Here is a 57,349-nt window from a genome sequence, read left to right on the forward strand (position 1 = left end):
CAGGAACTTCGCCTTCTGCGGCCCGTCGACCAGCAGCGCCAGCAGCAACACGCCCAGTAGGACCGCCGGCACGCCCTCGGCCAGGAACAGCCATTTCCAGCCGGCGAGGCCGAGCGCGCCGTTGAGCTGGAGCAGCGCGCCCGACAGCGGCCCGCCGATGACCGAAGAGGCCGGGATGGCAATCAGGAACCAGGCATAGATGCGCGCCCGATACTCCTTCGGGAACCAGAGGGTCAGATAGAAGGCCGCACCCGGGAAGAACCCCGCCTCCGCCGCGCCCAGGAGGAAGCGCAGCACGTAGAAGCTCGAGGGCCCGCTCGTAAATACGGTCGCCATCGAGATCAGCCCCCAGCTGATCATGATGCGGGCGAGCCAGATCCGCGCACCGAAGCGATAGAGCGCCACGTTGCTCGGCACTTCGAAGAAGCAATAGCCGATGAACAGGATGCCGGCGCCATAGCCGAACTCTGACGCGCTCAGGCCCACGTCCTTGTTCATGGTCAGTGCCGCGAAGCCGACGTTGGTCCGGTCGAGGAAGTTGACGATGTAGGCGATGGTGAGCAGCGGCAGGATGCGCCAGGCGACCCGGGCGAAGACGCGCTTCTCGTCCGCCTCGCTGGGCGCGGTCCCGGCCAGCTCGGCATAGTTCGTGGTCGCCATGTTTCTCCCCTCGTCGCTTGTTGTTCTTGACGGACCCGGCTCAGGTCGGGCGGGTGATCTCCGCCGCGAGCGCCGCACCGGCCGCCGCCGTGCCGAGCGAGCCGCCGACGTCGCGCGTGACATTGCCGTCCGCGATCAGGCGGGCGATACCGGCTTCGATCGCCCGGGCCGCCTCGCCGAAGCGCTTCGCCTGGTGGCGCTCGCCATGCCAATCGAGCAGCAGGGCCGCCGACAGCACGAGCGAATAGGGGTTGGCGACGTCCTGCCCCGCGATGTCGGGCGCCGAGCCGTGCGCCGCCTGGGCCATGGCATAGGTCGAGCCGGCATTGAGCGAGCCGCCGAGGCCGAGGCTGCCGGAGAGTTCCGCCGTCAGGTCCGACAGGATGTCGCCGAACATGTTGGTGGTGACGATCACGTCATAGCGGCCGGGATGGCGCACGGCATGGGCCATCATGGCGTCGACGATGACTTCGTCCATCTCGATGCCGGGATATCGGCCGACCGTCTCGCGGCAGATGTCGAGGAACATGCCGTCGCCCAGCTTCAGCACGTTCGCCTTGTGCACGACCGTCACCCGCTTGCGCCGCCGGAGTGCCAGCCGGCAGGCCGCGTCGGCGATCCGCTCGCAGCAGGCGCGCGTGATGCGGCGGAGCGAGACCACGACATCCGGCGTCACCAGCAGCTCGCCACTGCCCTCCGCCATGTTGCGGTCGGCGTAGAACCCCTCCGTGTTCTCGCGCACGACGACCAGGTCGAAATCCTCGACCGGGGCCGCGAGCCCCGGATAAGTGCGTGCCGGGCGGATGTTGGCGAACAGGTCGAGCTCCTTGCGGAAGAACTTCGACGGGTTGATCTGGCCCTTCGCCTCGTCCTTGAAATCGAACGTCGCCGTCGGCCCGAGCATCAGCCCGTCGGCGGCCTTGGCGAGGTCGAGCAGTTCCGGCCGGACCGTCGTGCCGTGGCGAGCGAGGCTCGCGTGGCCGACGTCATGCTCCTCCATGACGAGGCCGAGGTCGAACCGGTCCGACGCCGCGCGCAGCACCGCCTGCGTTGCCGCGGTGATCTCCGGGCCGATCCCGTCGCCGGGCAAAACGATCATCCGCATCCTGTCACTCCCCGTGGGTTTCGATATTGCGATCAGGCGGCCGCGAGCCGGCCCAGCACGTAGGGCAGGATGCCGCCGGCGCCGAGATAAGCCTCCTCGACCCGCGTATCGATGCGCAGGCGCAAGGCGACCGATTCCGCGGTGCCATCGGCGCGGCGGATGGTGAGCGTCACCGCCGCGTCGTGGCGCGCAAGATCGAACAATTCGGTTCCGTCGAGCCCGAGCGTCGTGCGGCTGACGCCGGCCGGCAGTTCGAGCGGCAGCACGCCCATGCCGACCAGGTTCTTGCGGTGGATCCGCTCGAAGCTTTCGGCGACAACGGCGCGCACGCCGATGAGCGCCGGCCCCTTGGCGGCCCAATCCCGGCTCGAGCCCGCGCCATATTCGCGGCCCGCGAATATCACGAGCGGCGTTCCTTCGGCCCGATAGCGCTCGGCAGCGTCGTACACCGTCATGATGGCGCCGCTCGGCTGATGCACCGTCCGGCCGCCCGGCTTGCGGGCGCCGGGCGGCAGCAGCGCGTTGTCGAGCCTGGGATTGGTGAACAGGCCGCGCAGCAGCACCTCGTGGTTGCTGCGCCGAGTCGAATACTGATCGAATGCGGCGGCCGGCACGCCGCGGCTCGTCAAGTAGCGCCCGGCGAGACTGTCCGCCGGAATGGCCCCGGCCGGCGAGATATGGTCGGTCGTGACATGGTCGCCGAGCAGCAGCAGCGCCCGGGCGCCGCGGACCTCGTCCTCCGCCGGCCGCACCCGGTCGAAATAGGGCGGTCGGCGGATATAGGTCGAGGCGTCGTCCCACGGGAAGGTTACGCCCGATGCGGCGGCGATCCGCGACCAGGCAGGATCGTCGCCGATGCCCGCGGCAGCGCGGCGGGCATAGGCCGGCTCGACCACTCGCGCCACGATCGCGTCGACTTCGCTGTCGTCGGGCCAGAGTTCGTCGAGCAGGACCGGCCGGCCGGCACCGTCCCAGGCAACCGGCTCGGTGCGCAGGTCGCGCGCGACCGTGCCGGCAAGCGCATAGGCCACGACCAGGCCCGGCGAGGCGAGATAGGCCGCCTGGACATGCGGGTTGATCCGGCCCTCGAAATTCCGGTTTCCGGAGAGCACGGCAGCACCGACCAGCCCGTCGCGCACACGCTCGACAATCGCCGGATCGAGAGCGCCGGAATTGCCGATGCAGGTCATGCAGCCGAAGCCCGCCACCTGAAAGCCCAGCGCATCGAGATCGGCCTGCAGGCCGGCCTCGGCCAGATAGTCGGCGACCGCCCGCGAGCCGGGCGAGAGCGAGGTGCGGACCCACGGCGGCACGCGCAGGCCAAGCTGCCGGGCGCGCCGCGCGACCAGTCCTGCCTGCACCACGAGGCGCGGATTGGCCGTGTTGGTGCAGCTCGTGATCGCCGCGATCAGCACGGCGCCGTCCGTACAATCGCGCGTCGCTCCGGGCATTTCACGCCCCTGTTCCGCGAGCAGGGTCGCGAAGCTCGAGGGCACGCCCGACAGCGCCACGCGCTGATGCGGTCGGCTGGGGCCCGCGAGGCTGGTCTCGACCGCGGCCAGATCGAGCTCGACGATCTGGGAGAATTGCAGGGCCGCTCCGGGCACCCGCCAGAGGCCCTGCGCCTTGGCATAGGCCTCGACGATTGCCGCCTGCTCGGCCGAGCGGCCGGTCGTCCGCAGGAAGCGGATCGTCACCGCGTCGATCGGGAAATAGGCGGCGGTGGCGCCATATTCCGGCGCCATGTTCGCGACGGTCGCCCGGTCGGCGAGGCTCAAATGGTCGAGCCCGTCGCCGAAGAACTCGACGAACTTGTCTACCACGCCGACCCGGCGCAGCAGCTGAGTGACGGCCAGCACCAGATCGGTCGCGGTGACACCAGGCTTGAGCCGACCGGTGGTCCGGATGCCGACGACCGCGGGCAGTTGCAGGCCGAGCGGCTCGCCCAGCGCCGCCGCCTGTCCCTCGATGCCGCCGACGCCCCAGGCGAGCACGCCCAGCGCATTGATCGTCGGCGTGTGGCTGTCCGTGCCGACCAGGCTGTCCGGCACCAGCATAGGCGTGCCGTCCGCATCCGTCTCCGCCCTCACGACGCTCGCGAGCGTCTCCAGATTGATCTGGTGGCAGATGCCGTTGCCGGGCGAGACGACCGCGAAATTGCGCAGATTCTCCTGACCCCAGCGCACGAAGGCGTAGCGCTCGGCATTCCGCTCGAAATCGCGCGCAAGATTGTAGACGGCCGCATCCGCCGTGCCGAACCGGTCGACCGCGACTGAATGGTCGATGACGAGCGTGACAGGGATGAGCGGGTTGACGCGAGCGGGATCGCCGCCCTGCGCCCGCATGGCATCCCGCATGGCAGCAAGGTCGGCCAGCGCCGGCAGGCAGGTCGTGTCGTGCATCAGCACCCGGGCCGGGCGGAACGGCACCTCCAGATCCGCCTCGGCCGTGCCGGCGAGCCAATGGGCGAAGGCCGCCAGCAGTTGAGGCTCGTGCCGCGCGACGTTTTCCGCCAAGAGCTTGAGCGAAACCGGCAGCCGGTCGAAGCCGGCGATCGTCTTCGCCACCCGGGCGAGGCTGACAATGCGCCAGCGCTTGCCCTGGATCTCGAGCGAGCCGACGAACGGCCGTTCCGTCGCAGCAGCCGAGGTCACGGCCGCGCCTCGATCCAGTCGGTCAGGAGCGCCTTCTGCGCCGCCCGGATGTGCTGGCGCGCCGCCGCTTCGGCCGCGACGGGATCGCGCGCGGCGATCGCAGCGACGATCGCCTCGTGCTCGCGCAGCGCCTCGTCGCTGCGGCCCTGGGACCGGCGGGTCTGCCGGGTGACGAGCGCCATCTGCGACCAGAGCGCGCGCAGCGGCGTCAGCAGATAGCGGTTGTGCGCGCAGACATAGATCTCCGCATGGAACTTCCTGTTGTAGCGGGCGCCGGCGACCGGGTCGCCCGCGACGCCACGCTCGAGCTCGATCAAGGCTTGCAGCGCCGCTACCTCCGCCTCGTCCGCGTAACGCGCGGCGAGCCCGGCGGCCGCCCCTTCCAGCGCTTCGCGCGCCAGGAACAGCTCGACCACCATCTGCCGGTCGAGCGATGCGATGACGATGCCGCGATAGGCCTCGTGCCTGAGCAGCCCCTCGCCGCTCAGCCGCACGAGCGCGTCGCGCACCGGCGTCCGGCTCATGCTGAGCCACGCCGTCAACTCCGTCTCCTTGATCCGTGCGCCGGGCGCGAACCGGCCGGTCTGGATCGCATCGAAGATCCGGTCATAGGCGATCTGCGCGAGCGACGCGCTGCCGTCGGCGGCCTCGTCCGAGGCGGGGAGGAGGTCGAGAGAGGAGGACATCAGACGTTCGGGGCTCGGGTGAAGTCGAACAGCGTCGTCTTGCTAAGGTCGTCGTCGTACCAGGCAGCGACGCCGGCTCGGCGCTCGCCGACATAGGTCGGCACACCCCCCTCGAGCACCATCGGCAGGTCGTGGCCGGGCACGAGCAGGGTATCGGGCCGGTCGCGCCACAGGCGCCAGATCATCTCGATCGAGCCGCGGGAGGCGGCCTCGTCCATGGTCATGTCCGCGGCGTGCGATACGAGCTCGGCGCGGTTCTTGGCGGCGTCGCCGCTGAACAGCACCCGCCGCCGCTCGCCGTCGAGCTGGAACACCAGGCAGCCCGGCGTATGGCCGGGCGCGCGCACGGCGCGGATGCCAGGCAGGACCACGTCGCCATCGGTGATCAACGCCAGCCGCGGGCTCTCGGCGAGCGCCCGCACATAAAGCTCCGGCAGGACCGGATCGCCCCAGAGCGGCAGGGCCCATTCCATCTCGACCCGGCCGATATGGATGCGTGCCTTGGGGAACAGCACCCAGTTGATCGAGTGATCGTAATGCGCGTGGGTCAGGAGCACGTCGGTCACGTCGGCCGCGGTGAGGCCGGCGCGGGCGAGGCCGGCATGGATCGCCTTCCGCGCGCTGAAGGCGCCCGTGTCGACAACGACGACCCGGCCCTCCAGGCGCAGCAGCGCGATCGTGCTCCAGCCGAGGCCGCCGTGGCACAGCGACCGGCCGGGGAAACCCTGGACCAGGATGGTGAGGTCGAAGGCCGGATCGGTGAATTTCTGCAGGTCTTGGCTCATCCCCTCGCCTCCTCGGCCGCCAGCATGTCGAGATCCGCTTGCGCAACGATGACGCCCTGGCGCCGCTGTTCCGCGGCGCGCCGGGACTCGCGCTCGCCCGGCATCAGGATCTCGTCGAACCCGTCGGCGCGCGGGCACGCCTTGGCGCGCCGGACCAGATCGTCCATGTCGGCCCGGTATTGCCCGTCGGGCAGGAACAGGTCGGGCCGGAACGCCAGGAACAGGTGGCCGACGTTCTGCGGCGCGCTGAAATCCGAATATTGGTCGCGCACCCCACCGCCGAACGCCGCACCGGCCATGACGCCGGCCATCGCCTCCATCATGAGCGACAGGCCGGAGCCCTTGGGGCCGCCCAACGGCAGCACGACGCCGCGATAGGCCGCCGCCGCATCGGTCGTGGGCTTGCCGTGCTCGTCGAGCGCCCAGCCTTCGGGAATGGGTTCGCCCCGCTGCATCGCCCGGCGGATCTTGCCGCGCGCCGCAACCGAGGTCGCCATGTCGAGCAGCAGCGGCGGCTCGGCACCGGCGGGTGCTGCCATGCCGAGCGGGCTCGTGCCGAGGAACGGCGTCTTGCCGCCCCAGACCGGCATGGTGCGCGACGCATTGGTCAGCACCATCGCCGCGAGCCCCGCGTCCACCGCCTGCAGCAGATAGGCCGTCGCCATGCCGAAGTGATTGCTGTGCCGGGCGAAGACCAGACCCACGCCATAGGTCTGTGCCCGCTCGATCGCCGCCGCCATCGCCGCAGTGCCGACGACAAAGCCCATGCCGTTGTCGCCGTCGAGCCGGGCCATGACCGGCGTCGGCGTCTCGAGCGCCAGCGTCGGGCGCGGATTGACGAGGCCTTCGCGCAGCCGCCGGGCATAGATCGGGATGCGGCTGATGCCGTGGGTCGCGACCCCGCGCATGTCGGCCTCGATCAGGCATTCCGCGACGCGCGCGGCGTGGTCCGCCGCGAGGCCGAGCCCGGCGAAGATCCCGGCAACCCGCGCCTGCAGCGCGTCATAGGCGATCATACGGCTGTCGGACATGAGCAGGCGACCCTCCCTCCACTTCCGAGTTTTGAACATTTGTATACAGAAGTTCTCATCTGTACAAGAATGCCTGCAAGACAGAAAGTCGCAGCCTCGGGAGGAAGAAGCCGATGACGGAACGGAACGAGCGGACGGTCTTGGGCGTGCGCCACGGTGCGCCGGCTTTCGAGGTGCCAGCGGGCGCCACCGATACCCACGTGCATGTCTTCGGGCCGGCGGAGCACTTCCCGTTCGCGGCCGACCGCAGCTATACGCCGGGCGCAGCAGCCGTCGCCGATCTTGAGCGCCTGCAGGCGCTGCTGCGGCTCGATCGCGTCGTGCTGGTCCAGCCGAGCCCTTACGGCACCGACAATCGCTGCCTGCTGGCCGCTCTGAGTGAACTCGGTGCCCGGGCGCGCGCCGTCGCGGTCGTCGATCCGATCGCCTCGGATGAGGAACTGCAGCATCTTCGTGCCGCCGGCGTGCGCGGCGTGCGGCTCAACCTGGAAAGCGCCGGCCAGCACGATCCGGCGGTGGCGCTCGACGGTGTGCGGCGGCTCGCCGCGCGGATCGCCCCGCTCGGCTGGCATCTGCAGACCTACACGACGCTGCCGGTGATCGCCGCCCTCGAGGCCGAGCTCTCAACCCTGCCGGTACCGCTGGTCATCGATCATTTTGGCCGGGCCACCGCAGCCCGCGGCATCGAGCAGCCGGGCTTCGCCGCCCTCCTCGCCCTGGTCGGCGCCGGCCGGGCCTATGTCAAGCTGTCGGCGCCCTGCCGCATCTCCGCCGCATCCGACTATGCCGACGTCGCCGATATCGCCCAGGCACTGATCCGCGCCAATCCGGATCGGATGCTGTGGGCCACGGACTGGCCCCATACGGCGCGCCGGCGCAACCCAAACGCCCTTCTCGCCGCGATCGAGCCGTTCGAGCCCGAAGACGACGGTCGCGCGCTCAACCGTCTCAACGAATGGACCGCCGGCGACCGGGACCTCATGCACCGCATTCTGGTGCGCAACCCCGCGCGGCTGTATGGGTTCTAGCGTGGAACGGAGGCTCGGGTGCGCGTCAGGGTCTTGTCGCGGGCGGAGGTCGAATCGGGCGGCGCCGAAGGGGCCGATGCCGTCATCTCGATTTGCGCGCCCAAGCAAGAGCGGACCCATGAGCTGAACGCGGCGCTGGCCCAGGCGACGCGGCGCGAAAGCGCGCGGCTCCTCACCCTTTGCTTCGACGACATCGGGCTGGAGCGGCACGGCGCGCTCGTGGGGCCGACCATGGAGGACGTATCGCGTGCCATCGAGTTCGGCCGGCGCGTCGTGGCCGGCACCGATTTCTTCGACGGACCGAGCCCGCATCCGCCCTTGATCGCCGTCCATTGCGAATGCGGCCAGAGCCGATCCGCCGCCGTGGCGCTCGCGCTGCTCGCCGACAGCCTCGGCCCCGGGCGAGAGCGCGAGGCGGTCAACACGCTGCTGCGCCTCGACATCGAGGACCGCATGCATCCCAATCCGCGGATCGTCAGCCTCGCCGACGCCTGCCTGTTCCGCTATGGCCGCCTCGGCCAATGCCTGCAGGAACTATCCCCGCGCTACGCACAATCGTGCGCCTTCTGGCAGAAGGCCGCGGCACAGGACGGCGGCTCCTGAGCGCGCAGCGACAGCCGGCTCAGCCCTTGATCCAGCTGCCGAGCGCCTGCTTGCCGACCGCATAGCCCGACTGCTTGTGATCCTCGATCGACTGGGCCGAGAAGTCATAGTCCCGCGACGGCTGCTCGCCGGGTTCCGGCGGCCGGGCGATCCTGAGCGTCGTCATCGGCGCCGTCTCGGCCATCAGCTGGATATAGCGCGGCCGCTGCATCAAACGCTCCGCCGCCTCCGGGGCAACGTCGACGAGGATGTCGCGGACGAGCGACTGGAAATCGAGCACGATCTCACGCGTCCTGACGTCGTTGCGGATCCGCTCGGCATAGAGGATCTCGTCCCGGCGCTTCAGCACTTCCATCAGGTTGGTCGGCAGTGCTGCCTTGTTCGCGAACAGGTCGACGATCACGACCCGCTTGCCGACGGCGCCGCAGCGATCGATCACGAGTTCGAGCGGCGAGTTGCTGACGATGCCGCCGTCCCAGTAGTTGCGCCCGTCGATCGTCGTCCAGGGGAAGGCCGGCGGCAGGCTGCCGCTCGCCAGGATGTGCTTCGGCGTCAAGGCCTGGGCATAGCTGTCGAAGATCTCGATCTGCGCCGTCTCGACATTGACGGCACTCACGAGCAGCCGCACCGGGCTGCTCGCGAGCCCGGCGAAATCGACGTATTTCTCCAGGAGATCGAGCACGGGCGAGGTGTCGTAGAAGCTCGTCCAGTTCTTGGACAGCAGCGCGAAATCCATGGGCGCCGAAAGCCAGCGCGGGCGAAAGAAATGCGGCGAGCCCAGGCTGGCGGTTTGCCAGGCGCCGAGCCCGCGCCTCAGCGCCTCGTCCGGCACGGGCGGCGACAGGATGACGAGCTCGCGCCAGAAGGATTCGAGCGCCTCCGTCGCATGGCGCGGATTGCCGGCGATGATCGCCCCATTGAACGCGCCGATCGAGACGCCGGCCACGATGTCGGGGTAGACCTGATCCTCCTCCATCGCCTTCACCACGCCGGCCTCGAATGCGCCGAGCGCGCCGCCGCCCTGCAGGATCAGCACCGTCTGGGCCGGCAGCCGGTCGAACGGGGTGGCAGTGTCGCCGAGCGCCTGTCTCAAGTCGTAGAGATTGGTGCGGTAGCGGATCATCGCCTCCACCGCCTTCGTCTCGCTCGCCGGCCGGTCCATGGTGAAGAGGCCGCGCGGCACATTGTCCTTCATGTAGAGCAAGGCGTAGGAGCCGCTGTCGAGCGAGCCGCGGCCGACATGCTCGTCCGCCGTCCGGGGCGAGCCCAGGAATTCGAAGCTGAAATCGAACACGTCGCAGAAGAAATACGAGATGTCGTCGTAGACCAGGTTCTGGCCCAGCATGTTGCGCGCCGCGAGGCGGCCCTGCTTGATCGCATTGTCCCAATGCTCGATGCGGCGGCGTCGGTTGAACACAGGATCGAAGAAATTCGCGACATCGCCGGCGGCGAAGATGGCGGGGTTGCTCGACTGCAGGTGCCGGTCGACGAGGATGCCGTTGTCGAGATCGAGGCCGCTGCCGTCGAGGAAGCTCGTCTCCGGCTGGACGCCGATCGCCACCAGCAGGAGGTCGCACGGCAGCTCGCTCCCGGACCGCGTCACCACCTTCGAGACCTTGTTCCGGCCGACGATCTTCGCGACCGTCTCGTTCAGCATGACGTCGACTTCGTTGCGATAGCAGTAGTCGTGGAAGAAGGCTGAGAGCGACGGTGCGCGCAGGCGCGGGAACACGGTGTCGCGGAATTCCACGACCGTGACCCGCACGCCCTTGCGGCGGAGCGCGGTTGCGACCTCGAGCGAAAGGAAGCTGCCGCCGATGATGACCGCGTTCTTGGCCGTCTCCGCCGCCGCGCGGATCGCCGCACTGTCCGCGAGTGTGCGGAGGTTATAGATGCCGGCCAAGTTCGCATTCGGCAGATCGAGCCGGTACGGCCGGGCGCCGGTCGCGATCAGCAGCTGGCCATAGGCGATCTCGCCGTTCTTGTCGGTCGAGACGATCTTGCGCGCCGGATCGACCGCGACCGCACGCGTGCCGAGCATGGTCTCGATCCCCTGCTCCGCATAGAACGCGGCGTCATAGACGAGCACCCGGTCCTCGGCCCATTCGCCGCGCAGGAATTCCTTGGAGAGCGGCGGCCGGTGATAGGGCAGCGTGTCCTCGGCCGAGAGCAGCAGAATACTGCCCTTCGCCCCCTCGAGCCGCAGCGTCTCGGCGGCCGTCGCATTCGCAAGGCCGCCGCCCAGCAGAAGGAAATCAACCTCTTTCATCGGTCCCTCCCACCGGCGCCGAATGTCTCGGCCAGGATGCCTATATCTAGCAATCCGGAGGGCGCCAGGCCACCGCTGATCACAGCTGTTTGAAGTCCGGCTCCCTCGCCGGCCAATCGGTCAAGATCACCCCGCCGGCGCGGCGGCGACGGCCGGTTCGCCCAGCAGGAACGCCAGCGCCGCCTCGCACGACTGCTCGACCTTGAGCGCCAGCAATCCATCGGCACGGGTCCGGCCGAGGTTGACCGCCGCGATCGGCTTGCCGGCACGCGCGGCCGTCTGGACGAAGCGGAAGCCGGAATAGACCATGAGCGAGGAACCGACGATCAGCATCGCCTCGGCCTCGGCCAAGTGATGCGTGGCGGTGTCGACCCGCTCACGCGGCACGTTCTCGCCGAAGAACACGACGTCGGGCTTCAGCACCCCGCCGCAATGCCGGCACGGCGGCACGATGAAGGACTGGAACTCGGCGCTCTCGAGATCGGCGTCGCCGTCCGGCGCATCGGCGGCGTCGAGATCGGTCCAGGCCGGATTGAGCCGGACAAGCTCATCCTGCAGCTCGGTGCGCGGCATCCGCCGCTCGCAGCCCATGCAGCGGACCAGGTCGAGCCTGCCGTGCAGGTCGATCACCCGGGCGCTGCCCGCCGTCTGGTGCAGACGGTCGACGTTCTGGGTCAGGAGCAGCTCGCTCCGGCCCATCGCCTCGAGCCGCGCCAACGCGCGGTGGGCGCCGTTCGGCCGGGCTTGGCCGAAGCGCCGCCAGCCGACCATGCTGCGCGCCCAGTAGCGCCGACGGGTCGCCAGATCGCCCATGAAGGCCTGGTAGGTCACGGGCGGGGTGCGCTTCCAGTTGCCCTCGGCATCGCGATAGTCGGGAATGCCCGAGTTCGTGCTGCAGCCGGCACCCGTCAGGACAAAGAGACGTCGATGCCGATCGACGAACTCCTCGAGGCTGGTTCGTTTCGTCATGGGCGAGAGATTAGCGTTGCCGGGCGGCGCCCGCCATCGCCTTCGGCGCGCCCTGCGCTCGCGCCGTTAGCGCGCGGCTGGCCGCGACGACAGGCCGAACAGGAAATTCAGCACCAGGGCAGCACCGGCGCGGCCGGTCATGTCGTCATGGTCGAACGGCGGCGAGATCTCGACCAGGTCGAAACCCGCGACCTTCGGATGCGCGCCGATGCGGCGCAACGCGTCCTGGACGTCGCGCGCGTCGAGGCCGCTCGGGTTCGGTGCCGCGGTCCCGGGTGCCTGGCTCTGATCGATGCAGTCGATGTCGACCGAGATATAGATCGCGTCTGTTCCGTCGGCGGCGAGCGTGAGCGCCCGCTGGACCGCGCTCGCCATCCCGCTCCGGCGCACTTCGCCGGCCGGGATCACGGTGACACCCATGTCCGCGGCATAGCCTGCAAGCTGGGGGGAGTTCGCGAACTCCGCCATGCCGATCTGCACCAGGTTGCGCCCGGCGAGGACGCCCGACGGCAACTCCAGGGCCTTCCGGAACGGCACGCCGCTCGATTCCGCGCCCAGATGCGCCTGGCGCAGGTCGTGATGGGCGTCGAAATGAATGACGCCCAGGCGACGGCCCGGCCCCAGCGCCTGGGCGACACCGCGGATCAGGGGAAAGGCGATCGAATGGTCGCCGCCGATCGACACCGGCACGATGCCGCGCCGGACGAGGGTCGCGATCGCGGCACTGATCCGGTCGAACGTGCCGGCCATGTCCGTGACGGCGACCTGGACGTCGCCGATGTCCGCCGCGCGCAGGTCGGTCATGGCCCGGCCTTCGGCGCTGCTGAAGGTCGTGTAGTACATCATCGAGCGCCGGACCGCGTCGGGACCGTGACGCGAGCCCGTCCGGACGACCGACGCGCCGTCGAACGGGATGCCGATGAGCGCGGCGCTGAGCCCGTCGAGCCGCCCGTCCCACTGCAGCCAGCTGCCGGCCCGGTGCTCCCCGGGGTCGCCCTTCATGGTGTTCACGACGATGCCGGGCGGTAGCAGGTTGAGGTCGGCGAATTCAGGCATAAGGCGTCTCGATATCTGTTTCGGCCAGAAGCCGATTACTGTTCCACGTAGTTGCCGTCGTGCCAGGCGTACATGACGTATTTCGGGTCCACGATGTCGCCCTTGGCGTCGAAGCGGATCTGGCCGACGACGGTCTCGAACGGCCGGCCGCTGTGGAGCGCCGCTTCGAGCTTCGGCGCATCGACGCTACCCGCCGCGGTCGCCGCCTCGGCCAGCACCTGGAACGCCGCGTAGGTGTAGAGCGCGAAGCCGTCTGGGCTCTGGCCCGCTGCCTTGAACTCGGCGACGAGGGCCTGGCCGGCCGCACTCTTCCGCGGATCCGGCGGATGCGTCATCAGCGTCCCTTCGGCCGCGGGCCCGGCAATCCGCCAGAAGTCATCCGTCAGAATGCCGTCGCTCGCGATGAAGGTCGCGCCCAGGCCCTGGTCATGGGCCTGGCGGATCAGCAGCCCGGCCTCGGTCTGGTAGCCGCCGTAATAGACGGCATCGACCCGAGCCTCCTTGAGCTTGCTGATGAGCGCCGAGAAATCCCGCTCTCCCTGGTTGACGCTCTCCTCGAGCACCTCGTGAAGACCGGCGCCGTTCATGCCCTTCGTTGTCTGGGTCGCGACGCCCAGGCCAAAGGCGGACTTGTCGTGAACGATCGCCACGCGCTTGAAATGGGCCGCCAGATATTGCCCGGACACGGCGCCCTGCGCGTCGTCCCGACCGCAGGTCCGGAAGATCTCGTTCCAGCCTTTGGTCGACGCGTCGTCGGTCAGCGCCGGGTTCGTCGAGGCCGGCGTGATCATCGGCAGGCCGGCTTCGTGATAGACGGCGGACGCGGGAATGGACGAGGACGAGCAGAAATGCCCGACGACCGCGAAGACGCCGGCGCCGCTCAACTGGTTCGCGACGCTCACGGCCTGCTTCGGCTCACATTGATCATCGCCGAGCCGGAGCTTGAGGTGGCGCTTCAGAACGCCGCCCTGCTTGTTGAGATCGGCCACCGCCAGCTCGGCGCCGCTGCGCATCTGCTCGCCGAACGCTGCCGCGGACCCCGTGAACGGTCCGGCGGCGGCGACGACGAGATCCGGCTCCGCCAGGGCCGGCGTGCCGGCCGCGACACCAGCCGCGACCATCGCCAAGACGCCAAAGGAACCCGCCAACCGTGCTCTCCGTCCCATCTCCTGCTCCCGCGGCTCGAGAAGGCATGTGCCCGTTACCGCTCATAGTGACGTGACGGAAAATTGACACAAAACGATCTTTGATCACTAGATAGATGAATTCATTTCATGAAGAACGGCCATGCGACCGCTGCCTTTGGACCCGCTCCGCACCTTCGACCACGCGGCCCGCCATGAGAGCTTCGCCCGGGCGGCGCGCGCGCTGCATCTGACGGACAGTGCGGTCAGCCACCAGATGCGGCGCCTGGAGGAGGCGATCGGCTTCCGCCTGTTCGAGCGGCGCGGCCGCCGCTTGGCCCTGACCGACGCCGGCCGGCTGTTTCACCAGAGCGTCCAGGAAGGCCTCGCCACGATCGCCGACGCGGCATCACAGCTCGCGACGCGCCATGGCGAAACGTCGGGGCCGCTCGCGATCGCGGCACCGCCGATGTTCGCCAGCAAGTGGCTGGCGCCCCGGCTCGGCGAATTCGCCCGGACGCACCCATCGATCCGCTGCACGGTGCATGTGATGGACAACGACGCGATCCCGACCGCGCCCGGTATCGACGTCGGCATCGCCTTCGGCCGCGGCGGCTGGCCCGGCAAGTTCGTCGAAGTCCTGTCGGCCGCCGAGCTCTCGCCCGCCTGCAGCCCCCGGCTGCTGGGCGACCGGGGCGGCCTGATCAAGCGGATCGACGAACTGTCGGAGGTCCTGCTGCTGCACCAGGACGATGGCACGGAATGGCGCCGCTGGCTCGTCGCGGCCGGGCGCGATCAGGCGCTGCCGGGCGGCCGGCACATGTATTTCACCGACGTGAGCGTCGCGATCGACGTCGCCCTCCACGGCGACGGCATGGTGCTGGTGAGCGATGTGCTCTCCTCGCAGCATGTCCAGGACGGGGCACTCGTCCGGCCGTTCTCGACCACCGTGCGCGCCGAGGGCAGCTGGTGCTCCATCGTGGAGCCGCGCCGGCGCAGCGCGCCCAGCGTCGACATGTTCCTCGCCTGGCTCGGCCGCCTCTTCCCGCAGGCCCGCGCCCGCGCGCGTTCGCAGCGATGACGGGGCCTGCTGCGGGTCAGCAAATCATTTGTCCCTAGCTGCGGGGTTCGGCAAAAAAAGGCGCCGGCCGGAGATCCCGCCGGCGCCCAAAACAAGCTAATCCCCTGGCGCGTCTTGCTGGATCAGGCAAGCTCGAAGCGATCGAGGTTCATCACCTTGGTCCACGCCGCCACGAAGTCCTTCACGAACTTCTCCCTCGAGTCCGCGCACGCGTAGACTTCCGCAAGCGCCCGCAGCTGCGAGTGCGACCCGAAGATGAGATCGGCGCGCGTGCCGGTCCACTTGACCTCGTTCGTCTTCCGGTCGCGCCCCTCGTACACGCCGTCCGGACCATCGGCCGGCTGCCACAGCGTGCTCATGTCGATCAGGTTGATGAAGAAGTCGTTCGTCAGCGTGCCCGGCCGCTTGGTGAAGACGCCGTGTTTGGACTTCCCGGCATTGGCGCCGAGCACGCGGAGGCCGCCGACGAGAACCGTCATCTGCGGCGCCGTCAACGTCAGCAGTTGTGCCCGATCGACCAGCAGTTCCTCGGCCGAGAGGCGCTGCTCGGCGCGGAGATAGTTGCGGAACCCATCGGCCGTCAGTTCCAGCGGTGCGAAGGATTCCACGTCGGTCTGGTCTTGCGATGCGTCCGTGCGCCCCGGTGTGAACGGGACATTCACATTCAGCCCGGCGTCCTTCGCGGCTTTCTCGATCGCGGCACTACCGCCGAGAACGATCAGGTCGGCCAGCGAAACCTTCTTGCCGCCCGACTGGGACGCATTGAACTCCTTCTGGATCGCTTCGAGTGTGTGCAGCACCGTCGCGAGCTCGGCCGGCTGGTTGACGTCCCAGTCTTTTTGCGGTGCCAGGCGAATGCGGGCGCCGTTCGCGCCGCCCCGCTTGTCGGAGCCACGGAACGTCGACGCCGACGCCCAGGCCGTCGTGACCAGCTGGGACACGGTGAGGCCGGACGCGAGGATCTTCGCCTTCAAGGCTGCAATCTCCTGCTCGCCCACCAGCGGATGATCCACGGCGGGGACCGGGTCCTGCCAGGCCAGCTGCTCCTTCGGCACGAGCGGGCCGAGGTAGCGGGCGACCGGGCCCATGTCGCGGTGCGTCAGCTTGAACCATGCCCGGGCGAACGCATCGGCGAGCTGATCCGGGTTCTCGTAGAAGCGCCGCGAGATCTTTTCGTAAGCCGGATCGAGCCTCAGGGAGAGGTCGGTCGTCAGCATGGCCGGCGCGTGCCGCTGTGTCGGGTCGTGCGCATCCGGCACCGTGCCGGCGCCGGCGCCGCCCTTCGGCGTCCACTGGTAGGCGCCGGCCGGACTCTTGGTCAGTTCCCATTCGTAGCCGAACAGGTTCGAGAAGTACTCGTTGCTCCATTTCGTCGGCGTCTTGGACCAGATGACCTCGATGCCGCTGGTGATCGCGTCACCGCCCTTGCCCGTGCCGAACTTGCTTTTCCAGCCGAGGCCCATCTCCTCGATGGCGGCACTTTCCGGCTCCGCACCCACCAGGGTCGCATCGCCGGCGCCATGGGTCTTGCCGAAGGTATGCCCCCCGGCGATGAGCGCCACCGTTTCCTCGTCGTTCATGGCCATGCGGCGGAAGGTCTCGCGGATATCGCGCGCCGCCGCGACGGGATCCGGCTTGCCGTTCGGGCCTTCCGGATTGACGTAGATGAGCCCCATCTGCACGGCACCCAGGGGGGTCTGCAGATCCCGGTCGCCGGTATAGCGCTCGTCCGCCAGCCATTTGCCCTCGGGGCCCCAGTAGATGCTGTCATCGGGTTCCCACGTGTCGGGGCGCCCGCCGCCGAAACCGAACGTCTTGAAGCCCATCGATTCGAGGGCGACGTTGCCCGCGAGAACGATCAGGTCGGCCCAGGAGAGTTTCCGGCCGTATTTCTGCTTGATCGGCCACAAGAGCCGGCGCGCCTTGTCGAGGTTGGCGTTGTCCGGCCAGCTGTTGGTGGGCGCGAAGCGCTGCTGGCCGGCGCCGGCGCCGCCGCGGCCGTCGCCGATGCGGTACGTGCCGGCGGCGTGCCACGCCATCCGAATGAACAGCCCGCCATAGTGACCGAAGTCGGCCGGCCACCAGTCCTGCGAGTCCGTCATCAGGACATTGAGATCCTTGACGACGGCGTTGAGGTCGAGACTCTTGAATTCCTTGGCGTAGTCGAACGTCTCGCCCATGGGATTGGACAGGGCCGAGTGTTGGTGGAGAACCTGAAGATTCAGCTGGTTCGGCCACCAGTCACGATTCGTGGGGCCGCGCGTCCCGCCTGTGAACGGGCACTTGCTTTCACTTGGCATGTTTCCTCCGATCGAGTTCCGCTTTTCCCTTTCCGAGCCTAAAGTTCATCAGTCCGTGAAAAGTGATCCGGCTTCACGGCCTGCGACGCATCGGGGCACCACCGCAAGCTGTGTTGCGCAGTGCTGCCTGTCACGAGGTTGCCGCCGTCGGCATCGAGATGGATCAAGGAGATGAATCCGAACGTCCGCTCCGGGGTACGACCGATCAAACTCACGAGCCAGTACGATAGGACTGCTTTTGGGTGCATGGCAACCCGGGGCGCACTGCCGGCGCGGGTTACGATGATGGCCCGACCGCAGATCGGTTCGGCGAGCGCCGTCAGGCCGGGCCTTAGTCGATCGACACCTGGTTTTCTTCAAGGAAACTGGAGCGGGTGAAGGGAATCGAACCCTCGTCGTAAGCTTGGGAAGCTTCTGCTCTACCATTGAGCTACACCCGCGCCGGGCCGCTGGGGCGGCGCGTGGTGCCGGGATCGATGTTAGAATGATCGTCCAGGGCACGGCGGCGGACTATAGGGAGCGGCCTTGGACCTGGCAAGGGGGTTGGGCGTCGGTCGTCCCGTAAGGCTGCCCCATGCCTGGTTCCGGCCCGGCAGGGGTTGCCTGCCGCCGCCCGCTTGGGGCAAGACAGGGATGACATTCGGCCGGGCCGGACTTGCAACGGCGCGAGTCCAGCCCCACCCTCTTTCAAAAGTGCGTCCGGACGAAGCAGCGCCGGCGAAGAAGTGAACGCCCATGTACTCCGAGACGACTCGCGATATTCGCGTCACCGTGCGCCCGATCTACCTCGACGACCAATCCTCGCCCGACGAGAATCATTTCGTGTGGGCCTATCGGGTGCTTATCGAGAACTTGGGCCGCGAGACGGTACAGCTCAGGAGCCGGCACTGGCGCATTACCGACGGCATCGGCCGCCGCCAAGAGGTGAAGGGCGCCGGCGTCGTCGGCGAGCAGCCGGTGCTGGCGCCCGGACAGTCGTTTGAATACCAGAGCGGCACGCCGCTCTCGACCCCGTCCGGCATCATGGACGGCACCTATCAGATGGAGACGTCGGACGGCGAGGCGTTCGACGTGCGCATTCCCGCCTTCTCGCTCGACTCCCCTCACCAGCCGACGCAACGGCACTAGCAAGCGATCAAGGAATTAGCAGGATGGCCGATGGAACGTTGGAGAAGCTGACCCGGTCCGACGAGAAGCCGACCCGGCTCAACAACCGGCCGGGCAAGAAGCCAACCCGGACCGAGGCCGAGGCGGCGGTCAGAGTGCTGCTGCGCTGGGCCGGTGACGATCCGGCGCGCGAGGGCCTGGAGGGCACGCCCGACCGGGTCGTGCGCGCGTTCGAGGAGTGGTTCGCGGGCTATAGCGAAGATCCGCAGGCGATCCTGGAACGGACGTTCGAGGAGGTCGAGGGCTACGACGAGATCGTGTTCCTGAAGGACATCCGGTTCGAGAGCCATTGCGAGCACCATATGGCGCCGATCATCGGCCGGGCGCATATCGCCTATCTGCCGGACCGGCGCGTCGTCGGCATCTCGAAGCTCGCCCGCCTGGTCGAGGTCTATGCCAAGCGCCTGACCATCCAGGAGAAGATGACGGCGCAGATCGCCAACACGCTGAACGACGTGCTGCAGCCGCGCGGCGTCGCCGTCGTGATCGACGCGGCGCATCAATGCATGACGACGCGCGGCGTGCACAAGCCCGGCGTCTCGATGATGACGAGCCGCATGCTGGGCGTGTTCCGCGACGATGCCACGACCCGCCGCGAGTTCCTGGCCATGCTCAACTCGCCCAGCAACCCCGGGCCCAGCGTTTGATGGTTGGGCGTTTGAAGCGGGGCGTTTGATCATGGACACGGCCCATGACCGCGCGCTCTTCGACCGGCTGATCGGGTTCGACACGACCTCGGCCAAGTCGAACCTGGCCTTGATCGACTGGGCCGCGAACTATCTCGACGGCCACGGCATCGCCACGCGGTTGACTTACGACGCGGACCAGCAGAAGGCCAACCTGTTCGCGACGATCGGGCCGGAAATCCCGGGCGGCGTCGTGCTGTCCGGTCATACCGACGTGGTGCCGGTCGACGGCCAGGATTGGTCGAGCGACCCGTTCCGCCTCGTCGAACGCGACGGCAAGTTCTACGGCCGCGGCACCGCCGACATGAAGGGCTTCATCGCGCTGGCGCTGGCCCGGGCCGAGCGCTTCAAGCAGCAGGCCCGGCGCGTGCCGATCCATTACGCCTTCTCGTTCGACGAGGAGGTCGGCTGCCACGGCGTGCGCCATCTCTTGGCCGATCTGCCGACCGGAGAGCGCCGCCCGCGCCTCGCCATCATCGGCGAGCCGACGCTCATGACCGTGGCCAACGCCCACAAGGGGGCGACGATCCTGACGACACGCATCACCGGGCTCGAAGGCCATTCGAGCGCGCCCGACAAGGGGGTGAACGCGATCATGGCCGGGGCCGAGATCCTGCAGCTGATCGGCCGGATGGCCGAGGAGCGCAAGGCAAAGCCGGTCGCGGGCAGCCCGTTCGAGCCGCCCTATACCACCTTCAACGTCGGCGTGATCGAGGGCGGCACTGCCCACAACATCGTGGCGCGCGACTGCCGCATCGTCTGGCAGTACCGGCTGATGCCGGGCGACCATGACCATGACATCAAGGAGCGGCTCGGCCGCTTCGTCGAGGATGAGCTCCTGCCGCGCATGCGCAGGGTCCATCCGGGCGCCGCGATCGTGACCGAGGCGGACATCGACCTGCCCTGCCTGGTGCCGGAGCCGGAGGGCGCTGCGGAGGCGCTGGTGCGCGAGCTCACCGGCGCCAACGGCACGAGCGTCGTCTCGTTCGGCACGGAGGCCGGGCTGTTCCAGGAGGCCGGCATGAGCGCCGTCGTGTGCGGCCCAGGCTCGATCGAGCAGGCGCACAAGGCCGACGAATTCATCTCGCTCGACCAATTTGCCCAGGGCGGCCGGTTCCTCGATCGGCTCGGCGACTGGGTGGCGAAACAATAATTCGACCGCAAGGGCCGGATGTCAGGCCGACGGCCGATCGACCACATTCCTGATAACGAGAGTTCATCAGGAGATGGGACCATGCAAGCCATGACCAGGATCGACGTCGCCCCGACCCAGGTTGCCCCAGTCAAGGCCAATGATGCCGAAGCCCGCCGCTATGGGAGCGACGAGGCGCGCTGGCAGGCGGTGTGCACCCGCGACCGGGCCGCCGATGGGCAGTTCTTTTTCGCGGTCGCGACGACCGGCGTCTATTGCCGGCCCAATTGTGCGGCGCGCCAGCCGCGGCGCGAGAATGTGCGCTTCTTCGACACGATCGCGGACGCCGAAGCCGCGGGCTTCCGCGCCTGCAAGCGCTGCCGGCCGACGGGTCGCTCGATCGAGGAGACGCAGGCGGACGCGGTCCGCCGCGCCTGCCGGATGATCGACGAAGCCGAGACGCCGCCTGCCTTGGCCGAGCTTGCGGACGCGGTCGGCATGAGCCCGTTCCACTTCCACCGCGTGTTCAAGGCGGCACTCGGCGTGACGCCCAAGGACTATGCCGCCGCCCGCCGCATCGAGCGGCTGAAGCAGGAGCTGGGCGACGGCACGCCCGTGTCCCAGGCGATCTACGGTGCCGGCTTCGGCTCGTCGAGCCGGCTCTACGAGACGACCCATGCGACGCTCGGCATGACGCCCGCCGCGTTCCAGAAGGGCGCCAAGGGCAAGCGGATCGACTGGACCGTGACCGAGACCACGCTCGGGCCGCTCTTGATCGCGGCCACGGCGGATGGCGTCTGCATGATCGAGTTCGGCGCGGACGAGACCGCGCTCGAGGCCGAGCTTGCGGCGCGCTTCCCGTCGGCCGATCGCAGCCGCGCGGACCAGACGCTTGCCGATCATGTCGCCACGATCGCGGCCTATATCGAAACGCCTTCGCGCGGCCTGAGCCTGCCGCTCGATGTGCAGGGCACGGCGTTCCAGCGCCGGGTCTGGCGCGCGCTCCAGGCGATCCCGCCCGGCCGGACCCAGACCTATGGCGAGGTCGCGGCGGCCCTGGGCCAGCCGACCGCCGCCCGCGCCGTGGCGCGCGCCTGCGCCACCAACGAGCTGGCCATGGCGATCCCCTGCCACCGCGTCGTGGGTGCAGGCGGGAAGCTCGCCGGCTATCGCTGGGGTCTCGAGCGCAAGCAGGCGTTGCTCGCCGCCGAGAAGAAGGCGGGGTAGAGAGCCTTACCAGGCCCAACGCCCCTCACCCGGCTCGCTTGTGCTCGCCACCCTCTCCCGCCAGCGGGAGAGGGCCTTTGCCATCGCCCATCGCGGCACCTTTGGACTTGGCCTCGCCTGCCAAAGCGGATAACGCTTGAAGACCAAGAACAAGATGCGCGAACAAGGCCATGAACAGCTGGAACAGCACGACCGACAGCCTGCTCCTGGCCTTTCCGGCACTGTTCTCGATCGTCAATCCGATCGCCTGCGCACTGATCTTCAGCCAGCTGACGGCCGACAATACGCCCGATGAGCGCAAGCGGCTTGCGGGCAAGGTGGCGCTCTACGCCACCTTCATCATGCTTGTCGCCCTCTGGGCCGGCACCACGGTCATGAATTTCTTCGGCATCACGCTGAGCGCGCTCCGGCTGGCCGGCGGCCTCGTCGTGGTGGCGAGCGCCTGGGGCCTGCTGTTCGCGCCCGAACGGCAGGAGGCGCGCAAGCAGGAACAGGCGGTCCATGCCGCCAATCCCGAGGATGCCGCGTTCTTCCCGCTGACCATGCCGTTCACGACCGGCCCCGGCACGATCTCGGTCGCGATCACCTTGGGCTCGAACCGGCCGCCGGCGGTGCACGAGCTGATCCCGTTCTTCGCCGGCAACTCGCTCGCGGCCGTCCTCATGGGTGCGGTGATCTGGGGCATCTACCGCTATGCCGATCGGCTGTCGACGCTCCTCGGCCACACCGGCACGCGCATCTTCACGCGGCTCTCGGCCTTCATCCTCCTGTGCATCGGTGCGCAGATCCTGCTGAACGGTGCCGACGATGCCTTGAGACCGCTGTTCCAGTCCCACCTCGATCAGCATTAAGATCGGTAAGCGCCCGCGGGAGAACACCCGGGAGAAAACACCATGGTGACGCTCGCCGAAGAACTATTGCTGCTGCTGCTCGACGACAGGACCGGCCATCTGGCGCCGATCTCGCGCGCGGGACTGACCTGCGGGCTCGCCGGAGCCGTGCTGATGGACCTCGAGATCCGCGGGCGGATCTGCGTGGAAGCCGCCTGCCTCGCGGTCACCGATCCGGCTGCGACCGGCGAGCCGCTGCTCGACCCCGCGCTCGTCGAGCTGGCGGCAGCACCAGCCCGGCTCGATGCGGCCGCCTGGATCCGGCATTTCGCCGCCGAGGGCGAGGCGTTCTATGACGAGGCGCTCGACCGGCTGCTGCGGCGCGGCGTGCTCAGGGAAGTCTGCGAAAAATTCCTCTGGGTCATGGAGACCCGGCGCTACCCTGTCGTCGACGATCGCGAGCTCAAGGAGGCGAAACTGCGCCTGCTCTCGATCCTGCTGGGCACTTGCACGCCCGACGCCCATGATGTGGCGCTCATCAACCTGGCCGACGTCTGCGGCATCTTCCGTCTGATCCTGCAGGATCGCGAACTCGAGCCGGCACGCGCGCGGATCGCCGAGGTCGCGGCGCTCGACCCGATCGGCCGGGCGACGGCGGCCGTCATCCAGGAGATCGAGGCCGAAACCCAGGCCGCCGCCGCGATGCTGCGCGGCTGACCCGTTCCATCCCTTTCGTCCACCACCACCGGAGGCCCGCATGTGGCAAGCCGCGACCGCCTATCCTGACCCCGCCGTCCAGATCCTGCATCCGAGTTTTGCCAAATACCGCGTGACGCTCGCCGCCGTGGAGCGGCTCTCGACCGGCTTCCGCTGGGCCGAAGGGCCGGTCTGGTTCGGCGACGGGCGCTATCTCTTGTGGAGCGACATCCCGAACGACCGCATCCTGCGCTGGGACGAGGAGACCGGCGCCACCAGCGTCTTCCGCAAGCCGTCGAACTTCGCGAACGGCAACACGCGCGACCGCCAGGGCCGGCTCGTCACCTGCGAGCACGGCGGCCGGCGCGTGACGCGCACCGAGTATGACGGCACGATCACCGTGCTGATCGACAGGTTCCAGGGCAAGCCGCTCAATTCGCCGAACGACGTGGTCGTGAAGTCCGACGACACGGTCTGGTTCTCCGACCCGCCGTTCGGCATTCTCGGCGACTACGAGGGGCACAAGTCGTCGCAGGAACTGCCGCAGAACCTCTATCGCTTCGACCCGCGCACAGGGGAGACAACCGTGGTCGGCGGCGAGATCGAGGGGCCGAACGGCTTGGCGTTCTCGCCCGACGAAAAGATCCTCTATGTCGTCGAGTGCCGGAGCAATCCGCGCCGCATCCTGGCATACGACGTGGTCGACGACGGCATGCGGCTCACGAACCGCCGCATCCTGATCGATGCCGGCCCGGGCACGCCCGACGGCTTCCGCGTCGACGAGGACGGCAATCTCTGGTGCGGCTGGGGCATGGGCGACCCCGAGCTCGACGGCGTGATGGTCTTCTCGCCCCAGGGCGAGCCGATCGGCCGTATCGCACTGCCCGAACGCTGCGCCAACCTGTGCTTCGGCGGCCGCAAGCGCAATCGACTGTTCATGGCGGCGAGCCAGTCGATCTATGCGCTCTACGTCAACACGCGCGGGGCGGCCTGCTGGTGGTGAAAGACCGGATTAGCGCGATCCCCTCTCTGCCCTCGGCGGCGGAGAGGGGCTGATGGTCCTCCTGGGAACCGCTACCGCTGGCGCACCTGGCGCAGGAAGCCGTCGACCTCGGTGCGCAGCAGGTCGGCCTGGCGGCCGAGGTCGGTAGCGGCCTGCAGTACCTGGGCCGCGGTCCGGCTGTTCTCGGCCGCAGCCTCGGTGACACCGGAGATGTTGCTCGACACCTCGGCCGTGCCGCTCGCCGCCTGCTGGACGTTGCGCGCGATCTCGCTGGTCGCCGCCCCCTGCTGCTCGACCGCGGCCGCAATCGCCCCGCCGATCGAATCGATCTCGCGGATCGTGCGATCGATCGAGCTGATCGCCTCGACCGCCTGGGCCGCGACGCTCTGGATCTCCGCCACTTGGTTCTTGATGTCCTCGGTGGCGCTTGCGGTCTGGTTCGCGAGGCTCTTCACCTCGGATGCCACGACGGCGAAGCCTTTGCCCGCCTCGCCGGCGCGCGCCGCCTCGATCGTCGCGTTCAAGGCGAGCAGGTTGGTCTGGCTTGCGATGTCGTTGATGAGCCGCACGACCTCGCCGATCCGGTCGGCCGCCTCGGCCAGGCTGCGCATGGTGCTGCTGGTCTCGCCGGCCTGGCGCACGGCGGCACCGGCGATCTGGCTCGACTTGCCGACCTGGCGGGCGATCTCGCCGATCGAGGCCGACAGCTCCTCGGCCGCAGCGGCGACGGTATTGACGTTGCCGGTCGCCTGCTCCGAGGCGCGTGCCACGCTCTGGGCGCGCTGGCTCGACCGGTCGGCGGCCGCGGTCATCTGCTTCGCATTCGTCTGCAGGTCGCCTGCGGCGCGCGCGAGGCCGGAGACGACGCTCCCGACCGAGCCATTGAAGGCGTCGGCCTGCTGTTCCACATGCCGGCCCGCCCGCGCCTCGATCGCGTGATGATAGGTCTCGAGCGACAGATCGACATCGAGCGCCACCGCCCCGCCGATGGCCGCCAGCAGTGTCGGCAGCTTGGCGAGCCGGGCCTTGGCGCCCCAGCCGGACCCGGCCTCCGCGACCGCGAGCCGGTTGAGCTCGCCCTGCACATAGGCATAGCCGCCGATATAGAGGGTCGGATCGACGCCCAGGTCGGCGTGAGCCTTGCCGACCTTCTGCACGGATTCGAGATAGGCCTGGTCGAAGGTCGCTTGAAACAGCCGGCGCCAATGCTCGGCCTGCGCCGCGCGCGCCCGGCTGAACGCCGCCTCGTCCTTGAACAGCCTGGCGGCCACGGGCCACCGCCGCAGATGGTCGTAGAAGCCCTTCAAGATCTCCGGCAGCGCCTTCTCCACGGCCGGCTTGAACTCACGGAGCGCGCTCTTGGCCTGATCGTCGATCCGGAAGAACCGGATCCGCTCCGCGTGCGTCAATCTCTCGACCATGTACTGCTCCTGTCTCGCTTACTGATCATGCCCGTACTGATCATACTCGTGACGAGCCCGCCGCACCCTCGCACGGGACCGTTGCGGGCTTATGGCGGTGGTGGGGCCGCCAGCCGCTCGGCCCGGCGCCCGGCGCCGTCGCCGATCGTCACGTCGATGACCGCGGCCTTCCAGGCCTGCCGGTAGGCGGGCGGGTCCGGCAGCCGGATGAGTGCCGCCGAAGCGACCTGGCCGACCAGCGTGGTGCTCTCGGCGCCAAGCCCGATGCCGGCGGTCGGCGCTGTGGGCAGGCTCGGCGAGGGCGTCCCGTCGATCTGCTCCGCCTCGACGCGGGTCCCGTCCGGCATGACCAGGGTCGCCGTGCGGATGGCACTCGACTCAAGGGCGCGGACCTCGATCACGTCGACGTCGCGGCCGGTGACGAAACGCGCCTTCACCTCGCCGAAACGCGGCGCCAGGCCGGATGGCACCGCCGGCGCCGTGCAGGCGGCAAGCACCGTGAGCGACATCAGTGCCAACCGTCGAGCGTATCGCCCCCTCATCGCCGGCTCAGAGACGGAACGGGGGGAAGGCGGAATCGACCTGCTTCTGCAGCTGCCGATCGAGGTCGGCCATAAGGTCGCGCGTCATGTCGTACCAGACCTTGTCGCGTTCGTTGAGCGTGATGCCTTCCGGCACGCTGCGCGACACAGCCGCTTCGGCCGAGGCCGTCCGCTCCGCGACACCCTGCGGGTTGATGATCTGCAGCAGCACCGATACATGGCCGTCATAGCGCTCGGCCTGCTGGGTGGTGAACACGGCCGTGAGGCCTTCCTTCTTCGGCAGCTCGGATTCGCGCACGCTCGCGTCCACAATCGTGAAGCGCGCAACATAGCCCGTCGTGGGGCCGCCGACCGCGAGAAGCCGGTCATGCGCCCAGTTCTCGAGCGCGCGCTGCGGTGGCACCGGGAACTCGTGCTCGACGTTCGGCTCCTTGAACGTCGGCTGGAACCGGCTGTCGACCTGGATCTGGCTGACGTTCAGCTTGAACGGCGGCAGGGCCAGGAAATGGATGTCGGCGAATCGCGGCGGTGGCGGCGCGTCGCTGGAGCAGGACGCGGCGGTCGCCACCAGGGCGACGGCGAGAAGCTGGCGGAGACGAATGGGCATGATGGCGACGAAGGAGCCTGCGATCGGGGGAAACCTGCCGGGGGAGACTGGCATGGCGACGCGGCCGGTTCAAGCTGCTGCCCACTGGCACATGAGCGACTGGCGCATGAGTGACTGGCGCGTGGGTGCAGCGCTGAAGCCATGCGGGGATGCGGTCGTGGGCCGCCTCGTAAGGGAAGACACGCGCCGTTGCAGATCGACGCCGCGCGAGACATCAACGGAAACAACGGCGGCCCTATCATCTTCTCCCACGTCCCCTCCCCGACGTTCATGCCGCCGTTCACCCTCGTCGCCGAAATCTCCAGCGCCGGAGCCCATGGAATATTTTTGCCAGAGATCGAGCACGGTTGCCGGACGTTGATGTTGGCGAAACAGTGCCGGTGGCAGGCCCGCCCGACGGCCGGGTGCGGTCGAACACAACCGACAGCCACCGTGGAAAGGTGACGAATGGACCTTCACGAAGACCACCCGCGGCCCGGCCCGGCCAAGCAAGGTCCCGCCGGGCAATACACCATTGCCTCGGCCCCGGAACGCCGCTCGTGGCTGAAGCCGCTTCTCTTGCTGCTCTTGCTCGCCGTGATCGGCCTCGTCGCCTGGCGCCTCTTGAGCGGCAGCAGCGCCACCCGGTCCGCGCGCAACGCCGATGCCGCGGCGCAGCCGGTCGGCGTGGCGACCATCGGCACCGGTGACCTGCGGCTGACCTACAACGGCCTCGGCACGGTGACGCCGCTCGCCTCGGTCACGGTCAAGACCCAGATCGCCGGGCAGCTGATGAGCGTCGGCTATACCGAGGGACAGGCGGTCAAGAAGGGCGATTTCCTGGCCCAGATCGACCCCCGCCCCTATCAGGTGTCGCTCGAGCAGGCGCAGGGCCAGCTGGCCAAGGACACGGCGCTTCTGAAGCAGGCCCAGACCGACCTGCAGCGCTATGAGACGCTCAACCGCCAGAACAGCATTTCGAAGCAGCAGTACGAGGACCAGGTCTTCCTCGTGCAGCAGGACCAGGCGGCGATCACCACGGACCAGGCGGCGATCGACAGCGCCAAGCTCAATCTCACCTATTGCCACATCGTCTCACCCGTCGACGGCCGTGTCGGCCTGCGTCTCGTCGACCCGGGCAACTACGTGCAGACCGGCGACGCGACCGGTCTCGTGACCATCACGCAGACGAAGCCCATGACGGTCATCTTCACCCTGCCGGAAGATGACGTGCCGCAGGTGGCGAAGGCCATGCACGCTGGCGCCTTGTCGGTCGCGATCTTCGATCGCGCCAACGCGACGCAGATCGCGACCGGCACGCTGCAGACGCTCGACAATGCGATCGACACCACGACCGGTACGGTCAGGCTCAGGGCGCAGTTCGCCAACGACGACGACGCCCTCTTCCCGCAGCAGTTCGTCAATGCCGAGCTCCTCGTCCAGACCATCAAGGGGGCGACGACCGCGCCGGTCGCAGCCGTGCAGCAGGGCGCACCGGGGCCGTTCGTCTATCTTGTGAAATCCGACAGCACGGTCGCGGTGCAGTCGGTCAAGACTGGCATCACCGACAACGGCATGGTGCAGATCCAGGACGGGCTCAAACCCGGTGACCAGGTCGTGGTCGATGGCGCCGACCGGCTGCGCGACGGCGCCCGGATCACGATACCGCCCCCCGCCGGATCGACACCCGACCAGGCGCCGTCCAATCCCAAGGGCGGACGGAGCGGACGCAAGGGATGAGCCCGTCCCGCCCGTTCATCCTCAGGCCGGTCGGCACCTCGCTCCTGATGATGGCGATCCTGCTCGTCGGCATCGTCGCCTACCGGTTCCTGCCGATCTCGGCGCTGCCGGAAGTCGATTATCCGACGATCCAGGTGCAGACCTTCTATCCGGGGGCGAGCCCCGAGGTGATGGCAACGGCGGTCACCGCCCCGCTCGAGCGGCAGTTCGGCCAGATGCCGGGCCTCAATCAGATGTCCTCGATCAGCTCGGGCGGCGCGTCGGTCATCACGCTGCAGTTCAACCTGGACCTCAACCTCGACGTCGCCGAGCAGGAGGTGCAGGCGGCGATCAATGCCGGCGGCAACCTGCTGCCGAGCGACCTGCCGACGCCGCCGGTCTATGCCAAGGTGAACCCGGCCGACACGCCGATCCTGACGCTCGCCATCTCGTCGAAGACCCTGCCCTTGACCAAGGTCGAGGACCTGGTCGACGTGCGGCTCGCCCAGAAGATCTCGCAGCGCCCGGGCGTCGGCCTGGTCAGCATCAGCGGCGGCCAGCGCCCCGCCGTGCGCGTCGTCATGAACCCGAGGGCGCTGGCGAGCTACGGGCTCGCGATCGACGACATCCGCACCATCATCAGCAACCAGAACGTCAACACGCCCAAGGGCAGCTTCGACGGCGCCACCCAGTCGACGACGATCAACGCCAACGACCAGCTGACCAGCACCGACCAGTATCGGGGGCTGATCGTCGCCTACAAGAACGGCCGGCCGATCCATCTCTCCGACGTCGGCGAAGTCGTCGACGGGGCGGAGAATACCGAGCTTTCCGCCTGGGCCGACCGCACGCCGTCGGTGATCCTGAACGTGCAGCGCCAGCCGGGCTCGAACGTGATCCAGGTGGTCGACGGCATCAAGGCGCTCCTGCCGCAGATGCAGGCGACGCTCCCGGCCGCCCTCGACGTGCGCGTGCTGACCGACCGGACGACGACGATCCGCGCCTCGGTCTCCGACGTCGAGTTCGAGCTGGGCCTGGCGGTGGCGCTCGTCGTGCTCGTGATCTTCCTGTTCCTGCGCAATCTGCCGGCGACGGTCATCCCGAGCCTGTCGGTGCCGCTGTCGCTCGTCGGCACGCTTGCCGCCATGTATCTCCTGGGCTTCAGCCTCGACAACCTGTCGCTGATGGCGCTCACGATCGCGACCGGCTTCGTCGTCGACGACGCGATCGTCATGATCGAGAACATCGCCCGCTATGTCGAGGAGGGCGACACGCCGCTCGAGGCCGCCTTGAAGGGTTCGGACGAGATCGGCTTCACGATCATCTCGCTCACCGTCTCGCTCATCGCCGTGCTGATCCCGCTGCTGTTCATGGGCGACGTGGTCGGCCGGCTGTTCCATGAATTCGCCATCACGCTCGCCGTCACCATCGTCATCTCCGCGGTCGTGTCGCTGACGCTGGTGCCGATGCTGTGCGCGCTCATGGTCAAGCATCGGCCGGCAGCGAGCCGCAACCGGTTCGATCTCGCGGCAGAGCGGGCATTCAACGGGCTGATCGAGCGCTATGGCGTGGCGCTCAACTGGGTGCTGGACCGGCAGCCGGCGACGCTTGTCGTGGCGGTGCTGACGCTCGGCCTGACGGTGCTGCTCTACGTCTGGATCCCCAAGGGCTTCTTCCCCGTGCAGGACACGGGTGCGATCCAGGGCATTTCCGAAGCGTCGCAGAGCATCTCGTTCGGCGCCATGGCAGCGAACCAGCAGGCCCTGGCCGACGCCATCCTCAAGGACCCGGACGTCGAAAGCCTGTCGTCCTTCATCGGCGTCGACGGCAGCAACACCACGCTCAACGCCGGCCGGCTGCTCATCAACCTGAAGCCCAAGGACGAGCGCACCGGCGATGCGAGCGCCATCATCCGGCGCCTCAACGAGGAGGTGCGCCAGGTCCCGGGCATCACGCTCTATATGCAGCCGGTGCAGGACCTGACGATCGATTCGACGGTGAGCCGCGCCCAGTACCTGTTCTTCCTCGAGAACCCGGACGCGACCCAGTTCAACACCTGGGTCCCGAAACTGATCGAGCGCTTGAGCCGCCTGCCGGAATTCTCGGACGTCGCGAGCGACCTGCAGCAGCAAGGCAAAGCGCTCGACCTCACCATCGACCGGGGAACGGCCGCGCGCTTCGGCATCACGCCCGCGACGGTCGACAATGCGCTCTACGATACGTTCGGCCAGCGCATCGTCTCGACGCTCTATACCCAGTCGAACCAGTACCGCGTGATCCTGCGCGCGGAGACCCAGAACGCCCAGACGATCCAGCAGGCGCTCGACGGGCTCTACCTGCCGTCGGCAACCTCGACGACCGGCCAGGTGCCCCTGTCGGCGATCGTCCATGCCTCCGAGCGCACGAACCCGCTGTCGGTCCAGCACCTGGGCCAGTTCCCGTCGACCTCGATCTCGTTCAACCTCGCGCCCGGCGCATCACTGGGCCAGGCCGTCACCGAGATCGACCAGGCGGAGCGCGACATCGGCCTGCCCGACAGTTTCCTCACGGCCTACCAGGGCGCGCTCTCGGCCTTCCAGTCGTCGCTGTCGAACGAGCTCCTGCTGATCGTGGCCGCCCTCGTCGCGGTCTATGTCGTGTTGGGCGTGCTCTACGAGAGCTTCATCCACCCGATCACGATCCTCTCCACCCTGCCGTCGGCCGGCGTCGGGGCACTGCTGGCGCTGCGCCTGTTCGGCGACGACCTCGATATCATCGGCATCATCGGCATCATCCTCCTCATCGGCATCGTGAAGAAGAACGCGATCATGATGATCGACTTCGCGCTCGTCGCCGAACGGATCGAGGGCAAGCACCCGCGCGATGCGATCCATCAGGCCTGCCTCTTGCGCTTCCGGCCGATCCTGATGACGACCATGGCGGCGCTCTTGGGCGCCCTGCCGCTGATGCTGGGTCACGGCACCGGCTCCGAGCTCCGCCAGCCGCTCGGCATCGCGATCGTCGGCGGCCTGATCGTGAGCCAGGTGCTGACGCTGTTCACGACGCCGGTGATCTATCTGGCCTTCGACCGCATCGCCGTCTGGGCCGCCGGCGGGCGGCGTGGCGCCGGTAGCGCGATCCATCCGTCATGAGCATCTCCGCGCCCTTCATCAGCCGCCCGGTCGCGACCACGCTCTTGACGATCGCGATCGCGCTCGCGGGCGTGCTCGCCTTCGCGAAGCTGCCGGTGGCGCCGCTGCCCGAGGTCGATTTTCCGACCATCTCGGTCTCGGCCCAGTTGCCCGGCGCCAATCCCGAGACGGTCGCAACCAGCCTCGCGAGCCCGCTTGAGCGCCACCTGGGCCAGATCGCCGACGTGACGGAGATCACGTCGCAGAGCCAGACCGGCCAGGCGCGCATCACGCTGCAGTTCGACCTCTCCCGCGACATCGACGGCGCCGCACGCGACGTGCAGGCGGCGATCAATGCCGCGCGCGCCGACCTGCCGGCGAACCTCTTGGGCAACCCGACCTACCGCAAGGTCAACCCGGCCGACGCGCCGGTGCTGATCCTGGCACTCACCTCGAAGACGCTGACGCGCGGCCAGATGTACGACGCGGCGAGCACGGTCCTGGCCCAGGACCTGTCGCAGCTCGCCGGCGTCGGCCAGGTGATCATCAGCGGTGCGGCACTGCCGGCCGTGCGCGTCGAGCTCAACCCGCAGGCGCTCTTCAACTATGGCATCGGGCTCGAGGACGTGCGCTCCGCCCTCTCCTCGGCCAATGCCAACGCACCCAAGGGCACGATCGAGCTCAGCGACCAGCGCTACCAGATCTACACGAACGACCAGGCAACCCACGCCGCCGACTACAAGCCGCTCGTCGTGGCCTATCGCAACGGTCGTGCCGTGCGGCTGCAGGACGTGGCCGACGTGCTCGATTCGGTGCAGGACCTGCGCAACCTCGGCCTTGCCAACGGCCAGCCGGCCGTGCTGGTCATCGTGTTCCGCTCGCCCGGCGCCAACATCATCACGACCGTCGACGGCGTGCGCCAGGCGGTGCCGAAGCTCAAGGCGGCGCTGCCCCACGACATCGACATCACGTTCGCCAGCGATCGCACGACGACGATCCGCGCCTCGCTCGCCGAGACCGAGCGCACGCTCCTGATCTCCGTCGCCCTGGTGACGCTCGTCGTCTACGCGTTCCTGCGCAACCTCCGTGCGACGCTCATCCCCGCGGTCGCCGTGCCGGTCTCGGTCATCGGCACGTTCGGCGCGATGTATCTCCTGAACTTCAGCCTCGACAACCTGTCGCTGATGGCACTCACCATCTCGACCGGCTTCGTCGTCGACGACGCGGTCGTCGTGCTCGAAAACATCTCGCGCCATCTCGAAGCCGGCCTCACGCGGCGGGAGGCCACACTCCTGGGCGCGCGCGAGGTGGGCTTCACCGTCGTCTCGATCACCATCTCGCTCATCGCCGTGTTCCTGCCGATCCTGCTGATGGGCGGCATCGTCGGCCGGCTGTTCCGCGAGTTCGCGCTGACGCTCTCGCTCGCCATCCTGATCTCGATGGCGATCTCGCTCACGACGACGCCGATGCTGTGCTCACTGTTCCTGAAGCTGAACCCGCGCCACCCAGTGCGGCAGCAGCGGCGCACGTTCTTCGATCGGGCGCAGGATTTTTACGCCCGCACGCTCGCAGCCGCCCTCGACCATCGCCGGCTCGTACTGTTGGCGCTGATTGCGACGGTCAGTCTCAACGTGGCGCTGATCGTGGAGATTCCAAAGGGCTTCTTTCCGACCCAGGACACCGGCCGACTCATCGGCGCGCTCCAGGCTGACCAGAGCACGTCCTTTCAGCTGATGAGCCAGAAGCTGACACAGATGATGGACATCGTGCGCCGCGATCCGGCGGTCGAATCCGTCGTGGGCTCGACCGGTGCCGGCGGTGGCGGTGGCGCGTCGCAGACCAACACCGGCAGCGTCTATGTGGCGCTGAAGCCGCGCGGCAGCCGCGACAACATCGACACGGTGATGGCGCGGCTCCGGCGCAACCTGTCCCACGTGCCGGGCGGCCGGCTGTTCCTGCAGCCGGTGCAGGACATTCGCGTCGGTGGCCGGCAGAGCAACGCCGCCTACCAGTTCACGCTCCAGGGCCAGGACACGGCCGAGGTCTATACCTGGGCGCCCCGGCTGCTCGACGCGCTGCAGAACGACCCGAACCTGGCCGACGTAAGTTCGGACCAGCAGCAGAAGGGGCTCGAGACCGATCTCACGATCGACCGCGCGACCGCGTCCCGCCTCGGCGTCACCGCGGCCGAGATCGACAACACGCTCTATGACGCGTTCGGCCAGCGCGCCGTCTCGACCATCTTCAATGCGCTGAACCAGTACCGCGTCATCATGGAGGTGGCGCCGCGCTACTGGCAGAGCCCGGAGATGCTGAACCAGATCTGGGTCAGCACGTCGGGTGGGTCCGCGAGCGGCACCGCGACCTCAAACCTGCCCGCCGGCACCGTCACCGCCGGCACGAGTGCCGCCAGCGCCGGCGCCGGCGACTCCGCGCGCAATGCCAGCCAGAACTCGATCAGCTCGACCGGCAAGGGCAACGGCTCGGCCGGCGCCGCCGTCAGCACGGGCAAGGAGACCATGATCCCGCTCTCGGCCATCGCCCATTTCGGCCCCGGCAACACGCCGCTCGCGGTCAATCACCAGAGCCAGTTCGTCGCGACCACGATCTCGTTCAACCTGCCGCCGGGCAAATCGCTGAGCGACGCCTCGACCGCCATCGACAATGCCATGCGGAACCTCAAGATGCCGTCCGACCTGGTCGGCACTTTCGCCGGCACGGCGCAGACGTTCCAATCCTCGCTCTCGGACGAGGAGCTCCTGATCGCGGCGGCCCTCGCCGCCGTCTATATCGTGCTGGGCGTGCTCTACGAGAGCTACATCCACCCGCTCACCATTCTCTCGACCCTGCCGTCGGCCGGCGTCGGCGCCGTGCTGGCGCTCATGCTGTTCCGCCTCGACTTCACCATCATCGCCATGATCGGCGTGATCCTCTTGATCGGCATCGTGAAGAAGAACGCGATCCTGATGATCGATTTCGCGCTCGAGGCGGAGCGCACGCGCGGGCTCGACAGCCGGGCCGCCATCCTCGAGGCCTGCATGATGCGCTTCCGGCCGATCATGATGACGACCGCGGCGGCGCTTCTGGGCGCACTCCCCCTCGCCTTCAGCACGGGCGACGGCAGCGAGCTCCGGCAGCCCTTGGGCGTCGCGATCGTCGGCGGCCTGATCCTGAGCCAGGCGCTCACCCTCTACACGACCCCGGTCGTCTATCTCTATCTCGACCGGCTTCGCCCGCGCGCGCGGCGTGTCCTGCAGGCGGAGGCCGCACGATGAAGCAGCACGTTTCCCTGGTCGTCGTGGCGCTGGTCGCCGGCTGCACGGTCGGCCCCGACTACAAGCGCCCCGATGCGCCCACGGCTGCCGCCTTCAAGGAGGCGCCGCCCGAGGGCTGGAAGCTCAGCCAGCCGATCGACAGCCTGCCCAAGGGCGCCTGGTGGACGATCTATCACGACCCGACGCTGGATCAGCTGGAAAGCCAGGTCGCGCTCTCGAACCAGAACATCAAGAGCTTCGAGGCGCAGTACCGCCAGGCGCAGGCGATCGTCGACGAGGCGCGCTCGCAGGAGTGGCCGACGATCGGGCTCACGGCGGACGCGACGCGCAGCCGCAGCAGCAGCGGTTCGTCGAGCAGCTCTGCGGTCAACCACCGCGCGCGCACTCAATTTACCGGCGAGGCCACCGCCTCGTGGGATCTCGACCTCTGGGGCAAGATCCGCCGCCAGGTCGAGAGCGACGTGGCCGCGAGCCAGGTGAGCGCCGCCGATCTGGCGAACGCGACACTCTCGGCCGAGGAAACGCTCGCCAACGACTATTTCCAGCTGCGCTTCCAGGACGCGCTGACCCAGCTGCTGACCGATACGGTCAAAGCGGACGAGGAGGCGCTGCGCATCACGCAGAACCAGTACGCGGCCGGCACGACGGCGCCGTCGGACGTGGCGCAGGCCGAGACCGTCCTCGCCGCCGCCCGGGCGGAGCTCATCGCCGCGGGCATCCAGCGGCAGAGCTTCGAGCACGCGATCGCGGTCTTGACCGGCCAGCCGCCGGCGGCGCTCACCATCCCGCCCGGCACCTTGGCAAACGAGGTGCCGAACGTGCCGGCCGGCCTACCCTCGACCCTGCTCGAACGCCGGCCCGACATCGCCTCGGCCGAGCGCACCATGGCCGAAGAGAACGCGCTCATAGGCGTCGCAGTCGCGGCCTATTACCCGGACGTCTCGCTCTCCGGCGACTACGGCTTCATCGGCGGCAACCCGCTCGGCAAGCTGTTTCGGGCGGCAAACCGCGTCTGGTCGCTCGGCGCCAATGCCAGCGAGACGCTGTTCGATGCGGGCGAGCGCGGTGCCGCGGTCAAGGCGGCCGAAGCCACCTATGACAAGAGCGTCGCCGACTACCGCCAGACCGTGCTGACCGCGTTCCAGCAGGTCGAGGACGAGCTGTCGAGCCTGCGCATCCTGGAGAAGCAGGCAGCGGCCGAGGCCGAGGCGGTCCGCGCCGCCCAGCGCTCGCTCGACATCGCGCTCAACGAATACCGCGCCGGCACCGTCGCCTATACCACCGTGGTGACGGCGCAGACGGCGCTCCTGAGCGACCAGCAGTCCGAGCTGCAGGTGCGCGAGAGCCGCATGGTCGCAAGCGCGACACTCGTTGCGGCGCTCGGCGGCGGCTGGAGCACGGACGAGTTGGCGAAGAAGTGAAGTCACCTCAGGAGACCGATATGGTCAAACCGCCCTATCAGCGGCATCCGCGCCGGGAAGCGCGCTGTACGGTGCCAGCCGCCTAAAGATCAGCGCCGCGTGGCAGAAGCGCGCTTATCTTCGTTTTCCGGAACATCGAGCCAGCCTTCCGGAATTTCGTCACCTTCCTGCGGTGGCAGCGTTCCTGCCTTCGCGATGATCCGTTTGAAATCTTCGGGATTGGCCCCGGCGGCCCTCGCTTCGAAGTATCTGGCCGTCTTGAGCTCGGCCAACCGCCTCGCGACAGCCACTGTGATGAACGTATTGATGGAAGTGGCCTCCGCTTCCGCGGCTTCTTTGACCTCGTTCATGATCGAGGTCGGAAGCCGGAGAGCGTAGCCGGTGACGGTCGCCATTGTATCCTCCTTAACACATCACCAGGCCGAATGGCGTGGATTCCCGGCCCTTCTTCCGCCGTCACCGACGAGCGATAGTCCTTCACGTTGAAGGTCACCAGCGCTTCGGCCGCCCCATTGAGCACCACGTCGACGAAGATTTCGTCGTCCGGATCGCGGATTGAAGGCCTGTAGCGGAAATGAGGCGTCACCGCTTCGCAAATCGCGGCAAAGCCGTCGAGAAAGACTTCCACGTCGTTCGCGTCCAGACCCATCTGGTTCAGGTGCTCGGGCCTTTTCAGCACGGCCTCGTATTCGACCATCGTCGCGACGCTGGCGAGCGGCTGGATGATGCCCTCCCACGCCGCGATCAGCAGGATACGCGACGCCCCGTCCGGACTTCTCAATCCACTGAGGACCACGTCCGTGTCCAGTACGAGCCTCATATCATATTCAATATCGCAGATGGGTTCATGCAGCAAGCAATATCATATATGATATGATCCGCAAGGTTCAGCAACGGCCGCGTCCTTGGCGGCTCGTTCCCGCTGGTCGAGAATAGCGACCGCGACCCGCTTGTCGGGCGATTAGCCGACAGTGCGTCACCTACAATCGGCTCTTTTGCTGAAGCACAAGGCAGGGAAGCACACCGCTGCTTGCCATCACGCGGCAGCGCCACCTCTTCCTCTCCCTGCAGAGCGGAGAAGAATTCGCATTCGAAGCACCGACCGCGGGTTCAACGTTTGAGCGGAACGACTTGCCCTCACGCCGCGTCGAACAGCGCCTCGATCTGGGCCGGGGTGAACTCGTATTTGGTCGAGCAGAACTCGCAGTCGACCGTGACCTTGCCGTCGACCTCGAGCCCGGCCATCTCGTCGCGTGGCAGCGAGCGCAGCACGCGGGAGATGCGCTCGCGCGAGCAGCGGCAGAGCGCCTGCAGCCGCTCGGCCGGCCAGCCGCGCACGCCGTCTTCGTGGAACAGGCGATAAAGCAGGTCCTCGGCCGGCAGGTTCGGGTCAGTGAGCTCGGCCGAGGTACAGCTGCCAAGGAAGCTCAGGGCCCGGTTCCAGCCCTCGTCCGCCGCCTCTTGGTTGGCGACCACCGGATGCTCCGCCTCGCCGCCCTCGGCCGGCAGGCGCTGCAGCATCAGGCCGGCGGCACGCCAGCGGCCGGGCTTGCCGTCGGCATCCGGCTCGCCGCGGGCGACGGCGAGCTTGAGCCCGGTCGCGATCTGCTCCGACTGAGCGAAATAATGGGCGGCGCATTCGGCGAGCGTGCCGCCGTCCAAGGCCACGATGCCCTGGTAGCGGTCCGTGTTCACACCCTGGTCGACCGTGAAGGCGAGATAGCCGGACCCCAGCAGGCGCGGCACCGGCGGCGTGTCGGCCGCAGCGTCGAGCGCAGCCAGCGCCTCGGCATCGTATTGCGCATAGCCGCGCACGGCGCCGGCCGAGGTGACGTCGGCCACGACGAGGCGGACCGGCCCGTCGCCCTTGGTCTGCAGCGTGAACACGCCATCATACTTGAGGGCACCCGCGAGCAGGGCCGCGAGCGTCACCGCTTCGCACAAGAGGCTTGCGACCGCATCCGGATAGCCGTGCTGCGTGATGATCTTGTCGACCGCCGAATTGAAGCGGACGAGGCGGCCGCGCAGTGCGGTCGCCTCGATCTGGAACGGCAGGATCAGGTCGTCCATGGTCAGGCGAGGCACCAGGCGAGAATCCCCTTCTGCGCGTGGAGGCGATTCTCCGCCTCGTCCCAGACGACGGACTGCGGCCCATCGATGACCGCCGCCGTCACTTCCTCGCCGCGCTTTGCCGGCAGGCAGTGCATGAAGATCGCATCCGGTTTGGCCGCCGCCATCAGCCGCTCGTCGACCCGATAGGGCGCCAGCATGTTGTGCCGGTTGACGCTCGCCTCGACGCCCATCGACACCCAGGTGTCGGTCACGATGCAGTCGGCGTCCTTGACCGCCGCCGTCGGATCGCCCAGCACGGTCACCTTGCCGCCCTCGGCCCTGGCCCAGTCGATCAGGCGCTGGGCCGGCTGCAGCGGCTCAGGCGATGCCACGCGCAGCTCGAAGCCGAAGCGGACCGCGGCATGGATCCACGAGGTCGCGACGTTGTTGCCGTCGCCGCTCCAGGCCACGACCTGCTTCTCGAGCGCGCCGCGCTGCTCCTCGAGCGTCATGAGGTCGGCCATGATCTGGCACGGGTGGCTGAGATCGGTCAGGCCGTTGATCACCGGAACGGTGGCATAGGCTGCCATCTCGTCGAGCTTCGCCTTCTCCGTCGTGCGCATCATGATCGCGTCGACATAGCGCGACAGCACGCGCGCCGTGTCGGCGACCGGCTCGCCGCGGCCCATCTGGCTGTCCGACGCCGACAGCACGACCACGTCGCCGCCGAGCTGGCGCATGGCCAGCTCGAACGACACACGGGTTCGGGTCGACGGCTTCTCGAACACCATGGCGAGCGTCTTGCCGGCGAGCGGATGATGCTTCGAGCCCGCCCCCGGCTTGACCGCCGGGTGCTTATAGGCGTGCCCCATGTCGAGGATGCGCCGGAGCTCGTTCGTCTTCAGCAGGTCGAGGTCAAGAAAGTGCCTGGGCGCCGTCACGGTCAGGCACTCCAGGTCCTGCAGGCCGCGTCGATCGCCGCCACCGCCTGGTCGATCTCGGCCGGGCCGATGATGAGCGGCGGCACCAAGCGGACGACATTGTCGCCGGCGCCGACGGTCAAGAGCTTCTGCTGGCGCAGCTTGTCGACGAGCTCCGTGTTCGGCACGACGCAGCGCAGGCCGAGGATGAGGCCGATACCGCGCACCTCGGCGATCACGTCCGGATATTTGGCCGCCACGGCCTCGAGCTTCGAGCGCAGCAACGCCGCGTTCTTCTGCACGCCCTCGAGGAAGCCCGGGGCGAGCATCACGTCGAGTACGGCATTGCCGATCGCCATGGCGAGCGGATTGCCGCCGAAGGTCGAGCCATGGACGCCGGGCGCGAAGCCCTGTATCGCCTTCTCCGTCGCCAGCACCGCGCCGACCGGGAAGCCGCCGCCCAGACCCTTCGCCACCATCATGACGTCAGGTGCGACACCGGCCCACTCATGGGCGAACAGCTTGCCGGTCCGGCCCATGCCGCACTGGACCTCGTCGAAGATCAGGAGCAGGCCGAATTCGTCGGCAACCGCGCGCAGCCCCTTCAGATAGTCGATGCTGCCCGGGCGGATGCCGCCCTCGCCCTGCACCGGCTCGACCATGATCGCCGCCGTCTCGGGCGTGATCGCGGCGCGCAGCTCATTGAGGTTGCCGAACGCGACATGGTCGAAGCCGTCGACGATGGGCGCATAGCCCTTCAGATACTTCTCGTTGCCGGCCGCCGCGAGCGTCGCCAAGGTCCGGCCGTGGAACGAGCCCTGGCAGCCGATGACGCGGTAGCGCTCCGGATGGCCCGTGTCGTCGTGGTATTTGCGCACGATCTTGATCGCGAGCTCGCCGGCCTCGGCGCCGGAATTGCCAAAGAACGCGCTGTCGGCGAACGTGTTCGCGACCAGGCGCTCGGCAAGCCGCGTCTGTTCCGGGATCTGGTAGAGGTTCGAGGTGTGCCAGAGCTTCTTGCCCTGCTCGATCAGCGTCTCGACCAGGTGCGGGTGGCTATGGCCAAGCGCGTTCACCGCGATGCCGGCGGCGAAATCGAGGTACCGCTCGCCTTCGGCGGTGAAGAGATAGGCGCCCTCGCCCCGCTCGAAAGCGAGTTCGGACCGGGCGTAGGTCGGCATAACAGCGGGAATCATCGTGAATCGGTCTCCGTGAGATCGATGAAGGCGATCGTAAGCGTGAATCAGGGAACGAGCAAAAGCGACCGGGCGATGCCCCCGGCACCGCCCCTATCGTCGTCGCAGCGCGGCACGTATCGCTACGTGCCCGTCAACCCGGCCGAACCGGCCCATGACAATACCCATCGCCAGCTCCGCTCTACGGCCAACACGAAGTCGCCGGATCCGTCTGGGGAAAGCGCGAGAGTATGGTGAGGGGCTCCCAGCGTGTCAATCAAACCGCGCAGGGCTACCATGCGCTGCAGCATGGCGGGGTCGAAAACACTATTATACCGTCAAGCCCGGCCATGACGCGCTAGGTGAACGCCGCACTTACGTTCCCGTCACCAGGTCCTCGAACCGCTCGAGTTCCTCCGGGTCCAGGTCCGACACGACCCAGTCGGTGATGCCGCGCCGCGACCAGTGGCAGACCGCGTAGCCCTGGTGCACCACCGCATCGGACGAGAAGGTGGGCGCGCTCGGCGTCGAGAACACGTAGAGCGTCACGATACGGTCGTGATGCCGATAGATGAGTGCCGCCGCCCGCTTGTTGTCGACATAATCGAGCCGGGCGCCGACCAGCTCGAAGCCATCGGCCGAGAGGTCCTTGACGGGCGGCGCCACGTCGAGCCGGCCGGTGAACCACGGCCGGATGGTCTTGGGATCGTCGCTCGCCACATCGAGCAGATGGCCGCTCATCAGCGAGCGGACATGGCTTTCGACCACCGCCTGCGTCATGCGGTCCTCGGGCGTCACATGCATGATCCAGGCGGTCGCGAGCGCCGCCGCCAGCGCGCCGCCGAGGCCGGCGAGCGCCATGGCGAGACGCCCGCGGGTCCGTGCCGGCAGAGAGACGACCTTGGTCGGATCGGAGGCCGGTACCAGGGCCGGTTCGGGCTCGGCCAACCGCTCAACGGGCCGCTCGACCAGTGGCTCAACCAGTGTGGGCGGCTCGGCCGGGTCTGGCAACGCCTCGCGGATGCGCTGCACGAGCCCGGACGGTGCGCGGTAGCGCGGCAGCTGGGCACGGAGCGCCGTCCTGAGCGCCTTGTTGCGGGCAAAGGCCACGGCGCAGTCGGCGCAGGTCTGGAGATGTCGCTCGAAGTCCGCGATGCCAGCGGCATCGAGCTCGCCGTCGAGCGCCAGATCGACCAGAAGGCACTTGTCCTCGCAGCTCATCGCCCACCTCCTTCGAGAGCGACATGACGGCGCCAGCCGTCCTGAACCTGACGGCGCGCCCGGGCGAGCCGCGACATGACCGTGCCCACCGGCACCGCCGTGATCTCCGCAATTTCGCGATAGCTCAGATCCTCGATCTCCCGCAGCACCAGCACCTCGCGAAACTCCGGGCTCAGCCGGTCGATCACATCCATCAGCGCCGCCCGGTCCTCGGCCAGCATGAGCCGCGTCTCCGGATCGTCCGGCAGCCGCTCCCACGGCACCGCCGCGAACGGTTCGAGCGGCCGCTCGATGCCGTAATCCTCGACCGGGCCCGCGACGGTGCCGCGCCGGTGGTTCGCCATCCAGCTATAGGCGGTATTGCGCACGATGGTGAGGAGCCAGGTCCGCACGCTCCCGCCCTTGAAGCCGTTGAAATAGCGAAAGGCGCGAATGCAGGCGTCCTGCAGGACGTCGGCCGCGTCGTCTGGGTTGCGCGTCAGATAGCGTGCGAAATTGTACGCCGCATCCAGATGCGGCAGCACCATCTCCTCGAACGCCCTTCTGCTTCCCGGATCCACTCGACACCCGCCTGTCTTGTCCCGTTGCGTACCCCTGGTCGCGCATCCAAGGACACCGCCAATTCTGAATTTATTCCGGAAAAGCGAAACACACTTTTTCTGGAATAAAGCGCGCAGGCGCCGGGTCTGTCCGCCGCAACCGACGGCTCCCGCCGCCGGGGCAGTCTCGAGAGGGGATGAGAGAGATGACGAGCGTTTTCGACGACGATACGCTGGCCCCAGGTGGCAGCGCGCGGCGCGAAGCCCTGAAGTGCATGGCCTGGGCCGGGACCGGACTGATCTGGAGCCTCGCGGGCGGGGTGCCGCTCGCCGGCATGCTCGGCCGGGCCGAAGCCGCCGCAGCGGAAGGCTTCACCTTCGCCCAGTTTTCCGACAGCCACCTGGGCTTCAACAAGGATCCGAACATGGATCCGACCGCGACGCTCAAGGAGGCGATCGCGGACTTGGCCAAGCTCGAGAAGAAGCCGGCCTTCATCATCCATACCGGTGACATCAGCCATCTCTCGAAACCGGTCGAGTTCGACACGGCGGCCGAGATCTTCAAGGAAACCGGCATCCCGGTGTTCTATGTGCCGGGCGAGCACGACGTGCTGACCGACGAGGGCGCCTCATACCGCGAGCGCTTCGCCCCCAAGGCCCAGGGCGACGGCTGGTTCAGCTTCGACCACGACGGCGTGCACTATATCGGCCTCGTCAACGTCCAGAACCTCAAGGCCGGCGGGCTCGGCAATCTCGGCAACGCGCAGCTGGTCTGGCTCGCGGACGATCTGCGGCCGCTCAAGGCCTCGACGCCGATCGTCGTGTTCGCCCACATCCCGCTCTGGACCGTCTACGCGGATTGGGGCTGGGGCACGGAGGACGGCACCAACGCGCTGGCGCTGCTCGCCCGCTTCGGCTCGGTTACCGTGCTGAACGGCCATATCCACCAGATCATGCAGAAGGTCGAGGGCAAGGTCGCGTTCCACACCGCCCGCTCGACCGCCTTCCCGCAGCCGGCGCCGGGCACTGCCGCCTCGGCCGGCCCGATGAAGGTACCGGCCGGCGAGCTCAAGAACTGGCTCGGCATCACCGACGTCACCTTCGTGCGCGGCCGGGAACGGCTCGCGATCGTCGACCACACACTCGCCTGAAGAGGTTCTAGATGACGCTCAATTTCACCCGCCGGCACACCCTGATGTCGGCGGCCGCAGCCCTGCTGCTGCTGGCGGGCCGGGCGGACGCGCACGACATGACGGCGATGCAGACCGCCCAGGCCGCGGCCGCCCCCGTCGTCGCCAATGCGGTCAAGATCGACAATTTCAGCTTTCAGCCGGCCGCCATCGTCGTCAAACCCGGCACGACCGTCACCTGGACCAACGCCGACGACATTCCGCACACGGTGACCGAGGCCGACAGGACGTTCAAATCACCGCCGCTCGACACCGACGATAAATGGAGCCACACCTTCACCGAGCCCGGCGAGTACCATTATTTCTGCTCGCTGCACTCCAAGATGGTCGGCACCGTCATCGTGAAGCCTTGAGCGCCATGCCTTGAACGTCAGGCCTTGAGCTTGTAGCCGCGGGCGAACATCACGTAGGCGAGCGCGAGGAGCGCCGCATCGAGCCCGAGCATCACGGCCATGCCGAGCCCCGGATCGGCATCGGCATGGCCGATGAAGCCCGCTCGGAAACCGTCGATCATGTAGAAGAACGGGTCGAGATGGGCGACGAAGCGCCAATGCTCCGGCAGCGCCTCGACCGAATAGAACGTGCCCGACAGGAACGAGGCCGGCATCACGATGAAGTTCGTGACCGCGGCGATATGGTCGAACTTCTCGGACCAGATGCCGCCGACGATGCCGAGCAGCGACAGCATGAGCGAGGCGAAGAAGCCGTGGAACAGCACGAGGCCCAGCGAATGGAGCGGCAGTTCCACGAACGGCACGACCGCGAGCGCCACGGCCACGCCCACGACGATACCGCGCGTAGCACCGCCCAAAGCCAGTGCCAGCACCGCCTCGATCGGCGAGAGCGGCGGCATCAGCAGGTCGACGATATTGCCCTGGACCTTGGCGATGACGATCGAGGAGGAGGTATTGGCGAACGCGTTCTGCGTCATCGCCATCATCATGAGGCCGGGAGCGAGGAACGTGCCATAGCCGACACCACCCGCCGTCCGCCCCGCACCGCCCAGCGCCAGAAGGAAGATCGAGAGATAGAGCAGGGTCGTGACCATCGGCGCCAACAGCGTCTGGGTATAGACCTTGATGAAGCGCCGGACTTCCTTCTCGTAGAGCGTCCAGAACCCCAACCAGTTGATCGCCCCGAACCGCCTGACGTCACCGACCGCCGCACGCGCCACGCCCAAGTCCTCCCGAAGCCCCGACCGGCCGCGACCCTAGACCCGCCGGCCGGGTGAGACAAGTTGGGGAATCGTGCGCTTCGAGATGGCAGCCCCGCCCCCGCCGTCATCCTTGGGCTTGACCCACTGCTGTCCGGTTTATTTTTCCCGTCATCCCCGCCCGCGCTAGGGGATGACGGTAGGTTGGAATCCTCTGATAACAGATGACGCTGGCGCCGCCTGCTTGATACTAAGCAACCATGTCTGATACCGCCCCACCCCCCAAGCCCGCCCCGCGCAAGCCCGGCCCCAAGCCCGCGACGCCTGAGCGGCTCGAGCGGGTGGCGCTGTTTCACCTGGAGCGTTTCGCGAGCTCGGCCGAGAACCTGCGGCGGGTGCTGATGCGGCGGGTCAGGAAGTCGGTCGAGGCCCAGGGCACGGATCCCGCGGCCGGGGCCCAGATGGTCGAGGCGCTGATCCAGCGTTTCGTGAAATCGGGGCTGCTCGACGACAAGACCTATGCCGAGGCGCGTGCCGCCCGGCTGCATCGGCGGGGGGCGTCGGCGCGCATGATCGCGGCGTCGCTTGCCGAGAAGGGCATCGATCGCGACCTCATCGGCGACACGCTCGTCGAGACGGACGACGAGGCCGGCACTTCGGCACGGCCGGGCGGCGACCTCGCCGCCGCCGCCGCCCTCGCCCGCCGCCGCCGGCTCGGCCCCTATCGGCCGGCGGACAAGCGCGCCGAATTCCGGCAGAAGGACCTGGGCACCCTCGCCCGCGCCGGCTTCACCCGGGTGATCGCGCTCCGCGTGCTCGGCGCCGAGGATCCGGAGGCACTGCAGGCACTCGTCGAGGAAGGCTGACGCCTCACGCCGGCTTCGCGACCGGTGCGCCGGGCTCGGCCACAATTTCCGTCTCCGCGGCAGCGGGTCTGGAGGGTGCCGCAGCGGCCGGCGGCAGCACGAGCTGCAACTCGCTCAGCACCTGCGCCGCGCGGTCGCCGAAATCGATTGTCTGGATGGCGCCCGGCACCATGCCGGGCAGATAGATCTTGGCCTCGTCGAGCGCGCGCTTCAGGCGCAGGCTGAATTCCCGGCCGATCGCCCATTGCTTCATCGGCAGCGTCTTGATGCGGCCCTGGAAGTTGAGGGTGTTCGGCGCGAAGCTCGCGAGGCCGAAGATCTCGATCTCGGCGATCATAAACGGGCCGAACGCCGGGTCGCTCTTCATGCCCTCGTAGACCTGGCGCAGGATCGCGATGACCTGGTCGGGATCGCTGCCGTAGGCAACCGACAGGTCGATGACGTGATAGGCGAAGTCCTTGGTCAGGTTCCTGACCTGGGTCACCGTGCTGTACGGAATCGTGTGCACGCTGCCGGCATTGTCGCGCAGCTTGATCGTGCGGATCGAGATCGCCTCGATCACGCCGGTATTGCCGCCGCCGAGGTCGACCACATCGCCGACGGCGATCGTATCCTCGACCAGCATGAACAGGCCGGTGATGATGTCCTTGACCAGCGCCTGGGAGCCGAAGCCGATAGCGAGGCCGACGACGCCGGCGCCGGCCAAGAGCGGCGCGATGTTGATGCCGAGCTCGGACAGGATCAGCAGCACGACCAGGAGCAGGAGCGAGATCCAGACGGCGTTGCGCGCGAACGGCAGGAGCGTGCGGACGCGCGCGCTGCGCGAGACGCGCTGGCCGCGGGAATCGACGCCGGCCAGATAGCGGTCGACCGCGGCGTTGAAGATCTCCCAGCAGCCGAACGCGATTGCCAGGATGAGCACGATCGTCAGGGCCGAGCCGGCGAGCTGCCGGCCGGAACTGCTCGACAACCAGGCGAAGGAGCCGAAGCCCCAGGCCTCGAGCAATGCCAGCGCCATGAAGCCCCAGAGCACGACGGTCGCCGCGATGTTCAGCACGGGCACGTAGCGGTTGGCGCGCGCCTCGAGCGTCGGAAAGCGTTCCCTCAGGTCGGCCGGGACGGCGAAGCCGCGCTCGGTCAGGCGCTTGATGCCGCGCCCGAGCAGGCGGACCGCGACCAGGATGCCGATCGTGAAGGCGCTGGCGCGGAACACAAAGACGAAGCCGCCCTCGATCTTGAGCGCGTAGACCACGAAGATCGTGACGATGTAGAGGATCGCCAGCGCATGCCAGACCTCGGACAACCGGTAGCGCAGGACTTCGAGCGTGCCGCTCGGGCCGGCCGGAGCCTCGTCCTCGGCGTTGCGCGTGGCGGCCGCATCGGCCTGCCCTTCGGGATCGGCGACTGCCCTCCGGTGCGGGCGCAGCCATTGACCGACCGCTTGGCGGTTCTGCAGCACGAACAGGCAGCCGAGGATGGTCATGAGCAGCGCCACGAGCTTTTGCAGGACAGCGCTGATGGCGCCCGGCGCGCCCATCCACCAGGCGGCCGGGATGAGCGCGAAGCCGTAGAAGCCCACCTGGGTGAAGCGGCGCACCCAGATGAAGAGATAGTTCGCCGTCTCCTCGCTGACCGGCACGAGCGTCCAGCCGGCCGCGCGCGGCGCCAGAAGCAGGGTCCAGGATGTCACGATGACGAGGCGCGCGTAGACGAAGGCGTGGATCAGCACGATCGCGACGCGCCGGGTCGTTTCGCGCGGCTGCAGATAGTCGGCCGTCACCTCGGCGGCCGTAAGGAACGCGAAGAACGGCAGGGCCGCGAGCAGGATCGCCAGCACGAGCAGGCTGATGCGGCCGAGCCAGGTCGTGGGATTGCGCCGGGTAGCCCGCCGGTGGATCACGCGCGCGACCTGGCGCATCAAGAAATCCGCCAGGATCGCCGCCGCCAGGATCAGGCCGATGTTGCGCCCGACCTCCTCCCAGGCGTCGCGCGCCGTCGGATCGGAGACCTGCCGGTCGAACCAGCCCATGAGATGCGGCGCACCGATCACGACCGTCGTCGCATCGACCATGTCGGAACCGATGCTCTGCAGATGATCGCCAACTATCGACAGAAGATCCGACGGTGCCGGTGGCGCCGGCGGGTTCGCCCCTTTCTCGGCCGCACTCAGCGTCTGCAGCTGCTTGATGAGCGCCTGGCGTTTCTGCTCGTCCTGCAGCGTGCCGACGAGCCGGTCGATGTCGGCGGCCGACACGCCGGCCTCGTTCGTCACCTGCTTGGCATTGGCCGCCGCGGCCGCCGCCTGCGACGGGGTGGCGAGTCCGAGGCCGAAAAGGAGGAAGGCACCAATGAGGGCGCGGCGGATGAGCGTGGCGGGGTTCGACATGGCCGGCACTCTACTCAAGGACCGCGAAGCGCGCCAAGGCTGCCGGACCGATTGTCGCAAGATTGATCTCGTCGCCCATGTTTTCTCCCGAAAGCGGCCAAGCCCGTGTAAAATCGGCCAATTTCGTTCGGAGACCATGCATGAACCGCTCTGCCCCGCTCGTTCTTGCGCTTGCACTCACCGCCTGCGCCGACAATCAGAGCTTCATCGGCATCACCACCTATGACAGCTCCTACATCCCGGGCGAACATGAGCTCTATGGCCCGACGATCCAGACCTTCGTGCGCGGCGGCCCGTTTCCCGGCATCGAGCCGACCGCGTCGACGGCGGCGGTGCTGGCCGACATGCAGGACGGCGGCTTTCCGCTGACGTACTTCACGACCGAAACCGTCGGGCGCTCGCCCTATCGGGTACTGATGGTGTTCGCGCCCACGCCCGGCACGGGCCTCGATCAGCTGTGCGACATGGATGCGCACAATATCGCGACCCTGCCGGTTGCCGCCGCCCCAACGCCCGACGGCCGCATCGGCCTCGCCGCCGCGTTCTGTCGGGCCGATAAGCTCATGGGCGGCGCCACGGGCACGCTCCCGGTCGCGGTCGCCGCCAACGATGCGGCCGTCAAGGGCTCGATCCAGGCATTCGTGCGCCAGATGTTCCCTGCAACCAATCCGACAGTCGGCCAGGGCAGCGATCCGCCCAACTGATCCTCCCCAACTGATCCTCCAGGCATCCCCGCCGGGCTGGTCCCGATCTTGCTTCGCCTCTATCGCACCTCGTTCGCGCAAGGAGCTTCTTGAAGATGGCCACGGCAAAGCTCGTCATCAGCAGCAAGAACTACTCGTCCTGGGCGCTCAGGGGCTGGCTGCTCTGCCGCATGGCTGGCCTTGATTTCGACGAAGAGATCGTCTCGTCCGACGATCCGTCGATGCGGGCGGAACTCCTGGTCCTGTCGCCGTCGACCCTGGTGCCGCGGCTCATCCACGACGGCATGACGATCTGGGACACGCTCGCCATTGCCGAATATCTGAACGAAACCTTCCCCGAAGCAGGCTTGTTGCCGAAAGAACGGGCAGCCCGCGCCCGCTGCCGCTCGGTCTCGGGCGAGATGCATTCGGGCTTCAGCGCACTCCGGTCCGGCCTGCCGGTCAACCTGAGGAAATTCACTCCCGGCTTTCACGTCTGGTCGGGCGCCCAGGCCGACATCGACCGCATCACGACGATCTGGCGCGAGTGCCTGGCGCTATCCGGCGGGCCCTTCCTGTTCGGCGCTGAGCGCTCCGTAGCCGACGCGATGTTCGCGCCCGTGACGACGCGCTTCAAGACCTATGACGTCGCGGTCGACCCGGTGAGCGCCGCCTACTGCAGACGGATCCTGGCGATGCCCGAGATGATCGAATGGTACGCCGACGCGGCTGAGGAGCAGGACGAGATCGAGGAGCTCGAAAGCGAGTTCTGAGCGCAGCACCAGGGGGCCCGGCCTGCCAGGCGGCCGGGCTTGAGGCCGATCGAAGGCGCGCCGGACGGCTCGTGGGGCAAGATGCGTTTCCCCGGAGCAAGGGTTCCTTGGCTTGCTCCTGGGGCGGTTATGGCTGGGCGGTTATGACGGCGCCGCCTCGTCCAAGGCGCACACTATTGCGAGATCCGCTCCCCTGACACGACATCGGCCGTGCGCGCCGGCGCGTGGCAACCGTTGCCGGCGTAGCTGTAGCTGCGCACGGTATGGCTGCCGTCGGCCGTCAGCACGGTCGAGCAGGCGGCGGTGCCGGTCGGGTCCAGAACGACCCAGACGAGCGCGTCGCCGCCGTTGGTGAGCCGGGTCTGCACGGAGGGATTGCCCCAACTGGCAATCGCCGTGCTTTCGGGCTGATTGAGAAACTGGGAGAGCTGAGCCTCATACGGGCTCTGGACCACCCGGGTTTCGGTGCAGCCGGCCGCAAGCAGCAGCAGACCAGCACCCGTGACGAAGTTGAGCTTTATCATAGTGCTCGGGAAACAGTCATCGGGTCGCGAAAGTTCCCTGAGCGACCGCGCCGCATTCTTGCCGTTTACTGGAGCGGCGGAGTGAAGGACTGCGCGGCCGCAGCCCTTCATTCAACGCCATTCAAGCTTAAACGCGAAGGTGGCACCCAAGGTTCAATCATGCCAATGAGAATGCAGGATGACGCTGCAGAAGTTGGTGCGCTGGAACGTCTGGTCCTTCAAGGCCAGCACGTCGTCGTTGACCGTGCCGAACGTGCTGTCCGGCCGATGCTTCATGCCGTGATAGAAGGCGTCGATGATGTTGTGCTTGAAGCGCTGCCCGCGCGGATGGGCGGAGACCACGGCCTCGCGCTGAGCGTCGCTGAACTGCTCATAGGCGAGGCCGAGCACGTCCATCTCGACGCCGGCTGTGACGAGCGCCACCTCCGACTTCTTGAACTCGGGGATGCCGGGCGTCGTGTGCAGCGCGATCGCATCCCACACGGTCTCGACATCCACCTCCGGCACGCCATAGCTGCGCAGGAAGTCGCGCGCGGCATTGGCGCCGTCGACCTCGAAGCGCAGTTGCGACTGGCGATATTTCTCGGTCAGGCCGATGTCGTGGAACATGGCGCCGACATAGAGCAGCTCGGGATCGTACTTCAGGTCCTTGCGCACGCCCGTCAGCGCGCCGAACAGATAGACGCGGGTCGAATGGTGGAACAGCAGATCCGATTCCGTGTCGCGGATCAGCTGGTTCAGGTCCCGCGCCATCTTGCTGTCGGGGATCTTGATGCCGGCGATCGACGTGTCCATGACTTCCTCCTCGAACGCGGGGTTGGCAACCCGGGGTGGGTTCAAGGCGCGTTCGTCGAGAGGAAATATCGCAGCCCGGGACACGGATTGCCCGGCGCCGGGACCGCCGGATCGGGCCAAACGCCCGTCGTTTTCGGCCAGCCGGCCGGCGTATTCAGCTCGTTTCCAATCTCCGGAAGTGATCGACCAGAAGATCAACAAAAGCCCGGACCTTCGGGCTCGTCAAATGCCGCGCCGGGTGCAGGGCCCAGGCTTCGAGGTCGCGATTGGGGACAGTGCCCCAGATTTTCAGCCGTCCTTCCGCCACGTCCTTCTGGATCAGCCAAGCGGGAAGCAGCGCCGCGCCGGCGCCGGCAAGAACCGCCTCGTGGACCAGCATCATCGATGAGCACCGCAAGATCACTTTCGGGATCACCGTGAGTTCTCCCACGGGGCCGAGGACGGTCCAGGCGGATTGGCTGCCCGTCGCCGAAAGAGCCACCGCGTCGATGCGCTCATCCGCGTGTCGCGGCAGGGGCATGCTTGGCGGGCTCGCCAGCACGCTTTGGCTGCGCAGGAACCGCCGCCCGACGAGGTTGCTGTCCGGCAGGGGATTTGCCCGGACCACCACGTCATAGCCTTCGCTCACTGGATCGATGAAGCGATCGTCGATGTCTATTTCCAACTCGACAGCCGGGTAGGTCCGCGCGAAGCGAGCGACGATTTCTCCCATCCCATACCGCGCCGCCAGCGCTGGGATGCTGACGCGCAGACGCCCCCGCACCAGCCCGCTCCGCGCGCTCATGTCTGTCCAGAGCGCGTCGAGATCCGCCAGCAACGGCGCGGCGCGATCGAAGAGAGAGCGTCCATCTTCGGTGAGCTGCGTCCCCGCCCCACTCCGTTCGAGCAGGGAGGTCCCGAGATGGGCTTCAAGCTCCCGCAGGCGGCGCGAAAGCGTCGCCTTCGGCGTTCCCGTTTCACGGGCGGCCGCATTCACTCCGCCCTCGCGGGCCACGGCGATGAAATGCACCAGCGCGTCGAGATCGGTGTGTTCCATATATGGACCACCCAGTTCCATTCTACGGTCTATCGGTTGTTCTATGGAACGCCAATTTCTCGGTCAGACGCAAGGGCGATCCCTTCGCGACGAATGACCAGCACGCAAGGAGCACCCAGTGACCGACATCTGGACCCCGACCAAAGTCGGAAACCTTGAGATCAAGAATCGGCTCGCGATGGCCCCCATGACCCGCAGTCGCGCCAACCCCGACGGGACGCCAGGCTCACTGGCCGCCGAGTACTATGCCCAGCGCGCCGACCTCGGCCTGCTCATCGCCGAGGGGACCCAGCCCTCCGACGAGGGGCAAGGCTACATCTTCACGCCCGGGATCTATACCGAAGCGCATGTCGAAGGGTGGAAGCAGATCACCTCGGCCGTACATGAAGCAGGCTCGCACATCTTCATCCAGCTGATGCATGTGGGCCGGACCTCGCATCCCGACAACACACCAGGCCGCATTCGGGCGGTGGCACCCTCGGCGATCGCGCCCAAGGATCAGATGTTCACGCTCGAAGGGATGAAGCCCATCCCCGAGCCGCGTGCCCTCACGCTCGAGGACATCGGCCGCACCATCCGTGACTTCCGCCATGCGGCACGCCGCGCCGTGGACGCCGGGGCTGACGGGGTCGAAATTCACGGCGCCAACGGCTACCTGATCCAGCAGTTCTTCGCTCCGAACGCCAATGTCCGGACCGACGCCTATGGCGGTAGCATCGAGAACCGCGCCCGCTTCGCGATCGAAGTCGCCAAGGCGATCGCTGAAGAGATCGGCGCCGAACGCACTGGTATCCGCCTGTCGCCTGGCGCCACGCTCGGCGGGCTGGAAGAGGGCCCCGAAGGTCCGGACCTCTACCGCTATCTCGTCCGCGAGCTGAACAAACTGGGATTGGCCTATGTCCACCTCATGCATCTCGGCGACGACACCCTGCTGGCTGACATCCGTAGAAGCTGGGATCAGGCACTGATCGTCAACCGGCCGGGCCGCGCCTTGCAGAATGTCGGCGCGGATATCAGGGCGGGCATGGCTGACCTGGAATCCTATGGGCAGCTTGTCCTGGCCACGCCGGACTTCACCGCTCGGCTGAAGTTCGGCGCGTCGATGAATGTGGCGGACAGATCCACCTACTTCGGCGGCAGCGCCAAGGGCTATACCGATTACCCGACGCTCGCTGCTGAAGCAGCCGTGTGACGCTGCCCACCAAGCACGACCGCCGCGCGACGTGCGGCGGTCGGCAGGGCGGATTCGGCATCAAGAGCCTCTCCGCCGGTCCCGCGCTGATGTCTCAGCTCGCGATGGCTGATGTCCGCTTGGAGGCAGCTTCCAGCGGCCGAGCAGGGTCGTGAGCGGCTATTGCCAATCGAGTTTCCAACTCAGGATGCCGGCCGTTGGAAGCTGGCACGATACTGCCCGGGCGTGACCCCCAGGCGCTTCGTGAACACGATGCGCATGCGGTCGGCGCTGCCGAAGCCTGAGCGATAGGCCACGACCTTGAGGGCCAGGTCGCTGCCTTCGAGCAGGTTGCGCGCCGTGTCGAGGCGCGCCCGCTCGACGAACTCGGCCGGCGTCATGTCCGCTTGCTCGACGAAATGGCGCGCAAGGTTGCGCACGCTCATGCCGGCGATCTCCGCCAGCTTCGCCACGGGGAAATCCTCCATGACATGGGCCATGACATGGGCCTGGATGCGGGCGATCGGCGAGGTTTCGTCGGCCGGGGCCGCGAGGAACGGGCTGAACTGAGACTGGCCGCCCTGACGCTGGGCGACCACGACCAGGCGCTTGGCGACCGCGAGCGCCAGTGCGGCGCCGTGATCCTCCGCGACGAGCGCCAAGGCCAGGTCGATGCCGGCCGTGACGCCGGCGGAGGTCACGAGCGGGCCGTCGCGCAGATAGATCCGGTCGAAGGCCACCCGCGCCCGGGGAAAGCGTCGGGCCAGCGCCGGCGCGTCCTGCCAATGGGTCGTGACTTGCCGCCCGTCGAGCAGGCCGGCGTGGCCGAGCGCGAAGGCGCCGGTGCAGATCGAGCCATACTGCGGCACGTGGTGGACGGCGTCGGCGAGCCAGTCGGAGAGCTCAGGATTGCGCTCGGCCGTCGGCAGATGCGGGCCACCTGCAACCAGCAGCAGATCGTGGCCATCGCCTGCCTCAGACAGGATGCGATCGGCGCTCATCAGCATGCCGTTGGACGCGCGGAACGGGCCCGCGACGGTGCCGAGCAGGGTCACGTCATAGCCCCGCCCCTCGCCCGTGAAGCGGTTCGCCTCGGCGAAGGCGTCGAGCGGCCCCGCGACGTCGAGCGCCTGGACTCCGGGAAAAATGACGATCGCGACCCGGCGCATCGGTTGTCACCGCGTCCCGGATCGCATGGCGGGCGACCTTAGTGGTCGTCCATCTTGAGCGCGGCCAGGAAGGCCGACTGCGGGATCTCGACCTTGCCGAACTGCCGCATGCGCTTCTTGCCTTCCTTCTGCTTTTCCAGAAGCTTGCGCTTGCGGCTGATGTCGCCGCCGTAGCACTTGGCGAGCACGTCCTTGCGCATGGCGCGCACAGTCTCGCGCGCGATGATGCGGGCACCGATCGCCGCCTGGATCGCGATCTGGAACAGCTGCGGCGGGATCAAGTCTTTCAGCCGCGCCACCAGCGCCCGACCGCGATAATCCGCCTGGCTGCGATGGACGATGGTGCCGAGCGCGTCGACCGGCTCGTGGTTGACCAGGATGTTCATGACCACGAGGTCGCCTTCCTCGTAATGGTCGATCTGGTAATCGAAGCTCGCGTAACCGCGGCTCACGGATTTCAGCCGGTCGTAGAAGTCGAACACGACCTCGTTCAGCGGCAGCTTATAGACCAGCATCGCGCGGTTGCCGGCGTAGGTCAGGTCGACCTGAATGCCGCGCCGTTCGGTGCAGAGCGCCAGGATCGTGCCCAGATACTCGTCCGGCACCATGATCGTGGCCTTGATCCAAGGTTCCTCGATATGGTCGATCTTGACCGGATCCGGCATGTCGACGGGATTATGCAGCTCCATCATCTCGCCGTTGGTCAGATACACGTGATAGACGACGCTGGGCGCGGTCGTGATCAGGTCGAGATTGAATTCGCGCTCGAGCCGCTCCTGGATGATCTCCAGGTGCAGGAGCCCGAGGCAGCCGACGCGGAAGCCGAAGCCCAGCGCCGCCGAGGTCTCGGCCTCGGCCGCGAAGCTCGCGTCGTTGAGCCTGAGCTTGGCGATGCTGTCGCGCAAATGCTCATAGTCGGCGGCATCGACCGGGAACAGGCCGCAGAACACGACCGGCACGGACGGCTTGAAGCCCGGCAGCGCCTCCGCGGCAGGGCGGCGCTCCTCGGTGATCGTGTCGCCGACGTTGGTGTCGGCGACCGACTTGATGCTGGCGGTGATGAAGCCGACTTCGCCCGGATTGAGCTCGCCGGTCAGCACCGCCTTGGGCGTGAAGTACCCGACGCGCTCGACGGTATGGAGTGCGCCCGAATTCATCATGCGGATCTTCATGCCGGTCTTCAGCACGCCGTCGCGGATGCGCACCAGGATCATGACGCCCAGGTACGCGTCGTACCAGCTGTCGACCAGCAGCGCCTTCAGCGGTGCCGTCTCGTCGCCGGTCGGTGCCGGCAGGCGGGTGACGAGCGCTTCGAGCACACCCTTGATGTTGAGCCCGGTCTTGGCCGAGATCTCGACTGCGTCGGACGCGTCGAGGCCGATCACGTCCTCGATCTGCTGCTTGATGCGCTCCGGCTCGGCCGCGGGCAGGTCGATCTTGTTCAGGATCGGCACGATCTCGTGGCCGGCGTCGAGCGCCTGGTAGACGTTGGCGAGCGTCTGGGCTTCGACACCCTGGCTCGCATCGACCACCAGCAGCGAGCCCTCGCAGGCGGCAAGCGACCGGCTCACCTCATAGGCGAAGTCGACATGGCCCGGCGTATCCATCAGATTGAGCGTATAGGTCTGGCCGTCGTCCGCCTTATATTGCAGGCGAACGGTCTGGGCCTTGATGGTGATGCCGCGCTCGCGCTCGATATCCATGCTGTCGAGCACCTGCTCGCGCATCTCGCGGGTGTCGAGGCCTCCGCAATATTGGATCAGCCGGTCGGCAAGGGTGGACTTGCCATGGTCGATATGGGCGACGATCGAGAAATTGCGGATATGCGAGAGGTCGGTCATGGGGCGCCGCTGTTCCAGGAATTGGCCGCGACCATAGGGCCAGCCGGGATGCGGCGCAACAAAAGCGCTCGGCCGGCATGGCGCCATGCACGCCGTTGCAGTATAAGCCCGTTCGTCGATCCCCGACCGAGAGGAGTCCGCCATGGCCGCGAAGAAAAACGCGATCGCCCGGGACCTGCGGTCGCCGAAATACCGACCGCGGGTCGTCAAATCCAAGAAAGCCTATGTCCGCCGCCCGAAGCACCCCGCCCGGGCGGCGGATGGGTTTTGGGGGCCGTTCTCGGGATTGGGCGCTTCAGCCGACCACTTCGCCACCGCGCAGCGCCAGGAACGCGCCGTGGCCGAGCTCGGTCCATTGTTCGTCGGAGGTGAGCGGCCGGGTCGCAACCACGGTCACGACGTCGTTGGGCGTGGTCTCCGTGGCGAAATCGACCTTGATGTCGTCGTCGATCAGCGTCGCCTGGCCGAACGGCGCACGCCGGGTCAGGAGGGCGAGGCGCGTGCTGCAATGGCAATAGAGCGAGCGGCTGTCGCTCAAGAGCAGGTTGAACACGCCGAGCGTCGCTAGCTCGCGCGAGAGGTCGCGGATCGCGCGATCGAGGGCCGCCTGCGGCGGTGCCTCGCGCCAGATGGTCCGGAGCTGATCCAGCATCCAGCAGAACGCGTGCTCGCTGTCAGTCGTGCCGATCGGCCGGTAATGGGCGAGCGGCCGTTGCTTGACGCCCTTCAGCTGACCATTGTGCGCGAAGGTCCAGCTGCGGCCCCAGAGCTCTCGGGTGAAGGGGTGGGTGTTCTCGAGCGAGACGCGGCCGCGGTTGGCGCGCCGGATGTGGCTGATCGCGATGCGGCTCTTGATCGGATAGGCCCGCACGAAGCGGGCGATCTCGGAATCGGCGCTCGCCTGCGGGTCGTGGAAGGTGCGGCACGCCTTGCCGTCATAGAACGCGATGCCCCAGCCGTCGCCGTGCGGCCCGGTGCCGCCGCCGCGCCGCACCAGGCCGGCGAAGCTGAAGCAGATGTCGGTCGGCACGTTGGCGCTCATGCCCAGAAGTTCGCACATGCGGGATCGCTATCCGGTTGATCCAAGGCCGCTTCCCGGCCCCGGGCCAGCTTAGCGAAGGCGCCATGCCATGCAAAGAAACGGAGCTTTGCCAGCACGTCCTGCCCCGTCGCCTCCGACCGACGCGCGAGATTTTCGCCGCCGCCACATCTCAAGGTGGGCCTAGCCGCCTGACCAGCGCGGGGCTGTAATGCGGGCGCGGGCCTTGTGACGCGCCGCCCGCGCCGCGACCATCGCCCGGTCGAAGACGGCGTCGGACTTTGGGCATGCGGCCGGTACATCTCCTCTGGGCGATCGCCATCACGGCGGTCTGGGGCTTCAACTTCGTCGTCATCAAGGCCGGCCTCGGCAGCTTTCCGCCGCTGCTGCTGACGGCGCTGCGCTTCGCGTTCGCGGCCCTCCCGGCCCTGGTGCTGGAGCGGCCGGCAGTGCCGTGGCGCCACATGATCCTGACCGGGCTCGCCCTGTTCGTCGGCCAATATGTCCTGCTGTTCGTCGCCATGAGCCACGGCATGCCGCCCGGCCTGGCGTCGATCACGCTGCAGATCCAGGCTTGCTTCACCATGCTGCTGGCCATCCTGGTGCTGGGCGAGCGGCCGCAGCCCCGACAGATCGCTGGCGCGGCCGTG

50 protein-coding genes and 1 tRNA gene (2 of these 51 cut by a window edge) are annotated in these 57,349 nt (G+C 67.8%); 21 read left to right on the forward strand and 30 right to left on the reverse strand.

What is annotated here, in order from left to right:
* The 6 genes in view from IEY58_RS26335 to IEY58_RS26360 are tightly spaced (at most 40 nt apart) and all read right to left on the reverse strand, a layout consistent with a single transcriptional unit that may run on beyond the window.
* On the reverse strand, positions 1-660 hold the 5' portion of the coding sequence (locus tag IEY58_RS26335; RefSeq protein ID WP_189051144.1) for an MFS transporter. The gene continues 645 nt to the left of window position 1, outside the view; 660 of the gene's 1,305 nt are visible here — the first part of the coding sequence; its start codon is at positions 658-660; its stop codon lies off the left edge, out of view.
* A gap of 40 nt (positions 661-700) precedes the next feature.
* Positions 701-1,765 (reverse strand): isocitrate/isopropylmalate dehydrogenase family protein, encoded by a 1,065-nt coding sequence (locus IEY58_RS26340; RefSeq protein ID WP_189051145.1) that lies wholly within the window; start codon positions 1,763-1,765, stop codon positions 701-703.
* Positions 1,766-1,797: 32 nt separating this feature from the next.
* Positions 1,798-4,419: an aconitate hydratase AcnA gene (acnA, locus tag IEY58_RS26345; protein ID WP_189051146.1), complete on the reverse strand. Its 2,622-nt coding sequence runs from the start codon at positions 4,417-4,419 to the stop codon at positions 1,798-1,800.
* Complete coding sequence (locus tag IEY58_RS26350; protein ID WP_189051147.1) at positions 4,416-5,105, reverse strand: GntR family transcriptional regulator; 690 nt, start codon at positions 5,103-5,105, stop codon at positions 4,416-4,418. The genes acnA and IEY58_RS26350 overlap by 4 nt, the downstream gene beginning before the upstream one ends.
* A complete protein-coding gene (locus IEY58_RS26355; protein WP_189051148.1) occupies positions 5,105-5,890 on the reverse strand; it encodes an MBL fold metallo-hydrolase in 786 nt (261 codons plus the stop codon). Before IEY58_RS26355 ends, IEY58_RS26350 begins: the two co-directional genes overlap by 1 nt.
* Positions 5,887-6,921: an Ldh family oxidoreductase gene (locus IEY58_RS26360; protein WP_189051149.1), complete on the reverse strand. Its 1,035-nt coding sequence runs from the start codon at positions 6,919-6,921 to the stop codon at positions 5,887-5,889. Before IEY58_RS26360 ends, IEY58_RS26355 begins: the two co-directional genes overlap by 4 nt.
* Before the next feature lie 113 nt (positions 6,922-7,034).
* Here IEY58_RS26360 and IEY58_RS26365 point away from each other — a divergent pair, with 113 nt between their 5' ends.
* Positions 7,035-7,949: an amidohydrolase family protein gene (locus IEY58_RS26365; RefSeq protein ID WP_189051150.1), complete on the forward strand. Its 915-nt coding sequence runs from the start codon at positions 7,035-7,037 to the stop codon at positions 7,947-7,949.
* A gap of 18 nt (positions 7,950-7,967) precedes the next feature.
* On the forward strand, positions 7,968-8,552 hold the full coding sequence (locus IEY58_RS26370) for a hypothetical protein (protein ID WP_189051151.1): 585 nt from the start codon (positions 7,968-7,970) through the stop codon (positions 8,550-8,552).
* Positions 8,553-8,571: 19 nt separating this feature from the next.
* On the opposite strand, the gene IEY58_RS26375 is transcribed toward IEY58_RS26370, so the two are convergent.
* The 4 genes from IEY58_RS26375 to IEY58_RS26390 all read right to left on the reverse strand — a co-directional run bounded on the left by IEY58_RS26375 (position 8,572) and on the right by IEY58_RS26390 (position 13,994).
* Positions 8,572-10,821, reverse strand: coding sequence for an FAD-dependent oxidoreductase (locus IEY58_RS26375; protein WP_189051152.1), 2,250 nt, complete (start codon positions 10,819-10,821; stop codon positions 8,572-8,574).
* Between the two features lie 126 nt (positions 10,822-10,947).
* Positions 10,948-11,790, reverse strand: a complete 843-nt coding sequence (locus IEY58_RS26380; RefSeq protein ID WP_189051153.1) for an NAD-dependent protein deacetylase — start codon at positions 11,788-11,790, stop codon at positions 10,948-10,950.
* Positions 11,791-11,856: 66 nt separating this feature from the next.
* Positions 11,857-12,846: an agmatinase family protein gene (locus tag IEY58_RS26385; RefSeq protein ID WP_189051154.1), complete on the reverse strand. Its 990-nt coding sequence runs from the start codon at positions 12,844-12,846 to the stop codon at positions 11,857-11,859.
* A gap of 35 nt (positions 12,847-12,881) precedes the next feature.
* Positions 12,882-13,994 (reverse strand): branched-chain amino acid ABC transporter substrate-binding protein, encoded by a 1,113-nt coding sequence (locus tag IEY58_RS26390; protein WP_229743965.1) that lies wholly within the window; start codon positions 13,992-13,994, stop codon positions 12,882-12,884.
* 139 nt (positions 13,995-14,133) lie between these two features.
* On the opposite strand from IEY58_RS26390, the gene IEY58_RS26395 reads away from it, so the two are divergent.
* Positions 14,134-15,051: a LysR substrate-binding domain-containing protein gene (locus tag IEY58_RS26395; protein WP_189051155.1), complete on the forward strand. Its 918-nt coding sequence runs from the start codon at positions 14,134-14,136 to the stop codon at positions 15,049-15,051.
* Between the two features lie 122 nt (positions 15,052-15,173).
* Here IEY58_RS26395 and katG read toward each other — a convergent pair whose 3' ends face one another.
* Positions 15,174-17,351 (reverse strand): catalase/peroxidase HPI, encoded by a 2,178-nt coding sequence (katG, locus tag IEY58_RS26400; RefSeq protein ID WP_189051156.1) that lies wholly within the window; start codon positions 17,349-17,351, stop codon positions 15,174-15,176.
* A 366-nt stretch (positions 17,352-17,717) separates the two neighbouring features.
* Positions 17,718-17,791, reverse strand: a tRNA-Gly gene (locus tag IEY58_RS26405).
* 295 nt (positions 17,792-18,086) lie between these two features.
* Here IEY58_RS26405 and apaG point away from each other — a divergent pair.
* The 7 genes from apaG (at position 18,087) to IEY58_RS26440 (ending at position 24,092) form a co-directional block, all read left to right on the forward strand.
* Positions 18,087-18,479 carry a Co2+/Mg2+ efflux protein ApaG gene (gene apaG, locus IEY58_RS26410; RefSeq protein ID WP_189051157.1) on the forward strand — a complete coding sequence of 131 codons (393 nt, stop codon included), beginning with the start codon at positions 18,087-18,089 and terminating at the stop codon, positions 18,477-18,479.
* 23 nt (positions 18,480-18,502) lie between these two features.
* Positions 18,503-19,165, forward strand: coding sequence for a GTP cyclohydrolase I FolE (gene folE / locus IEY58_RS26415; protein WP_189051158.1), 663 nt, complete (start codon positions 18,503-18,505; stop codon positions 19,163-19,165).
* A 31-nt stretch (positions 19,166-19,196) separates the two neighbouring features.
* Positions 19,197-20,357, forward strand: coding sequence for an acetylornithine deacetylase (gene argE / locus IEY58_RS26420; protein ID WP_189051159.1), 1,161 nt, complete (start codon positions 19,197-19,199; stop codon positions 20,355-20,357).
* Between the two features lie 90 nt (positions 20,358-20,447).
* Positions 20,448-21,563, forward strand: coding sequence for a bifunctional DNA-binding transcriptional regulator/O6-methylguanine-DNA methyltransferase Ada (ada, locus tag IEY58_RS26425; protein WP_189051160.1), 1,116 nt, complete (start codon positions 20,448-20,450; stop codon positions 21,561-21,563).
* A gap of 170 nt (positions 21,564-21,733) precedes the next feature.
* On the forward strand, positions 21,734-22,414 hold the full coding sequence (locus IEY58_RS26430; protein ID WP_189051161.1) for a MarC family protein: 681 nt from the start codon (positions 21,734-21,736) through the stop codon (positions 22,412-22,414).
* A gap of 42 nt (positions 22,415-22,456) precedes the next feature.
* Positions 22,457-23,110, forward strand: coding sequence for a GOLPH3/VPS74 family protein (locus tag IEY58_RS26435; RefSeq protein ID WP_189051162.1), 654 nt, complete (start codon positions 22,457-22,459; stop codon positions 23,108-23,110).
* Positions 23,111-23,150: 40 nt separating this feature from the next.
* Positions 23,151-24,092 carry an SMP-30/gluconolactonase/LRE family protein gene (locus IEY58_RS26440; protein ID WP_189051163.1) on the forward strand — a complete coding sequence of 314 codons (942 nt, stop codon included), beginning with the start codon at positions 23,151-23,153 and terminating at the stop codon, positions 24,090-24,092.
* A 71-nt stretch (positions 24,093-24,163) separates the two neighbouring features.
* Here the strand turns inward: IEY58_RS26440 and IEY58_RS26445 are convergent, their stop codons facing one another.
* The 3 genes from IEY58_RS26445 to IEY58_RS26455 all read right to left on the reverse strand — a co-directional run bounded on the left by IEY58_RS26445 (position 24,164) and on the right by IEY58_RS26455 (position 26,662).
* Entirely contained in the window at positions 24,164-25,513 is a 1,350-nt protein-coding gene (locus IEY58_RS26445) for a globin-coupled sensor protein (RefSeq protein ID WP_189051164.1), read from the reverse strand.
* An 89-nt stretch (positions 25,514-25,602) separates the two neighbouring features.
* Positions 25,603-26,022: a hypothetical protein gene (locus IEY58_RS26450; RefSeq protein ID WP_189051165.1), complete on the reverse strand. Its 420-nt coding sequence runs from the start codon at positions 26,020-26,022 to the stop codon at positions 25,603-25,605.
* A 40-nt stretch (positions 26,023-26,062) separates the two neighbouring features.
* Positions 26,063-26,662: a hypothetical protein gene (locus IEY58_RS26455; protein ID WP_189051166.1), complete on the reverse strand. Its 600-nt coding sequence runs from the start codon at positions 26,660-26,662 to the stop codon at positions 26,063-26,065.
* Between the two features lie 447 nt (positions 26,663-27,109).
* On the opposite strand from IEY58_RS26455, the gene IEY58_RS26460 reads away from it, so the two are divergent.
* Genes IEY58_RS26460 through IEY58_RS26475 form a run of 4 tightly spaced genes read left to right on the forward strand, consistent with a single transcriptional unit; the run spans position 27,110 to position 36,166 of the window.
* Positions 27,110-28,381 (forward strand): MdtA/MuxA family multidrug efflux RND transporter periplasmic adaptor subunit, encoded by a 1,272-nt coding sequence (locus IEY58_RS26460; RefSeq protein ID WP_189051167.1) that lies wholly within the window; start codon positions 27,110-27,112, stop codon positions 28,379-28,381.
* Complete coding sequence (locus IEY58_RS26465) at positions 28,378-31,491, forward strand: MdtB/MuxB family multidrug efflux RND transporter permease subunit (RefSeq protein WP_189051168.1); 3,114 nt, start codon at positions 28,378-28,380, stop codon at positions 31,489-31,491. Before IEY58_RS26460 ends, IEY58_RS26465 begins: the two co-directional genes overlap by 4 nt.
* Positions 31,488-34,745 (forward strand): efflux RND transporter permease subunit, encoded by a 3,258-nt coding sequence (locus IEY58_RS26470; RefSeq protein ID WP_189051169.1) that lies wholly within the window; start codon positions 31,488-31,490, stop codon positions 34,743-34,745. Before IEY58_RS26465 ends, IEY58_RS26470 begins: the two co-directional genes overlap by 4 nt.
* Positions 34,742-36,166 carry an efflux transporter outer membrane subunit gene (locus IEY58_RS26475; protein ID WP_189051170.1) on the forward strand — a complete coding sequence of 475 codons (1,425 nt, stop codon included), beginning with the start codon at positions 34,742-34,744 and terminating at the stop codon, positions 36,164-36,166. Before IEY58_RS26470 ends, IEY58_RS26475 begins: the two co-directional genes overlap by 4 nt.
* Before the next feature lie 89 nt (positions 36,167-36,255).
* Here IEY58_RS26475 and IEY58_RS26480 read toward each other — a convergent pair whose 3' ends face one another.
* The 7 genes from IEY58_RS26480 to IEY58_RS26510 form a co-directional block, all read right to left on the reverse strand.
* On the reverse strand, positions 36,256-36,561 hold the full coding sequence (locus tag IEY58_RS26480) for a toxin-antitoxin system HicB family antitoxin (RefSeq protein WP_189051171.1): 306 nt from the start codon (positions 36,559-36,561) through the stop codon (positions 36,256-36,258).
* Entirely contained in the window at positions 36,513-37,022 is a 510-nt protein-coding gene (locus IEY58_RS26485) for a putative toxin-antitoxin system toxin component, PIN family (protein ID WP_189051172.1), read from the reverse strand. Before IEY58_RS26485 ends, IEY58_RS26480 begins: the two co-directional genes overlap by 49 nt.
* A 281-nt stretch (positions 37,023-37,303) precedes the next feature.
* Positions 37,304-38,251, reverse strand: coding sequence for an Hsp33 family molecular chaperone (locus IEY58_RS26490; protein ID WP_229743966.1), 948 nt, complete (start codon positions 38,249-38,251; stop codon positions 37,304-37,306).
* Entirely contained in the window at positions 38,239-39,159 is a 921-nt protein-coding gene (argF, locus tag IEY58_RS26495; RefSeq protein WP_189051173.1) for an ornithine carbamoyltransferase, read from the reverse strand. Before argF ends, IEY58_RS26490 begins: the two co-directional genes overlap by 13 nt.
* A gap of 2 nt (positions 39,160-39,161) precedes the next feature.
* Positions 39,162-40,334 (reverse strand): aspartate aminotransferase family protein, encoded by a 1,173-nt coding sequence (locus IEY58_RS26500; protein WP_189051174.1) that lies wholly within the window; start codon positions 40,332-40,334, stop codon positions 39,162-39,164.
* A gap of 354 nt (positions 40,335-40,688) precedes the next feature.
* Positions 40,689-41,534: an anti-sigma factor family protein gene (locus IEY58_RS26505; protein ID WP_189051175.1), complete on the reverse strand. Its 846-nt coding sequence runs from the start codon at positions 41,532-41,534 to the stop codon at positions 40,689-40,691.
* Positions 41,531-42,094, reverse strand: a complete 564-nt coding sequence (locus tag IEY58_RS26510; RefSeq protein WP_229743967.1) for a sigma-70 family RNA polymerase sigma factor — start codon at positions 42,092-42,094, stop codon at positions 41,531-41,533. Before IEY58_RS26510 ends, IEY58_RS26505 begins: the two co-directional genes overlap by 4 nt.
* A gap of 185 nt (positions 42,095-42,279) precedes the next feature.
* Between IEY58_RS26510 and IEY58_RS26515 the strand changes: the two genes are divergently transcribed.
* Together IEY58_RS26515 and IEY58_RS26520 are read left to right on the forward strand one after the other, a co-directional pair.
* Positions 42,280-43,224 (forward strand): metallophosphoesterase family protein, encoded by a 945-nt coding sequence (locus tag IEY58_RS26515; RefSeq protein WP_189051176.1) that lies wholly within the window; start codon positions 42,280-42,282, stop codon positions 43,222-43,224.
* A gap of 11 nt (positions 43,225-43,235) precedes the next feature.
* Positions 43,236-43,616, forward strand: a complete 381-nt coding sequence (locus IEY58_RS26520) for a cupredoxin domain-containing protein (RefSeq protein ID WP_189051177.1) — start codon at positions 43,236-43,238, stop codon at positions 43,614-43,616.
* 17 nt (positions 43,617-43,633) lie between these two features.
* On the opposite strand, the gene IEY58_RS26525 is transcribed toward IEY58_RS26520, so the two are convergent.
* Positions 43,634-44,437, reverse strand: coding sequence for an ABC transporter permease (locus IEY58_RS26525; RefSeq protein ID WP_189051178.1), 804 nt, complete (start codon positions 44,435-44,437; stop codon positions 43,634-43,636).
* 239 nt (positions 44,438-44,676) lie between these two features.
* Between IEY58_RS26525 and IEY58_RS26530 the strand changes: the two genes are divergently transcribed.
* Entirely contained in the window at positions 44,677-45,282 is a 606-nt protein-coding gene (locus IEY58_RS26530; RefSeq protein ID WP_189051179.1) for a regulatory protein RecX, read from the forward strand.
* 4 nt (positions 45,283-45,286) lie between these two features.
* Here IEY58_RS26530 and IEY58_RS26535 read toward each other — a convergent pair whose 3' ends face one another.
* The gene (locus IEY58_RS26535; RefSeq protein ID WP_189051180.1) at positions 45,287-47,668 is read right to left on the reverse strand and encodes a mechanosensitive ion channel family protein; all 2,382 of its coding nucleotides are present in this window, start codon (positions 47,666-47,668) and stop codon (positions 45,287-45,289) included.
* A 140-nt stretch (positions 47,669-47,808) separates the two neighbouring features.
* Here IEY58_RS26535 and IEY58_RS26540 point away from each other — a divergent pair, with 140 nt between their 5' ends.
* Positions 47,809-48,372, forward strand: coding sequence for a hypothetical protein (locus tag IEY58_RS26540; protein ID WP_189051181.1), 564 nt, complete (start codon positions 47,809-47,811; stop codon positions 48,370-48,372).
* A gap of 95 nt (positions 48,373-48,467) precedes the next feature.
* Positions 48,468-49,124, forward strand: coding sequence for a glutathione S-transferase family protein (locus tag IEY58_RS26545; RefSeq protein ID WP_189051182.1), 657 nt, complete (start codon positions 48,468-48,470; stop codon positions 49,122-49,124).
* Between the two features lie 173 nt (positions 49,125-49,297).
* Here IEY58_RS26545 and IEY58_RS26550 read toward each other — a convergent pair whose 3' ends face one another.
* The 3 genes from IEY58_RS26550 to IEY58_RS26560 form a co-directional block, all read right to left on the reverse strand.
* Positions 49,298-49,648, reverse strand: a complete 351-nt coding sequence (locus IEY58_RS26550; protein ID WP_189051183.1) for a hypothetical protein — start codon at positions 49,646-49,648, stop codon at positions 49,298-49,300.
* A gap of 153 nt (positions 49,649-49,801) precedes the next feature.
* Positions 49,802-50,443: an HD domain-containing protein gene (locus IEY58_RS26555; RefSeq protein WP_189051184.1), complete on the reverse strand. Its 642-nt coding sequence runs from the start codon at positions 50,441-50,443 to the stop codon at positions 49,802-49,804.
* Positions 50,444-50,597: 154 nt separating this feature from the next.
* Positions 50,598-51,479 carry a LysR family transcriptional regulator gene (locus IEY58_RS26560; protein WP_189051185.1) on the reverse strand — a complete coding sequence of 294 codons (882 nt, stop codon included), beginning with the start codon at positions 51,477-51,479 and terminating at the stop codon, positions 50,598-50,600.
* A gap of 118 nt (positions 51,480-51,597) precedes the next feature.
* Between IEY58_RS26560 and IEY58_RS26565 the strand changes: the two genes are divergently transcribed.
* Positions 51,598-52,671, forward strand: coding sequence for an alkene reductase (locus tag IEY58_RS26565; protein WP_189051186.1), 1,074 nt, complete (start codon positions 51,598-51,600; stop codon positions 52,669-52,671).
* A 182-nt stretch (positions 52,672-52,853) separates the two neighbouring features.
* Here the strand turns inward: IEY58_RS26565 and IEY58_RS26570 are convergent, their stop codons facing one another.
* From IEY58_RS26570 to IEY58_RS26580, 3 genes are all read right to left on the reverse strand, one after another.
* Positions 52,854-53,819, reverse strand: coding sequence for a GlxA family transcriptional regulator (locus IEY58_RS26570; RefSeq protein WP_189051187.1), 966 nt, complete (start codon positions 53,817-53,819; stop codon positions 52,854-52,856).
* Between the two features lie 38 nt (positions 53,820-53,857).
* Positions 53,858-55,660, reverse strand: coding sequence for a translation elongation factor 4 (gene lepA / locus IEY58_RS26575; protein WP_189051188.1), 1,803 nt, complete (start codon positions 55,658-55,660; stop codon positions 53,858-53,860).
* 295 nt (positions 55,661-55,955) lie between these two features.
* Positions 55,956-56,720 carry a class II glutamine amidotransferase gene (locus tag IEY58_RS26580; RefSeq protein ID WP_189051189.1) on the reverse strand — a complete coding sequence of 255 codons (765 nt, stop codon included), beginning with the start codon at positions 56,718-56,720 and terminating at the stop codon, positions 55,956-55,958.
* A gap of 266 nt (positions 56,721-56,986) precedes the next feature.
* Here IEY58_RS26580 and IEY58_RS26585 point away from each other — a divergent pair, with 266 nt between their 5' ends.
* Positions 56,987-57,349 carry the start of an EamA family transporter gene (locus IEY58_RS26585; protein WP_189051190.1) on the forward strand. It continues 534 nt past the right edge of the window, so only the first 363 of its 897 coding nucleotides appear in the window; the start codon lies at positions 56,987-56,989; the stop codon falls past the right edge of the window.

Source organism: Aliidongia dinghuensis, from assembly GCF_014643535.1.
Lineage (GTDB): Bacteria > Pseudomonadota > Alphaproteobacteria > ATCC43930 > CGMCC-115725 > Aliidongia > Aliidongia dinghuensis.

Bases quoted from the DNA above. Each gene is read 5' to 3' on its own strand.
- IEY58_RS26355 (WP_189051148.1), bottom strand. From the start codon at position 5,890: ATGAGCCAAGACCTGCAGAAATTCACCGATCCGGCCTTCGACCTCACC.
- IEY58_RS26475 (WP_189051170.1), top strand. From the start codon at position 34,742: ATGAAGCAGCACGTTTCCCTGGTCGTCGTGGCGCTGGTCGCCGGCTGC.
- IEY58_RS26470 (WP_189051169.1), top strand. From the start codon at position 31,488: ATGAGCATCTCCGCGCCCTTCATCAGCCGCCCGGTCGCGACCACGCTC.
- IEY58_RS26450 (WP_189051165.1), bottom strand. From the start codon at position 26,022: ATGTCGCTCACGGTGCTTGCCGCCTGCACGGCGCCGGCGGTGCCATCC.
- IEY58_RS26515 (WP_189051176.1), top strand. From the start codon at position 42,280: ATGACGAGCGTTTTCGACGACGATACGCTGGCCCCAGGTGGCAGCGCG.
- ada (WP_189051160.1), top strand. From the start codon at position 20,448: ATGACCAGGATCGACGTCGCCCCGACCCAGGTTGCCCCAGTCAAGGCC.
- IEY58_RS26380 (WP_189051153.1), bottom strand. From the start codon at position 11,790: ATGACGAAACGAACCAGCCTCGAGGAGTTCGTCGATCGGCATCGACGT.
- IEY58_RS26480 (WP_189051171.1), bottom strand. From the start codon at position 36,561: ATGGCGACCGTCACCGGCTACGCTCTCCGGCTTCCGACCTCGATCATG.
- IEY58_RS26350 (WP_189051147.1), bottom strand. From the start codon at position 5,105: ATGTCCTCCTCTCTCGACCTCCTCCCCGCCTCGGACGAGGCCGCCGAC.
- IEY58_RS26460 (WP_189051167.1), top strand. From the start codon at position 27,110: ATGGACCTTCACGAAGACCACCCGCGGCCCGGCCCGGCCAAGCAAGGT.
- IEY58_RS26365 (WP_189051150.1), top strand. From the start codon at position 7,035: ATGACGGAACGGAACGAGCGGACGGTCTTGGGCGTGCGCCACGGTGCG.
- IEY58_RS26430 (WP_189051161.1), top strand. From the start codon at position 21,734: ATGAACAGCTGGAACAGCACGACCGACAGCCTGCTCCTGGCCTTTCCG.
- IEY58_RS26560 (WP_189051185.1), bottom strand. From the start codon at position 51,479: ATGGAACACACCGATCTCGACGCGCTGGTGCATTTCATCGCCGTGGCC.
- IEY58_RS26445 (WP_189051164.1), bottom strand. From the start codon at position 25,513: ATGGTCGAGAGATTGACGCACGCGGAGCGGATCCGGTTCTTCCGGATC.
- IEY58_RS26340 (WP_189051145.1), bottom strand. From the start codon at position 1,765: ATGCGGATGATCGTTTTGCCCGGCGACGGGATCGGCCCGGAGATCACC.
- IEY58_RS26465 (WP_189051168.1), top strand. From the start codon at position 28,378: ATGAGCCCGTCCCGCCCGTTCATCCTCAGGCCGGTCGGCACCTCGCTC.
- IEY58_RS26520 (WP_189051177.1), top strand. From the start codon at position 43,236: ATGACGCTCAATTTCACCCGCCGGCACACCCTGATGTCGGCGGCCGCA.
- lepA (WP_189051188.1), bottom strand. From the start codon at position 55,660: ATGACCGACCTCTCGCATATCCGCAATTTCTCGATCGTCGCCCATATC.
- IEY58_RS26555 (WP_189051184.1), bottom strand. From the start codon at position 50,443: ATGGACACGTCGATCGCCGGCATCAAGATCCCCGACAGCAAGATGGCG.
- IEY58_RS26500 (WP_189051174.1), bottom strand. From the start codon at position 40,334: ATGATTCCCGCTGTTATGCCGACCTACGCCCGGTCCGAACTCGCTTTC.
- IEY58_RS26545 (WP_189051182.1), top strand. From the start codon at position 48,468: ATGGCCACGGCAAAGCTCGTCATCAGCAGCAAGAACTACTCGTCCTGG.
- IEY58_RS26360 (WP_189051149.1), bottom strand. From the start codon at position 6,921: ATGTCCGACAGCCGTATGATCGCCTATGACGCGCTGCAGGCGCGGGTT.
- IEY58_RS26455 (WP_189051166.1), bottom strand. From the start codon at position 26,662: ATGCCCATTCGTCTCCGCCAGCTTCTCGCCGTCGCCCTGGTGGCGACC.
- folE (WP_189051158.1), top strand. From the start codon at position 18,503: ATGGCCGATGGAACGTTGGAGAAGCTGACCCGGTCCGACGAGAAGCCG.
- IEY58_RS26540 (WP_189051181.1), top strand. From the start codon at position 47,809: ATGAACCGCTCTGCCCCGCTCGTTCTTGCGCTTGCACTCACCGCCTGC.
- argE (WP_189051159.1), top strand. From the start codon at position 19,197: ATGGACACGGCCCATGACCGCGCGCTCTTCGACCGGCTGATCGGGTTC.
- IEY58_RS26440 (WP_189051163.1), top strand. From the start codon at position 23,151: ATGTGGCAAGCCGCGACCGCCTATCCTGACCCCGCCGTCCAGATCCTG.
- katG (WP_189051156.1), bottom strand. From the start codon at position 17,351: ATGCCAAGTGAAAGCAAGTGCCCGTTCACAGGCGGGACGCGCGGCCCC.
- IEY58_RS26375 (WP_189051152.1), bottom strand. From the start codon at position 10,821: ATGAAAGAGGTTGATTTCCTTCTGCTGGGCGGCGGCCTTGCGAATGCG.
- IEY58_RS26550 (WP_189051183.1), bottom strand. From the start codon at position 49,648: ATGATAAAGCTCAACTTCGTCACGGGTGCTGGTCTGCTGCTGCTTGCG.
- IEY58_RS26385 (WP_189051154.1), bottom strand. From the start codon at position 12,846: ATGCCTGAATTCGCCGACCTCAACCTGCTACCGCCCGGCATCGTCGTG.
- IEY58_RS26535 (WP_189051180.1), bottom strand. From the start codon at position 47,668: ATGTCGAACCCCGCCACGCTCATCCGCCGCGCCCTCATTGGTGCCTTC.
- IEY58_RS26435 (WP_189051162.1), top strand. From the start codon at position 22,457: ATGGTGACGCTCGCCGAAGAACTATTGCTGCTGCTGCTCGACGACAGG.
- IEY58_RS26530 (WP_189051179.1), top strand. From the start codon at position 44,677: ATGTCTGATACCGCCCCACCCCCCAAGCCCGCCCCGCGCAAGCCCGGC.
- IEY58_RS26395 (WP_189051155.1), top strand. From the start codon at position 14,134: ATGCGACCGCTGCCTTTGGACCCGCTCCGCACCTTCGACCACGCGGCC.
- IEY58_RS26580 (WP_189051189.1), bottom strand. From the start codon at position 56,720: ATGTGCGAACTTCTGGGCATGAGCGCCAACGTGCCGACCGACATCTGC.
- IEY58_RS26505 (WP_189051175.1), bottom strand. From the start codon at position 41,534: ATGAGCTGCGAGGACAAGTGCCTTCTGGTCGATCTGGCGCTCGACGGC.
- apaG (WP_189051157.1), top strand. From the start codon at position 18,087: ATGTACTCCGAGACGACTCGCGATATTCGCGTCACCGTGCGCCCGATC.
- IEY58_RS26570 (WP_189051187.1), bottom strand. From the start codon at position 53,819: ATGCGCCGGGTCGCGATCGTCATTTTTCCCGGAGTCCAGGCGCTCGAC.